This window comes from Gorillibacterium massiliense, from assembly GCF_000455485.1.
Classification (GTDB): Bacteria; Bacillota; Bacilli; order Paenibacillales; family NBRC-103111; genus Gorillibacterium; species Gorillibacterium massiliense.
In genome coordinates this window covers 1-57,671 of the sequence record NZ_CBQR020000031.1, presented here as the reverse complement: position 1 = coordinate 57,671, position 57,671 = coordinate 1, and the positions used below count along the sequence as shown (strand labels likewise).

The following is a 57,671-nucleotide window of genomic DNA, read 5'->3' as shown; positions in this document are numbered from 1 at the left end:
CTGCGCACGTAAACCGCAAGGCTGGCCGTGTTGGCGGTGAAGCCGCTGAGCGTGATCTCATAACGCGTCCAATCCTGCGAGCCGCCTGCGGAGATCAGCTTCTTGTCGCTTCCGGTCTTCGTGATCCAGTTGATCGCGGAATTGTTCGCATCGATCTGCAGCACGTTGACGGAGACGCCGTTCGAGGTCGTCACGTTCTGCGTCTTCAGCCAGATCGTCAGCCGGTATGTCTCCTTTGGACTCACCGCGAACACGTTGGAGGCGACGTAAGCTTCGCTGCTTCCTCCGGTGAGTGCCGTTGAATAAGAGCCGTTATGCTCGACATTCGACACCACGTCGGTTCCCGCCGTATGCAGACGCCAGGCGGAGCCGCTCTCGAAGCCGGGATTGCTAAGCAGGTTCGCCGAAACGAGGGAGACGTCGTCGAACCAGACGGTTCCGGATGCGCCCGCGCTGACGCGAAGATAAATTTTGACCTTTGCAGCCGAGGTATTCATATCTCCCTTCAACGTTACCGTATATCGCGTCCAGTTTTGCTTGCCGCCTGTCTGGATGATTTTCTTCGTCGCATCTCCGTTCGGATACCAAGGCAGCGCCGTATTGCTGCCATTGATCGGCAGCACGTTCACGCTGATGGACGGATCCGAAGAAGCGAGGTCCGACTTGATCCAGACGCTTAATCGGTACGTCTCGTTCGGATTGATGGCGAGTGGCGTCGAAGCGATGTATCCCTCCGTGGCCGCGCCTGTGATTTTGGCGGATTGCGTCCCGCCGTGGTGTTCGCTCCCATCGAGTACAATCGTACCGCTCTTCTCCGACCACAGCCCGCTTTCGAAGCCACCGTTCGCGATCAATTCGTCTGCCGCTTCGGCTCTCCCCGTGCCGAACCATGTGGAAGAGACCAGTATTCCGAGCACAGCGGCAATACAGATCCCGCAAAGCCATCGATGCTTCATTCGCCTCGTTCCTCCATTCATCTAGGAAATGATTGATGCACGAAGTTTTGCCTCCTTGTATGAAGCGAGCGCCTATCGATTATATAGGCGCTCGCTGGAATCTCGTTACTTGACGGTAACTTTAGACAGAACTTCCGTATCGAATTTATGGGCTGCGTCGTCCAGCAGCTTCTTCACGTCCGCGTTCTTGTTCGTGAACACTTCCTGAATGACGTTCGTCAGCGCCGCGTAGCTGTCCTGTCCGTTATACGCCGGCTCGGGAACGCCCTTCAGCATCGAGACGATCTTCGGATCCAGCTTGACGACCGTATCCGGATATTGGTTGACGAGATCGAGTAGCTTCTTGCCGTGCTCCGAATCGGACTTGTAGTAGGCCGGCTTGCCGAAGACGAGAATCTGCCCTTTCGCCTTCCTATCCTCGATCGTCTTCTTCAGCGCATCAACCTCGGTGTCCTTGAACAGGTCAAACGTGACATAGTTGAAAGCCGCTTGCTGCACGTCAGGCGATTCCTGCGGGTTGATGACGTCGAAGTTGCCACCGAGAACTCCGGTATGATCGCCCCCCTTCTCCATCGAAGGAACTGGCAAAATCATGACATCGTCCTTGCTCATCCCGCCATTGTTCACGGCGTCTTCGATTGCTTCGCCCAGCACCATAGCCACGCGGCCTTGCTTAAACAGATTGAATACGTCCCCGTAGTTCAGCGCCCAGTTCTGCGGCAGCGCGTTGCCATCCCAGCGGAGCTTTTTGTAGAACTCCATCGCCTTGACAGCGGCGTCGGAATTGAAGGCTGACGTCACTTTGCCGTCTGCTACATTCTCGACAGTGCCACCGGCAGCATACAAGAAGTTGGTGAAGTTCCAACCGCCTTCGTTGCCCTTGGCCATCGGCGCGAAGCCAGCGATGCCCTTAGCCGGATCGGCGATCGCTTTCGCCGCCGCATAGAAGTCGTCCCAGGTCCAGTCCGGGGACGGAACTGGCACATTCTTCTCTGCGAACAGCTTCTTGTTGATCATGACGGAGACGATGTAGCCGTTGGCTGGCACCGCATACAGCTTACCGTCCATCGTGAAGGGTCCGGTCAACTGTTCGTTGAAATCGCTTGCATGTTCGTAATGTGCGAAGAACGGTGACAAGTCCGCGAGCCATTGGTGCTGCAAAAGCGTCTTGCCTTCCGTCGCGAACGTCCGGTACCAGGATGGCGCTTGATGGGCGGCCATCTTGATGCCGATCTCATTCGGGTTGTACTGCCAGTCGTTCTTTTTCAGCGTGACGTTTGGATATTGCTGCCCAAACCGTTTCATTTTGTCTTCCGCTGCCGTAATCGCGTTCGCATTGTCCGATTTCGGATACTGCACGATCATCGTCACTTCTGGAGCAGCGGATGGAGAGGCCGTTGATGTCTCGCTTGGGCTCGCACTGTTCGCTGGCGAAGATTGCTTCGAACTGCTCGGGCTTTCACTGGCGTTATTGCCGCCGGAGGATCCGCACGCTGTCGTCAGAACCACCATTAAGAGGGCGGAAGTAAGTGCGCCTGCCATTCGTTTTTTCATCAAATGTTTACCCCTTTCGTTTATTTGGCTACTCATCTGAATTGCTACGACTATCGTAAGTCCGGTTAAGCCTAGATGCGATGACCGATGCTCCGATTATTGTGAGCGATCCATCGGTCTACCCTTTGACCCCCGACACGTTCAGCCCGTGCACGATATTTTTCTGAAATACCAGAAAGAAGACAAGCGGCGGGATCATGACCAGCGTCAGGATGCTGAATTTCACATTCCAAGGGATGTTAAGCGATTGGATGATGTTGTGATAGACCAGCGCCGCGATCGGATACTTATTAGGGGTCGCGAACACAAGGGAAGTCCAGAACCAATCGTTCCAAGTTGATGAAAACGACAAAATCAGCAAGGTAGACAGCACCGGAACCGACAGCGGCAGCGCGATGCGGAAAAAGCATCGCAGATCCGACGCCCCGTCGATACGGGCGGCCGCGAACAGCTCCTTATTGATCCCGTCCATAAAGCTGCGCAGCAGCAAAATGTAAAAGGCGTTGGCGCCTGCCGGCAGCCATAGTGCCCAGTCGGAATCAAGCAGTCCGAGACTCTGCAGATTCAGGAAGTTCGGAATCAAATACGTCGCGCTCGGGATCATCAAGGAACTCATGAAGTAGAAGGTAACCGACCTGCGGAAAGGTACCTTCAACTGCGATAATCCGAAGGACGCAAAACCGACGACGAACAGGGAAAAAAACGCATTCCCCGCGAAAATAAGTGCCGTATTCCAGAAAGCTCGCAGCAAATGGATATACTGCATGCCTTCCTTGTAGTTGCTCCAGACGAATGTTCGCGGCCAGAAAGTCGGCGGGAACACATAAATTTCCTGTTTTGACTTAAGCGACGAGAATACGGTTATTCCGAACGGATACAGCATCGACAGCGCGACGGCAATCAATGCGATCACCATCGCCGAATAGCCGAGACGAACCGCGCTTCGCTTGAAATCATAAGAGGATAGGATACTGCGATCTTGAGGGGTCATGTCTGGCTCCCCCTTCCTTGGAAAGCGTACACGCCGATCGACAGGACCGTGAGCACGGCGAACATGAGAACGCCCATTGCCGATGCCTTGCCGTAATTCAAGTTAGTGAACGCTTCGTTAATGATCTGGTACATGTAAGTCAGCGTCGCCTTGTTAGGCCCGCCGGCCGTCAAAGCGATATGGGTCTGATACCCTTGGCTGGTGCCGATCAACTGCAGCATGAACAAGAGCGCGTACACGTGACGAATGCCCGGTATCGTAATGTAGCGGATCCGCTGCCACACCCCGGCGCCGTCCATCTCCGCCGCCTCGTACAGATCCTTCGGGATGCCGACGATCGCGGCCAAATAGATCAGCGTCGCTTGTCCGAAGCCCTGCCACGTCTCCGCGATGACGATTGATACCATCGCTGCGTGTTTGTCGGTCAACCACATGACCGGATGCGCTCCGAACCAGGACAAAATCTGGTTGACCGGGCCGAGGGGATCGTACATCCACTGCCACATCCCGTACAGTACGACGGCGGGGACGATGTGCGGCAAATAGACGAACAACCGCATCATTCCCTGCATTCGTCTCAACTCAGAGAGGGCAATGGCGACAAGGCTGGGCACCCAGAATCCGATTAAAACGCCGAGGACCATGTAATACAAGGTGTTCCGCACGGCGATGCCCAGATCGCTGACAGCCAGCACCTCGCGATAATTGGTCCAGCCGATAAACCGATTGCCGTTCACAAAATCGATGCTCATGAAACTGTAGATAATGCCTTTGACGATCGGCGTCCATAAGAATAAGCCGAATACGACGATGGCCGGCAGCAAAAATAGCACGCCACCCATATACCCGCGCCCCAATCGCCGCCGCATCGGCCGGCTGGTAGGCGCTCTGACGACTTCCGACAACTCACTCACTTTCGTGCCCTCCCCTATACGAAGTACCCTCAGTATAGGTCCACTTAGACGGCGCATCGATGACGGGTTCTCCGATCATGATGATGGATACTACAGGGATAAACGACTGACGCGTCCTTGATGGACGGGCGGAGTTTACCCTAGCGGAATAAGGCTATTTATCGAGGCAAACTTATAAATTCTTATGTAGAGAAAAAACCGCCGATTTCGGCGGCTGGGTCGAAGGATCAGGCGGTGTAGGCGGCGAGCTGCTCCGCGGAACGGATGGCGGGCATCCGGATCGTCGCCCGAAGCCCTCCCTCCTCGCGCTCGGCATATGCAAGGCCATATTCCAATCCGAATCGCAGCTGGATGCGCTTGTGCACATTGCGGATTCCGAAGCCTTCGTCGGGCGCGGCCGTGCCGGCCAACAGGGCAAAGATTTTGGCCAGATTGGGTTGGCGATACCCGTTATCTTCGATGGTAATGACCAGCTCCCGTTCGTCAGCGCGGATGTCGATCCAGATCATGCCTTCACCGTCCATCTTGCCGACGCCGTGCAAAATGCTGTTCTCGACCAGTGGCTGGAGAATGACCTTCGGCAGCAGACACTCCCGCGCCCCCTCCTCCACGGCAATATGCGCTTGGAACGACTGTCGGTACCTTTTTTCCTGCAGATGGAGATAAGCCTCGACGTGACTCAGCTCTTCGCGTATCGTGATGATCTCTTTGCCCCGGCTCAAACCGATTCTAAGCAAGGTGGACAGGTCCCGAACCATCTCCGCCAATTCCGGAAAACCGCCCCGTATCGCTTGCCAGTAGATGGAATCGAGAGAATTGTACAGCAGGTGAGGGGTGATCTGCGAGTGCAGCATCATCAACTCGGATTCCTTCTGCTTCAACTCCAGCACGTATTTCTCCCAAATCATTTCATTGAGCCGGTCCGTCATCCTATAGAACGACCGATAGAGCAGCCCGATCTCGTCCTGCCGGTGGAACTCGCCGTTGTGAGCCATTTCCTTGCCGGGTTCGTAAGAGCGCGTCAAGCCCGTCAGCCGCAGCAGAGGCCGGAAGACGGAATTGACCAAATAGACGAGAAAGATCAGCACGGCGAGAAAATAACATGCGGCGACGACCTGAATAATGCGCTGCACCTCGTAATAAGCGCCGAGCAGCGAATGCAGCGGGATCTGGAAGATGAGTTTGCTCGAATAGTTCGGGCTAACATGGTAGACGAATAGGTCGCTACCGTACGCTTTCACGAGCGGCGTGTTGAGCGCCCTCTCGTTCGGCAGCGCGAACGAACTGCCAGGCTCGGCGGAGCCGGCCAGCGTCATTCCATCGGCATCCGTCAGGAAAATTCTTGAGCTATCCGGCAGGGAGAGAGCGTTTAGCTCCGCTTGAAAGGCGCTTTCGATTTCCGTCGCCACGACGATGCCGAACGTCTTGCTGCCATCGTCCAGGTGCACGATGCTGCGCATATAGGCAACGGTTCGCTGGGGCTTCGGGTTGAAGCCGAATTTTTCGATTACCGTTAGCAACCCTCCCCCATTCCTGCGCATGACCGTGTCAAGCCAAGGGATATCCTTCGGATCGCGAATAAAAAAAACGCCTGACGACGACAAGTCAGACGAAGGCGCAAAGTAATAAGCCTCCGGGTGATCCGTCAGCAGGAAGATCGAATATTTGACGGCACCGGAGTCGTTCTCGAGCATCCTTTCGAGATCCGTATACTGCTTCACGCGCTCGTGGTCGGTCACCTCCGCGGCGGGCGCATTCCACTGCTGCACCATCGCCGAGTTCATGATGTCCACCGTCTTCTGGTCGACGGCATCGAGAATCCGGTCAAGCGTCGCGTGGTTTTGCCGATTCAGCTCCAGGAACGCCTTACCCGCCTGCTCCTGAATCGATCGAGACGCTTGGTGCGAAGCGAACAAGAAGATCAACAGCATCGGAACGAGGAGTAAAAAGACGACGAAAAGGATGGCTTTGTTCGTTAAGCGATTCCACCGGATCCAACGGAACAACCGCTTCCCTCCTTCCTTCGAATGGGCTTGTCAGCTGCGCAGCATATTCGGGCTCTCCCCGAAAAACCGCTTGAACACGCGACTGAAATGCTCGGGTGATTCGTAGCCGACTTCTTCAGCGATCTCGTATCGTTTCTTGTTCGTATTCAACAGCAAATGACGAGCTTCCTCCATGCGAAGCTTGGTGACGAACTCCCAGATCGTCGCGCTCTTGTGCTGCTTGAACAAATAGCTCAAGTAGTTGGGGCTGATAAAGACGTGACTGGCGATATCCTGAATTTTCAAGCCTTTCTGCCTAAAGCTAGCGCGAATGTAGCCGATGGCTTGCTCCACCAGCGCTTCGTCCTGATCGGCGAGGGAAATCTGGAGCAGATCGGCGGCCAGCGACAAAAATTCGCTTAATCGCGTTTTCGACTCGCTGCCGGAAGGGCTTCCGCCGAAAAAAGCTAGCGGATCGAGGGCGGCGCAGCGGTCGCCGATGCGATCCATACGCGTGATGAGAGCCGCGTATACCCGATAGGCGATGCTGAACACCAGGACGGAAGAAGCCTCACTGCTGCCGAACAATGGCGCGAGGTCATCGTTTAGCAGACTCACGGCAGCCTGGCGGCTTTCCGAGTCGAGCTTTCGCGTCTGTATGATCTGCACGAAGCGGTCCGTCTTTTCCTGCCAGTTGATCAGGTCGCCGGAGCCGGGCTTCAGGAAGTCTTCAGAGTAAAACACATGATGGTGCGGATACAGTCCGGATCGCTTAACGGCTTCCGTAGCTCTGCGGTAGCCGTCTGTCAGCGATTCGGTACCCCGCTGCAGCGGGCTGATGCCTACGGCTGCGGGGATATGCAGGTACAGTCGGATGTTATCGGTTAACATTCTCCCTAGCATGTTCAGCTTGGCGGCACTGTCGGAGAACTGGTCCGAGTCGTCGGCTTCCGTCGCCTGTATGATCGCCACGATTCGGCTGCCGGCGCCGTAGAATGCCAGAGCACGCCACTTCGCCAACGTCTCTTCGATTATGTTGACTGCTGCGTACTTGAGCAAATTGCGGTCCCGCAGCGTGCGAACCTGTTCCGGCCGCGCCTCGGCATCTTCCCACTGCAGCTCCAGCGCGAATATTGAATAATACGGACCGGTCAAGGATAGCTCCAACTGCTCTAAGATCGTCCGATAATCGTCCGCGTGGGCGAGCGGCTCCGAGATGAGCTCGTTCAGAATGTAGGAACGCAAGCTCAGCATGGCGGTCATGGAAAACTTCAGCTTCAGCGACTCCTCGAGCACCAGTCTGTACTTCTCATGGCGCTGAGACAGCTCCCGGCTGACGACAGAAAGCAATTGTGAAAGCATGACTGGCTTGATCAGGAAGTCTCGCGCGCCGAGCCGAATGCATCGCTGCGCGTATTCGAACTCATCGTGGGCGGTTATGACGATGACGGGAATGTCCGGCTTCTCAGACATGATCGATTCCATCAGCTCGATCCCGTTCATGCCGTCCATCTGAATATCCGTTAGCACGAGATCGATATGTTCCATCCGGATGTAATCCAGCGCCTCGTAGCCGTTACAGGCTGTCAACACTTGCGAGATTCCCAGCTCCGACGCTTCCAGCAATTCCTTGATCCCCTGACAGACAATCGCTTCGTCATCTACGACCAGCACTTGAACCATTCCGCCTGCCCCCCCGAACGAGTCGTAATTGGAACCTATTCCCTAAAAATAAAACACTCCTCACTCGTTGTCTATGACGAATTCGGCCAGGATGACGCGGTCAAATCGTAGGATTCGTCATCACACTTAACGAAGGAGCATTCGTGACATAGGTGTGCGCCGAACTAATCACTCAGGATTTTCTCTGAGACGGATGAAACCAGATTTTGTCGAAGTCCAGCCAACCGAATTCATTGATGTTCACGCCGCGGACTGACTTATGGAAAGCGGTGCTGCTCTTTTTGTGGGCCAGAAACAAGACGCGGTTCTCGCGCCGGATTCGGCTTTCTAACCCTTTCAGATGGGCTTTGCGCTTTTTTTCGTCCGGTTCCCGGTATACTGCCTCGGCTGTTTCCCAAACCTTCTCCGCCATCTCTCCGTCATAAGCGGGAAAGAAATAATTGTTTTGCAAATACACTTCCAACTCACCGACCTCATCGGCTTGCAGCGAAACCCCGTATATGCGGCCATCATATTGGAATCCGCCCGGTTTCTCCTGATTCTCGTAATTCTCCAGTGTAATGCTCATGTTGATACCATATTCCTTCAGCTGTCGTTCAATCCAAAAGGCATCCCCCTTGTGGAAATCGTTAGCCGATAGATGGAACGGCTCGCCATCATTATGGCTAGCCGCCAGAAGATTGCGAATTTCATCCCGAGAAAGGTAGTTTTCCTCTTCCGCATCCTTTGGGAAGCCTTCCTCCGGATGGGAGCGAAAGCCGTATGCCGGATAAATCCGGTCCTCCCCCAGCTCTGCGATCAACCGCTTCCTGTCGATGATTTGGTGCAGCGCCTCCCGGAATAGCGGGTCGTTCTGCGGCCCTTTTTTCTGCTGATTGAAAACAAGCATGCTGCTGCAGGCAAAGTAAGTCTCCTCTTTGCACCATTCGCAGTCTTCGCCATCTTTTATGAGAAAGTCGGATCGCGCTACGCGGGCATCGCCTTGACAGGACATGACCGAGGTCCAGTCCGGCTCTTTCAAGGAACCTTCGTCTAGATCGGGAAACAGCAGGATTTCTACCCGGTCCAGCTGCGGTCTCCCTTGAAAATGATCGCGAAACGCCTCCATGACGCAAATTCCTTGGTTCAATCGTGACAACCGGAACGGACCGGTACCCGAGGGATTGTCCCAGAATGTCCTCTCATCTCCTTCCACCAGATCGGCAGGAAGAATGCCGGTTTGAACCGTGCTCAGAAAGCGCAAAAACAAGAAGTTCGGCTCTCGCAAAAATATCCGCAATGTCTTTTCATCGACGCCTTCCATCTTCACCACGTCCCGAAACATCCAGGACGATTCGAACCGATCTGCGCCTAGACGAATGCGTTCCAGGGAAAACACGGCATCCTCCGCAGTCAATTCGCGTCCGTGATGGAATGAGATGCCCTTTTTCAAATGAAAGGTCCAGACTTTACCGCTCGCGTCTTGCTCCCAAGAATGGGCGATGCAGGGCTGGATGAGCCGGCTGTCCCTGTCGTATTTGACGAGGGTATTGAATATTTGACTGGCTAAGTGAGAATCAAAGCCGTAATAGACCCGGGCGGGGTCTAAGGTTTGAATAGTCCGGTACACCGGCAGACGTAACGTATCCTGGAGCTTATCCGACACGGTTTTGTTGCTAAAACCCATACCTTCCGACAGCCAGCCCATGAACCGTTCCCTGACAAACCCTGTCCCGAATCGGTTCAAGAGTTCCATCGCCTCCTGCACCTGCCCTTGTTCAATCCGCTGTTTGGCCTCATCCAGAAGCAGATCATCCCGATCGGTCTTGAGCGTCAAAACCGAAGGATTTCCCCTCCCCTGCCCAGCCTCCCAATCGATCCACCCCATATCCCGAAGATGATGGATCACCTGCTTGACATAACGTGGCGTACAGTGCCAGACTTCTGCCAATTGGGATATCGTAACGGGGAAAGGCTTCCCCGTTTCCTTTTCCGCAAAATGAACATTCAGTTCCATAAACCGCAAAGTTGCAGCAAGCATGCCCTAAACCTCCCTAGCCTCGTTGCCCAATAAAAGGGGAACACCTTTAGGCGAATTGTACACTTTTCTTCCCCTTTCGAGAAGCTATAATCATATCCATGGCGGCGGATTGCCGCAACTACCATAGGGGAGGGCTGTTTCATGATAAGTTTAACCAAACGATCTCTTCGTACAGGAACCGGCTTTCATCCGGTAGCATGGATCGTGATTATCGGAACGTTTTTGGCTCGTACGGGGTTCTTCATGACGATTCCTTTTCTCGGCATCTATTTGGGAAAAGTAAAAGGCATCGATCCGGCTACCATCGGGGCCATCCTTGGCATCAGCCTGTTTGTCGGGACCCTCAGCAGTTTCGTCGGCGGCGCTTTGTCCGATCGACTTGGGCGTTTCCCGGTCATGATCTCTTCGATTATGCTTTGGGCCTTCGTCTTTGTCGGGTTCGCCTTTGCCGTTGATACGTGGCAATTTTTCCTGCTCAGCGCCATGAACGGGCTCTTCCGCAACATCTTCGAACCGGCGGCCCGGGCGCTTCTGGCTGACGTCACTCCCGAAGAAAAACGCAGCGACGCGTTTAACGCGCGGTATTTCGCCATTAATATCGGCGGTGCCATCGGACCTTTGATCGGACTTAAGCTAGGGGTCGGCGGGACGGATTCGATGCTGCCGTTTCTGCTCAGTGCGGCAATCTACGGCTTATTCGCTTTGCTGTTAATCTATTTCGGGGCAAGGTTCAAAGATCACCTCCACTCGGCTCAGCCAAAAGGGCAATCTGAAGCCGTTTCCTTCCGCAGCATGCTGAAAATCATTTTTGCCGACAAAGTGTTTCTGTACTTTCTTCTGGGCAATACATTTGTCGCTGGAGCCTACTCTCATCTCGACACCACCGTGTCCCAGTTTATCGGCCATGACCGGGTAAACGTATACTCCATCCTGTTCGTGGCGAATACCCTCTCCGTACTGGTGCTGCAATATCCTTTAAGCAGGTTGATGAAGCGGTATTCGTCCAGCACGGCGCTGAAGCTCGGATGCCTGTTATTTGGACTCGGCCTGTTCGGTTTAGGCGCCTTCCACTCGATCATCCTGCTGGTGCTGTCTATCGCGGTGTTTACCAGCGGCGAAATCCTTTGTTTCGTTATCGGCGACGTGCTGATCGGTGAGATCGCTCCGGATCACCTGCGAGGAGCCTATTTCGGAGCCGGCGGCTTCGCCTTCATCGGCCAAAGCCTTAGTGCCTGGTTGGGCGGTTATCTTTTGAAAACGCTGGGCTTCGATCAAGGCGCGTTGATCTTTGGGGTTCTGATGGTGCTTGCTTTTGCGGCGTTTCCCTTCTTCCACCGGGGACAGCAGCTGCGCGGCAGCAAGGCGGGGCATACAGCGGCTGACAAGATGTCCGCTTGAGGGGAACGATAAGGCATCTCACATGAATCAGTTGGAAAGTTTTAAGAAAAAGATAAGATTTCCCTCCGTTGATCTTCTTCAAAACCGCATGCTATAGTTGGCCTGATCCCCACTTTCTATCAAACGAGGCGTATAGTTATGATCCAGAAGATCAAGCGTTGGGCAGTGACGTCAACCGCCCGACTGGCCGCCTCCTTGTTCGCCTCCCTCTATAATCTACGAGGCGCCGCAGCAGGTTCCCTGGGCCTCTTCATCGGCATGCTGCCGTTAGGCAATTATCGGTTCGCGCTGCTTTTCCTTGTCTCCCTGTTTTTGCAGCTGAACCTGCTCGCTCTTCTGCTCGGCCTCTCCATAACCATGCTTGTGCCGTATTTTCATCTATTGTCCTACTCGTTTGGAGAGCGATTGTTCGGTCATGAGGCGCAGCTTGATTCATCCCTGATCCCCACCGTTCGCAGCCTGGAGAAATGGGCGCTCGGCGGGTCAACCTATTGGATCGGCAGTTTGGCTGTCGGCGCGCTTCTAGCGGTCGTAGCATTTCCGTTCTTCCTCATGCTGTTCAACCTGCCGCGCAAAGCCGCGCCTGTCGCAAAAGATTACGTCTTCCGTGATCCGGCCGGCCGACGCTGGCCGTTGCTCCGGCGGTTGGTGCTGCTCGGCATCAGCATCACGATCATCATCGTGCTCGTCTTTAGCGCCAGTATCAGTTCTACCGCGCTGCTGCCGAATTTGAGCCTCGGCAAAGGCCGCCTGGCATCCGGTTCCCGCACTATTGACGAGAAGCTTAGCGAAAAACAACTCATTCAACAACTGAAAGATGAGGACAGAAAGCATCCGACTTTCCAACTGGATTTTCGCAAGCATCGCAATACCAAGATCAAAACAACCCCCTCCGCACCGAGCAAGCAGGAAGTGTACGGCTTCTATGTCAACTGGGATGAGAGCAGCAAACAATCATTGCTCCAATATGGCAAGATGATCACGACGCTGCTCCCGGAATGGATGCATTTGAAATCTGATTTCTCCATCGACGACCAAACCGATCCGAACATCCTGCGCATTGCAAAAAGTCAACACCTGACAGTCGAACCACTATTAAATAATTTCTCAAACAACCGGTGGGACGGTGAGACGCTGCATGCGTTACTGCAATCACCCGACAAGCAAACTCGGCTTATTGAAACACTTCTTGCGAATATAAAAGCTGCGAATGAGAACGGCATCAACGTCGATTTCGAGGATATGGCCACCGACGATCAGGATTTGTTGACGGCGTTTATGGAAAAGTTGACGGAAGCTTTTCACGCATCCGGTTTGATCGTAACGGAAGACGTCCCCGCGGATGATCATGCATTCGATTACGGAGCCCTAGCCAAGATAGCCGATCGGCTCATCGTCATGATGTACGACGAGCATAGCGAGAGCGGCACGGCTGGCCCTATCGCCTCAAGCAACTGGTTTGAGCAATCGCTGAATCAACTAGATATCCCCCCGGATAAAATGGTGGTCAGCCTCGGCAGCTACGGCTATGACTGGACCGAAGGCTCCAGCGATCCCGCTGATAGCATGACCTTCGGAGATATTATCGAACTCGCGCAGCAATCCAAGTTATCCATTCATTGGGACGACGAGGGGGACAATCCCTACCTGCGATACAAAGAAAGCGGCGACACGCATATCATCTGGTTTCTGGATGCCGCTACCTTTTATAATCAACTGAAAACCGTGCAGGAAAACGGGTTCCGTGGCGTCGCTGTCTGGCGGCTGGGCTCGGAAGACCCTGGGATTTGGAAGCTGTTGGATTCGCCTTCGCCCGGAGCTGACGCGTTATCTACGGTCTATAATGCAAGCCCCGTACATTACAGCGGAGAAGGAGAAATCCTGCGCATTAACTCGTCATCCAGCGACGGTAAACGTCAGGTGGAGATGGACCAGGAAGGGTATGTAGCCGATGAAACCTATACCACCTACCCGATTCCTTACGAAATTCAACGCTTCGGCAAACCAAAAAATAAACAGGTCGTTCTTACGTTCGACGACGGACCGAACGACACATATACGCCGGAAATCCTCGACATATTGAAGCGATATGGCATTAAAGCCGCTTTCTTCGTTGTCGGCGAAAATGCAGAAATGCATCCCGACTTGATAACCCGCATCTATCGGGAAGGTCATGAGCTTGGCAATCATACATTCACCCATCCCAACGTCGCAACCATATCGGCTCTGCGCACGCGCATGGAGCTAAATGCGACCCAGCGGCTGATCGAAGAAATCACGGGTCATTCCATGACGTTTTTCCGGCCGCCTTATGTCGCGGATGCTGAGCCTTCGACGCCATCGGAGCTTCTGCCGATTATTCGAGCTCAGGATATCGGGTATACCATGGCGGGCGAGCTGATCGATCCCGAAGATTGGGCTCGGCCCTCCACAGGCGAAATCGTTCGACGTGTCCTTTCACAGCTGCATGAGGGGAATGTCATCCTACTGCATGACGCCGGCGGCAACCGTTCCGAGACGGTCGAGGCACTCCCGCAGATCATTGAAGCCATTCAGAAAATGGGATATACCTTTACAACTTTGAGCGCATTGATTGGCAAAACACGCACGGACACCATGCCGGCCGTTTCCATCCAGGATGTGGCCTTCATGAATTATGACCGAACAGTGTTCAACTGGCTGGAAAACTGGAATCTGATCTTGCAAGGGGTGTTCTACTGCGCTATCGGCATCGGTATCTTGCGAGTGCTCCTGTTAGGATGGCTGTCCTGGCGGCATAAGCGAGCAAGTCGACCATCGGAAATAGACAATGACTATAAGCCTGCTGTCAGCGTCGTCATCGCCGCCTATAATGAGGAAGCGGTCATTTGTAAAACGATCGGTTCCATCCTGGATAGCGATTATCCGCACCTTGAAATCATCGTCATAGATGACGGGTCCACTGACGAGACCTCCAAAGTGGTGGAAGAGCGGTTCAGCGAGAATGATCGCGTGCGCTTGATCCGCAAAGCCAACGGCGGCAAAGCGTCCGCCGTCAATGCGGGCTTCCGCGAGGCGAGCGGGACGATCATCGTCGCCTTCGACGCCGATACGCTCATCTCGTCGGACGCCATCTCGCTTCTCGTGAGCAGATTCCGCGACGAAAAGGTTGCCGCCGTCTCCGGCAACGTCAGGATCGGGAACACCGGCAACTTGCTTACGATTTGGCAGCATATTGAATACGTGACGGGCTTCAATTTGGAACGTCGGGCGTTTGACCGGCTCAACTGCATTTCTGTCGTGCCGGGTGCAATCGGTGCGTGGCGAAAGTCGGCGGTTATAGAGGCAGGATTGTACAGCGAGGATACGCTGGCAGAGGATGCGGATCTAACATTATCCCTGCTCACTGCGGGATACCGGGTTTATTATGAAGAACGGGCGCTGGCTTATACTGAAGCGCCGGAAGACGTGCGAAGTTTATCGAAGCAGCGTTTTCGTTGGACATACGGCACGCTGCAATGTCTATGGAAACATCGCAAATCATTGTTTAACAGGCGCCAGCCGGCGCTCGGTTTCATCGGCATGCCCAACATGTGGCTGTTTCAATATGTATATTCCGTGCTGTCTCCGGTCATTGATCTGCTGTTTATTTTCTCCCTATTCGGACGCAGTTCGGAGCCGGTAATCTTGTTCTACATCAGCTTCTTTTTGCTTGATCTGTCCGTTGCGTACTACGCGTTCCGTTTGGAACGGATCAACCCTCGCCCGCTCGTCTGGCTGTTTCTTCAACGGATCGTCTACCGTCAGCTCATGACGTATGTCATATTAAAATCAATCTTCGCAGCCATTCGCGGCTCATCTGTCGGTTGGAACAAAATAAAACGTAAAGGCAATGCGCGGATGCAAAAAAGCGAGCAGTAGAGAAAACGGGGATGGGATTCGGGTCGTTATCGCCCCTATCCCATCCCCATTTCGCAACAAAAGCGACTTCACTTCGCCTTAATCTTTCACGATCAATCCGAACAGATTGGCAAAAACATAAGCTTGCTCGCGTGAAATGATGCAGCCCTTCAGATCCTCCACAGCCACGGATATTCCGTTAAACTCGCACTCGCTCAAATCGATGCCTTCCAGCTTCGTATTGGAAAAATAGGCTTGGTCGATTTTGCAACGGCGCAATTCGGTTTTTTGCAGCTTGCATTCGATAATATCCGCTTTGTATAACGAACTGTCTTCGAGGATCACTTGTTTCATGTCGGCAAATCCGAATGATGCATAATCCGCCAAACAGCGGTCGAACCGTACGTTCCGCAGAGTCGCATCCGTGAACAGACTGCCCACCAATTTACACTCCGTGAACGTTGTCCGATGGATAATGGCATTGGAAAAATCCACGTTGGACAAGTCGCATTTTTCGAAAACAACATCGGTCAGTTCGATTCCGGGAAAAGCGGAACCAGTCAAGGTCGCATTTTTAAAGTGGAAGTGATCGAAGGAAACTTTTTCGGCCCGTTGCTGTTCGAGCACGACGTCTTGAAAGATTCCCCTGTCATAGGAATCGGATGTTTGAATATCCGGTTGGTCGAATATCGTTAATTCATTTGGCAGCAGCTTAGGCGCTTCGATTTTCAGGGTAGGTTGTTTCAAAGGCGCACTCCTTTCCATTTTGAAGAAAAAGAACGTTCGTTCCCATTATAGCGAAAAGAACGCGGCCTGAACATCCTGATCTCACTCGGAATCGGCCTCGACCGGAATGATCCGGAAGGAGTGAAAATCGAATAGTCCCTTGTCCGTCAGCTTGAGATGCGGTATAACCGGCAGCGTCAAAAAGCTCAAGGTCAAAAATGGATCGAAGGCTGCAGGAGCGCCAATCTCCTTCAACGACTCGTTCATTTTTTTCAGATTAGCATATACGTCTGTGTATTTCTGCTCCGTCATCAAACCGCCGATGGGTAACGGCAGGGACGCCAGAACTTCGCCGTCGGCGACGACCGCAAGGCCGCCGTTCATGCTTAAGACTTTCTGCAGTGCCGCGAACATGTCTTCATCCGTTGTCCCGACGATGACGATGTTGTGGGAGTCGTGGGCTACGGAGGTGGCGATGGCGCCTTTGTTCAGTTGAAAGCCCTTGACGATGCCTAATCCAATATTGCCCGTTGCCCGATGCCGCTCCACAACAGCCATCTTAAGTTGATCCTTTTTCAAGGAAGGTCGAAACAAGCCGTTATCATTGTCAACCTTCATCCGAAGGTGGTTCGTGACGATTTGATTGGGAATGATTTCAATGATATGGCACAGATCGGACGCAAGTGGAAGCTCGAAATCCTTGAGATGAACCTCTTTTACATGAAAAGTGGATATGGAGGGTTTAGGCAGAGCAGGTTCGGGAACGGGAAAAAGCTCCTCATGAACAGCTCCTTTTTCCGCAACGCATATCCCGCCTTTGTAAACGGAATGGATCGCAACCGACCGCAAATCGTCAAGGAGGACGAAATCCGCCGCAAATCCAGGCGCAATCGCACCACGATCTTGGAGACGAAATGCCTCAGCTGCATTGATCGTGGCCATTTGCACTGCCATGATCGGGTCAAGGCCTTTCGCAATGGCTAACCGTACAATATGATCGATGCTTCCTTCCTCCACCAAATCGTCCAGCAGTTTATCGTCGGTCACAAAGAGGCATCTTCTCGCATTGAGAGGCGTAACGGCGGGAAGCAAAGCTTCGAGATTTTTAGCAACGGTTCCTTCCCGGATCATCAGCCGCATCCCCAGAGAGAGGCGATCGACAGCATCCTGATAGCTGACGCCTTCGTGATCGTTGCGAATTCCAGCCGCCACATAGACATTCAGACCCTCCCGGCCAATGCCGGCGGCATGTCCGTCTATCGGATGCGACTGGAAAGCAGCCAGCTTCCGCAGCATCGTATCCTCTGCCCCCGCTACCGAAGGAAAGTCCATGACCTCGGCAAGTCCTAAAACCATCGGATGGTCCAGGTAAGGGCGTAGCTGCTCCGCATGCAGAACAGCGCCGTTGCTTTCAAATGGCGTAACGGGAACCGAGGATGGCAGCATGATAAAAATATCCATAGGAAGCCCTTGGGAGTTTTCCAATATATAATCGAGTCCATCCGTTCCCGCAACGTTGGCAATCTCGTGGGGGTCCGCCATGACCGTCGTTACGCCGTGCTGCAGCAAAATTTTAGAGAATTCCTGAGGCGCCAGCATCGTACTCTCGATGTGGAGATGCCCATCGATGAAACCCGGAACGATGATTTTCCCTTGGGCATCTACCATACTCTCTCCTGAATAATCGCCGATACCCGCAATAATCCCGTCAACGACGGCTATATCGCCCTCCATCACTTCGCCTGTAAATACATTCATTATTTTTCCGTTTTTGACAACCAGATCGGCGGGTTCTTTCTTTCCTGCGACTAAGATTCTTCTTTTGAGTTGTTCGGTGCAATCCGCCACTCCAATCCCCCCTCGAAAATATGACCCTTTCATATTTGGATATATATGTTAATCCTATCCCTAAATATATGCAAAAAATCCTGACTACAAAAAGCCGCATTCGTAAACGCAAGCTTTTCGTAATCAGGATTTTACGGTTCCTGGTAGAGACCCTCAAACCATATTTTTGAGGTTATACGGAGCATATATTCATAGTCAAACCGGAGTTCAACGCCGGATAATAAAAAACTATAGCATAAATCCGCCTCGTTTCAAACCTCTCTCCTCTCATATGAGGGATGAGTACGCCGTTTAAAATTACCCAAAGCGCAAATTTGCACAATGTGCAAGTTTTATCTATAATAGTAACCAGCAATATTATCCAAAAAGGAAGGTGTGCGTGAAAGGCGATTATGGTTATCAAACAATCTCTGCGAGATACGAAAAAGGAAGCGACTGCCCGAGCGATGGCGGAAGCGGCATTTGAGCTTGCAAGAGAACGCGGTTTAGACGGATTTGTCGTCGAGGATGTCGTTCAGCGGGCCGGTTACTCCAGAAGAACCTTTGCAAACTACTTTACCTGTAAAGAAGAAGCAGTTGCCATCGGCGCGACCACCTTTGAAAACACGCAAGAGTATGATCGTGTGCTAGCGGATTTTCCGGAAGACACTCCCTTGCTGGATGTTATTTATCAGATGGCAAAAGTGCAGCTTACAAACGAGCATATCCGAAAAATGCACGAATTGGTTTCCCTTTCTCGAAAATACCCGACCCTTGAGCCTTATTTTCTCAGCGTTCGCCACGGCTTGCAGACCGAAGCGCAGGAAAGTCTAGGCGAAATGTTCAGCGGACGGTATGAAGAAGTCTATCTCCATCTTCTTTTAGGTGCGGTGTATGGGGCGATTCTTCCCTTGGTCGAAGGACGGCTCAACGTGCTGCTCCCGGATCAAGCGCAATCTGAGAATCCAGGCGCAACTCCCTTCAATCAATATCTGGATACGGTCTTTACTTACTTGCGCAACGGATTTTACAAACAAGAGCACATATAAAACCATGTGGAGGAGAAACAGAAAAAGATGTCTACCTTATTGTACAGAGTGGGGAAAACCGCCTATCGCAAACCGTGGTACTTCATCGCAGGCTGGATCATCGTTCTTGCCGTGATCCTGAGCATTATCGGAATGAACGGTACGCATATCAGTTCCGAGATGAAAATCGAAGGTACCGAAGCTCAAAAAGTGCTGGATAAATTGGCGAAAGAAATGCCAGCAGCCGCCGGGGATCAAGGAAGCGTCGTATTCAAAGCTCCGGCAAATGAGCGTCTGGATACGCCTGAGCGACTCAACGGGATAGTTAATGCCGTTAATCAAGTGTACAAAAATGATTATGTCATCAATCCCGCAGATTATGCCGCACAAGCAAGCGCCTCTCTTGGGAAGGATCAAGCCTCATCTGCTGGCAAAACTGCTGCAGGCCAGACTGCTGCAGGCCAAACCGCTGACGGCCAAGCTGCTACAGGACAGTCTGCGGCGGGTCAGGGTACCGCAGGCGGCAAAACGCCTCCTTATGGTCCATTGATCATAAACGGCAATCAGGTACCCGGCGTATTGATCTCTTCCGATGGAAAAGTAGCGCTGTTCCAATTTCAGTTTACCGTCGAGAAGACATCCCTACCGAAAAACGTGACGGACTCCATTATCGCCACAGTCCAGGAAGCCGGAAAAAATACCGGCATTACCGTGTTGCCCAATGAAACCCTTTTGCCCCTTGAACTCTCCATCGGTTCGACGGAGGTTATCGGCCTCGTCATCGCCGCTGCTGTCCTGCTCATGACATTAGGCTCTGTAGTCGCGGCTGGCCTCCCCCTTCTTGTCGCCCTTCTCGGTGTCGGTCTGGGCGTAGGCGGCGCGTTCGCCATTTCAAGCCTCATCGACATGACGAATGTATCCGCCATTCTAGCGCTCATGATCGGGTTGGCGGTAGGAATCGACTACTCCTTATTCATCGTGAACCGTCAGCGCCGCATGATTTTCGATCAAAAATTGAACGCGGAGGAATCTGCCAGCAGAGCCGTCGGCACAGCCGGCAGTGCAGTATTTTTCGCGGGCTTGACAGTCATAATTGCCTTATGCGGTATGCTCGTTATCGGTATATCTTTTATCTCCACCATGGCGCTAGTCGCAGCCGCCACGGTCCTGATCAACGTATTCGTCGCCTTGACGCTGCTTCCAGCTTTGCTGGGACTGATTGGCGAACGGATCTGCTCAAAGAAAGCTCGGGAGAAAAACAAACTCCATGCGGCCGAAGCGCGCCGTGGAGTTGCCGACAGATGGATTAACGGCGTTATCAAGCTCCGCTGGCTCCTTATTGTCGTCATTGTCGCAGTATTGGGTACGGCAGCTCTTCCGATGGCCAAAATGGAGCTGGGGATTCCCGGCGCCGCCACGGCGAACTTGGATACACCGTCAAGGCAAAGTTATGATGCCATATCCGAAGGGTTCGGAAAAGGCTATAACGGGCCGCTTGTTCTCGTTGCAGAACCTAAGAGTGCCGGTGGAAAAATCACGCCCGAACTTTTGGGCAAGCTCACTCAAGAGCTTCAAACCCAGAATAATGTCTCTCTGGTATCGCCGCTTGGGATGAGTCAAACCGGAGACATGGCCATTTTCAGTCTCATTCCCGAGACAGGGCCAACCGATACGGCAACGCAGCAATTAGTAAAGGATTTGCGCAATCCTGAGTCAACATTCGCCAAAACCCTTGATCTGAACATTGGGGTAACGGGATTCACCGCTGTGCAAATTGATATGTCGGCAAAGCTGGCAGACGTGTTCCTCCTGTATATCGCCATCATCGTCATCCTCTCGTTAATCATTCTGTTGCTGGTTTTCCGGTCGATTATTGTCCCGATCAAAGCTACTGTCGGTTTCCTTCTAACGATACTTGCCACATTCGGTCTCGCTACGGGAGTATTCCAACATGGGTGGATTCATTCGATTATCGGCTTCGATACAGGCGGTCCGTTGTTAAGCTTTATGCCCATCATCATTACCGGTATCCTTTACGGCTTGGCTATGGACTACCAAGTGTTCCTGGTCAGCTCCATGCGCGAATCCCACGTTCACGGGCATCACGGAATCGAATCCGTCGCTCACGGGTATAAAATGGCTAGCCGCGTCGTCGTTGCTGCTGCCGTCATCATGGTTTCCGTATTTGCCGGATTTATCTTCACCGATGATATCATGATCAAACAGATTGGCTTCACCCTCACCATCGGGATCTTCATCGATGCATTCCTTATCCGGATGACACTAGTCCCCGCCGTTATGGCGATCTTCAAGGATAAAGCCTGGTGGCTGCCGAAGTGGGTGGATCGCATCCTTCCGAATCTTGACGTCGAAGGCGACAAGTTGATCGCGAGACTGAATGCTAAAGAGGACGGCAAATAGTCCCTGCCAAACGTAAAAAACCACATCATGCAACGGGAAGCGAATGAACCGCAACCGTTGCATCGATGTGGTTTTCTTTATTACTTTCCAATAAATATGCCGTTCATGTCCAAATTCGTGATTGTATTGCTGATGTTGGTTGATTGCGAGTACGTGCTCCCAGACCAAATAATCATCTTCCTGCACCGAATCTTGCTCCCCCATGTAAAAAGGACACCGCCCAGTCGGACGATGCCCTCATGTTATCTGAAATTCGTTACGGCGTCTGCGCCGAATGCATCAGCCCCTGCACCTCTTGATTACTCAGCGCCCGGTCGTAGACCCGCAGTTCATCGATGCGGCCGGTAAACGCAGGGTCCCAATAGTTGACGCCCAAGGCGAAGATCCCCTGGTCGTTCGTGAATACATTCGGGAAGGCTCCCGAATACTTCTGCACACCATTGATGTATACGGTCGCCGCTCCATTATCAACGACAAATGTTAGGTCGACCCATTGGTTCAGCGGAATCTGAACGCCGCTGTCGGCGAAGACCGTGTCACTGCCGCCATCCGACCAAAGCCCGGTATCCTCAGAAGCTCCTGGGCCTCTCGGCACCACGCTGATCCACTTACCGGACGAGAAACCGAAGAAAGCGGTGGTATATTGATTCTCGGCGGTCATGTAGACGGACATGGATACCGTATAACTGCTGCCCGAGATGAGGCCGTTCGGGAGCTGGATGCCCGTCTGCCCATCGAAGACAGCGGCTTGCCCGGATACCCCCGTATCATAGGTGATCGAACCACCGGCAGGGTTGTTAAGCCGATTTCCGATTACGGTCCCGGCCCCAACGCCAGTGCTGTCATTCAAATTACCATCAAAGGTGTAGTAGGCGATCGGACCATCTGCCACCATGACACTGTAGTTGCCCGTTACATTACTGCCGTCAACCGCTGTTGTGCTGATTGTAGTGGTGCCAGCTGCGACCCCGTGCACCTCGCCAGTAATCGTATCAACCGTAGCAACGGAAGGATCTGCAGAGCTCCAGGTCACGGATTGATTTCCAGCGTTCGACGGAGTCACGATTACGGAAGGAGCCGCGATCGTCTTGCCGACGGATAGTATTTTTGTCCCCGCATTCACTTGAATGCCGCTGACCTTCACGGACGAGTCCTTCGCCAACCCCTCAACTTCTTGGGTCGTCAAGACGCCATTGTAGATCCGCAGATCATCCATCATCCCCTTGAACGGAGTATCCCACCAGTTGACGCCCAATGCGAACGTTGTGCCGGTCGCCCCAGTGAAAATATCCGGGAAGCCTGTGCCCGTATACTTGAGCCCCCCGTTCACATACACCTTCAAGGTTCCGTCTTCTACGGTGAAGGCGAGATGTGCCCAAGCTCCGGGGCTCAAGGCAACGCCTGTCGTGCCGTCATACCAAGTGCCGCTGCCGGACCATAGCATCGCTTGATTGTTGCCCCAGCCGTTCTCCAGCAAGCTAATCCAGTTGGAGCCATCCTTCGCGCCGAAGAATGTGGTCGTGTAGTTCGTCAGTTGATCCGGCTTCACCCAGAGCGCTACGGAGTAGCGATTCGATGTAATCAGACCGGTCGGTAGCTGTACGCCGGACGAACCATCGAAGACGGCCGCCACGCCGTTTAAGCCTTGGGCATAGGTGATGGCGCCTCCGGTTTGCCCGATTTTGCCACCGGTAACAGAACCGTCGCTGAACTTGCCCGCAACATCCTGCAGGTTCCCGTCCAGTGTGTAATGGGCAGCTAGGCTGGCCGGCGTATACGGCAGGACAGTGACAGTGAATGTCTTCATCGCAGTAACGCCGCCATACGTAATCGTAGCGGTCAAGATTGTGGATACGGCATTTTCTCCGATCGCCGGACGGTGGATGACGCCTGCTGCCGATACGACAGACTCATCCGAGGATGTCCAGCTGATTACCGCATGGCGAGTCCCCCTTGTCGGTAGGCTCAGATTGTTCGTCACGCCGGAAGAATCGCCCAGCGTTAAGTCATTCTGAATGTCGCTGACGACCTGCGCTTCCGTCAAATCCGGCTGCTTGCTGCCCCAGACGGAGATGCCTTGATCGGACAAAGCGGTGAAGGTCATCTCCCACTGCTGCAGATTCGGATCCCAACCCTTCACGAAGACGCCTTCGTAAGTTGCTCCGTCTACGGCAATTTCGGCATAGTAGTCACCTGACTTCTGCCAAGTCCCCGTTACATCCCCGCTGATCGTATGATCCGCATTCAGATGGATGAAGACGGAATCCGTAATGGTTTTGGTGGTTGTTTTACCATGATTGATGTACTTATATTCGCCAATCAAGTCCTTTTCGCTGACCGAAGCCAACGATTCGCCGGAGTAACGATAAGGCGCCACCACCGGCCAGTTGTTCTTGTTCTGGAACATCTGGTGAACCCGAACCTCATGATATTCGCCCATGTTCGGGAAGCGGGAGTGGAACACTAGGAACTGCTGCCCGGTGGAATCGTTGATATACACCGAGTTGTGACCCGAGGAGACGTACCCGATACCGGCGCCTGTGCCAGGATCACCTAAATTGCGCTCAAACAGATAGTTACCGATCAGGCGGTTGCCGTACGGATCATTGCTCGTCGCCGAAGCCGAGAGCACAGCGTCTTGGCCTTGAGCATCCAGGTAAGGTCCTTCCGGTGAAGTCGCACGGAACTGCCTCATGTTGTAGCCCCCGTCAGCCCCCAACCAGCCGTAGGTCATGTACAGGTAGTAGTCACCGCTTGTTTTGTCGAATATGATGAATGGCCCTTCGCCCGACTTGCCATATCCGCCCGCAATCTTCGTTCCGAAGTAGCGGTCGATCATGCGCCCGTCAGTTGTCGTTCCGTCTTGGCTGGGATAGATCGGGCGGCCGGTCTTGTTGTCGATCTGCAGCAGAAAGATGCCGCCGGACCAGGAGCCGTAGGTCATCCAGAGCTTGCCGTCCTTATCTGGGAACACGGTCGGGTCGATAGCGTTCGGATATTGGCTGTTTTTAAACGTGCCGTCCGAATTGAACCAGTTACCGGCACCGGACAGCGTGCCGTTGTCGACAAGCGTCTTGATATTGGTGTTGCTCCAGTTTTTGTTCACCGTGCTGTCGGCATCATACGCATCATTCTGCGTGAAGCCGGAGTACACGATGGTATCCACGTACATGTATGGACCTTCGATGGTCTTAGATGCTGCAATACCGATGGCTGAACGGATATAGGTAGAGGATGTGCAGTAGTACATCAGGTAAGCACCCTTGCTACCGTCCGCATTCTCGAAGTCTGCGTTCCAGATCACATCCGGAGCCCAGACGGAGAAGCCGCCTTTGCTGTCGGTATCATTCTCACCTGCCCAAGCGAAGGAGCCGGCCAGGTTGGCCGTCAAGTTGCCGAAGATCACGTTGCCCGGGGTCGTGTAGCCGTTGGTGAAGCGGGTCCAGTTCATCAGGTCCGTGGACTTGGCCGCTTCAATATGAGAGCCAAATACGTAGTACATGCTGCCATCCTTAATGATGGACGGATCATGGACCGAGACGTTGGTATAGGTTGGATTAGGGACTGGCGTCGGCGTTGTCGGCGTCGGTGTCGGCGAAGTCGTGCCCGCACTGCTCGAAGGTGTCGGAGATGCACTATTGATTGCCGTTGAAGTCGGGTTTGTCGTTATAGTCTCCGGTGTTGACTGATCCGGTAACTCCGGCTTCGACTTCGAATGCTCATCTATCTTCACTTTGCCAGTGCCTGTCACAACGATCTTCTCGGATGTGTTAACCAGCAGGTCATGAACGGTGCTATCCTTCTCCACATGAACCTTTGCCGGTGCGTCCAGTTGCAGCTTCTGAATACTGCCCTTGAGCAGCTTCAGGACAGGCATGGTGGATGCACGCACGATGACCGTGCCAAATTGGCCGGACAACTCAACGATCCCGCTTGCCGGGAACGGATCATCGATGACAAGCTGATCGAAGGCTTCCTTCGATGATGAGCCTTCCGTTTCCAGCTTTACGCCGGAATGGGCCGTGGCTTGCTTCACGATAGTTTCCCCGCTGGAAACGATGCGCACAGCGTTGTTCTTCTTGTTCACGTCCAGTTGGGCAATAGACGAATCGTTCAGATGAATGCTATTGGCTCCGCCCCCAGCCACGTGAAGAGTACCATTCACCGTCACATGGTCGAGCGTCACATCCCCTTCGCCTACGCCTGGCGTGAGGAACAGATCGCCTTCAATCATGGAATCCTTCAAGACTATGCCGGGCTTGCTGACGACAGCATTCCTGGTCTGGAGCCCGCTGTAAGTTCCCACCTCGTTCACAATCTCGCCGGACAGCTTGCCGATCATCACGACAGCTTCAGCACGGGTGATGCGATTAATCGGCCGGAATGTATGATCTGGGTAACCGCTTATGAGACCGGATGCGACCAGTGCGCCGATAGCCTCCTTGCTCCACCCTGCGGCCTGATCCGCATCCTGAATCACGCCCGAGGCAAGCGGAGCTGCCTGTACCTGATACGCCTTGGCGAGAATGACCGCTGCTTCTTGACGAGAGATGGGACTATTCGGTCGGAACGTACCGTCCCCATCCCCATGTATGTACCCAGCTGCAACCGCTTTCTGAATCGCCGGCAGGAATACACTCGATTTGTCAACATCCGTGAATGGCACCGACGCCTTTTCCGTCCATTGGAACACACGATCCAACAGCGTTACGAATTCCGCCCGGGTGATGGATTGATCTGGTTTAAACGTCCCGTCCCCATATCCGGCAATCAGATGCTTGCTCTGCCACTTCCCAATCTCTTGGGCCGCCCAATGACCAGCAAGATCGGATAGCTGTTCATCAACTGGGGTGCCAGACCCTACGGAAGCAGCCGATGCAGCCGGTGCAGGAGCCGCCCATGCGGCCGACGGGAGCATCAAGGCTAACGCCAAGATCCCGCTGATCATTCTCCTCGAATTCTTCATTCCTCTTTAACGCCTCCTTCTTTCATAATCGCCAACTTTTCTTGGTCAAACCAACCTGTATTAGAAGGCAAACACCTCCTCCAAAAGGTAAGCGGTTACATTTTATTAATCAATATATTAATGAATTTACATAGTCATAAGTTTATTAACAAATACCCAATAATATCAAACAAATTGTATTGTTCATATATTTATTAATTTATTAAATGTTTTATTAATATATACTACCCTGATCCCTGACCCTCGTCAATCCCCGTCCATCTCTCATCAAAAATAAAAACCGTCCTCGCACACTTGCGAGAACGGCCCTCCATCAGCCTAGACGATAATATCCAGATTATTGCCCACCAACATACTATTCGAGCTGCCATTGGAGCTTGTGCTGGTGCACTACCAACCCTTGACTTGATGTTTTTGTTGACTACGATCACTATAATGCTGCAATAGATGCAAAAAATCCCGACTACAAAAAGCCGCCTTCGCAAACGCAAGCTTTTCGTAATCAGGATTTTACGGTTCCTGGTAGAGACCCTCAAACCATATTAGTGAAGTTATTTTGGCCTGCCTTTCGAGAAAGGCAACATCTTCTCCCTTTTACAGTAGACGTCCTCCGAAATATCCTCCAATAGCTCCAGCTTCAACGATTAAATAGCGCATGAACCGCACCCTCCTCATTTCTATCATGACAACGAAGAGTCTGCCAAAAAAGGAAGCACGTGCAATTCATTTTCTGCGGCTCAGCTTAATACGCCGTCCATCCGCCGTCGGCAGCAATTACAGTCCCGTTCACGAAATGGGAATCGTTCGATGCTAAAAACAGAGCGACAGTCGCGATCTCCATCGGATCGGCAGGTTCCCTCCGCTGCGTCCCAGCAGCTTCCTGAAACACCTGCATGCCATTCATGTCCAAATTCGTCATTGTATTGCTGATATTGGTCATGACGCCTCCTGGAGCGATGGCGTTGCAGCGAATACCTGATTTGGCATACATAAAGCCAACGTTTTTCGTCAATCCGACCAGTCCATGCTTGGATGAGGTGTAGGCAACGCCGCCTTTTCCGCCAGTAATGCCCGCAGCGGAGGCAATGTTGATGATGGCCCCTTCTCCCTTTGTCAGCATGAAAGGAAGCGATTTACGTATGGCGCGCATTGGCCCGGTCAAATTAATGGCGAGTACGCGCTCCCAGAGATCATCCTCGACCGTCTCGATCAGCCTGAAATTGTCCATAATGCCGGCATTATTAACCAGAATATCGACGCCTCCAAAAGCTTCCACGGCTTTGTCCACCATGGCCTGAACATCCTCTTCCTTCATGACATTGGCCACGACGCCGATGGCCGCACCGCCCGCGGCATTAATCCCATCGACAACCGCAGAGATTGCACCCTCGTTGATATCCGCAACGACAACCTTGGCACCTTCCTTCGCATACAATTCCGCAATCGCTTTCCCTACACCAGATGCGGCTCCCGTTACGATGGCCACTTTATTGTCCAGTTTCATTTTACATTCTCCTCCGATTCCCATTATTCGTTATATGTTAATGAAACGATGAATCATACTTGGGTTTGTTTCAGTTTGGCGAGCCGCCTCATACTTGAGGTTGTTCCGCCATCCACAAGCAAATCGGTCCCGGTGATATACGAGCTTTCCACACTGCAAAGGAATTGAACGGCAGATGCAATCTCGCTTGCATCCCCAACTCTCATCAGCGGCGTGTTATCCAACATGACCTTCATCATTTCTTGTTTACTGGCCTCTTGTCTTCCCATTGGCGTATTTATGGTACCGGGGGAGACCGAAACGATGCGCGCTCCTTTTTGCCCCCATGCCCATGCTTGATCTTCCACCATAAGCAGTACGCCCAGTTTGGATAAACCATATGCAGCTCCTGGATTGCCCTCAGTAAACGTTTCCATTTGATCCATAAAATGAGGAGCAAGGGGATCCGCCAATATGTTGGTATAGGCTTCATTTCGCGGAGTGGCATGGGCAGCCATTGAGGCAACACATACAGCCACGCTGCCTGGAACGGCCAAAGGCAAAAATGCTTTTAATATCAGCGCAGTCCCGATCGCGTTTACTTCCAAAATCTTGCGTGCATCCGCCATCGTCGGCGACAAACCCGCCGTGTGGATAATCGCGCCCAGTTCGCCCAACTCCTCTGCAAGCGCTGCCAATTCATTCACTTGCAGTTCGTTTGCGATATCCACCTTTTTCGTGCTCACAGCCGTTATCCCTTGGGCCGCCAGCTCATCTGCCGTTTGTTTCAGACGATCTTCATTCACGTCAGCCAAGAGCAGCTTGCCAAGCTTGCCCATACGGGCTGCAATGGCTTTTCCCATGCCACCGGTACCGCCGGTAATCACATAAACTTTATCCATTTTCTTTGCCTCCCTGTCAAATCTTCAGTACAATGAATAAAGAGTGTACGTTTATAATAATTCTATTTTTATATCGAATTCAAACTACATTCTTCATGAAAATGTCCGTTTTCAGAAGGAGATGATCTGGATTATGCTCGCAGCCGAAAGAAACGACCTTTCTGCCGAGTGGCTGATTACAGAAGCCTTTATGGTGCTGCTCAGTACTGTTCCCTTCGATAAAATAACCGTTCGTGCCATCGTAAAAAAAGCCGGCATCAGCCGGTCGACTTTTTACGTACATTATCAAGATAAATTCGATTTGCTCAGCAGAATGACAGATCAGATCACGAACGAGCTCCTTGACCTGTACGGGACGGAAACGAGCGAAGAGGCCATTTTCAATTCAAATAACATCTTCGACGAACAACGGGCGTTGTCCAATACGGTTGCCATCTTTGATCATTTACGAAAATACGAGCATTTTTACCGTGAACGTTATCTCCATCCGGAATTTGTATTCCAACTCTCCGAACGGCTCATCTCCAAACTGAAATGGGCTTATCTTGACGAGACCCATGCCTCTTTTGCCGCCTATGGAACGGTTGGATATATAGGGCGCTGGCTGACAAGCGGACTGAAAGAATCCTCATCCGAAATCGCCAAGAAGCTGACAAGCGTGGCCGAATTATCTTTGCCTCAAGTGCGGCTTAAAATGCAAAACGAGCTGAGTATAAGCGGATAAAGCAGCCGCTGCAGCAATATGAAAAGCCTAGGAAAACCGAGATTCGGCTCTCCTAGGCTTCTATCTTTTTAAACGTCTTCATTCAGCTTACCGAATTCCACATCGATTCGCCAAACTACTAATTGTGCGCTAAGACGAGGGGCAAGAAAATCACGTCTACGATCTCCGTGACCGTCTGTTCGGAAATCGGTTCAAAGGTGGCCAAGATTTCATGCATAATGAGTTCAACAGGAAGGGCGATGACCCGATCGGGGATAGATTTAAAGGAAATCTCTCCTCGTTTCTCCGCATTTTGCAAAATCCTCTTCATGCCCGACGTCAGGATGTTATCGTTTCGCAGACTCATAATTTTTGGCAAGGAGCTTAGCAGATCTTTGCCGAGATGATCCACCAAGAGACCATGAAACGTTTCCGCACCAATTAACTGCATCGGTGTTACGATTTTCTGCAACAAAGTCAGTAAGTCTTCCCGCAGATCGCCCGTATCCGGAGTTTCTAATGACGGCTTCGGCACATGCTTGCTGAGGGCGGCGATCACGAGCAGCGGTTTATTGGACCAACGGCGATAGATGGCGTTCTTGTTTGTCTTCGCACGGGCCGCTACCCTCTCCATGGTAAAATTGCTGTAGCCGGCTTCCCCCAGCTCGTCCCAGGCCGCTTGTAAAATGGCATTCTCCAGAATGTCACCGCGGCGGCGGGTACTGGATTTCTCTTCATCGGTACCAGCACTTTGTTCCCCGGTGGTTTTCCCCTGCTTTAAATCCTTCATCCTTCTTTTCCTTTCTTCAAAAAAGCATCGCATACCGTTTCATCTGTCCAATTGTATATTCTTATTTTAATCCACATCGCAAAAAAAAACGATTGCTTTTCCGGCAGCTCCGTATTATCCTATTTCCATAAGGTACGATACGTACCGTACCTTATTCGATATGGAGAGAGGAGACCTACTCTGTGAGTAAACAACAAACAAAAGAAAAACCGCAAAATGAAAAGCTCGACCCGAAGATTCTCAAGATCGCGCTGATCCTCGTTTTTGGCGCATTGGCGCCCCAGTTTGATTCAACGATGGTCAATGTCGCCATCGAAACGTTGACGAGAGAGCTGAATAGCACCGTTTCCGCGGTTCAGTGGGTGATTACGGGCTATGTGCTGACGATGGGACTGTCTGTACCGGTTTCCGGTTGGGCCGTAAACCGATTTGGCGGAAAACGGGTATATTTATTTGCCCTTACGGCATTCTTAGTAAGCTCGATCCTTTGCTCCCTGGCGTGGAATGTCGGAAGCTTGATTGGATTCCGCTTGTTGCAAGGCGTGGGTGCCGGTTTATTGATCCCTACGTTGCAGACCGTGCTTGTACAGATTACCGGCGGTCGCAATTTGGGGCGCCTCGTCTCGATCATCGGCATTCCCGTTTTGCTTGGCCCGATTCTTGGACCGGTACTTGGCGGCCTCATCATCGACGGCCTTAGCTGGCATTGGATTTTCTATGTGAATATTCCCATTACGGGAATTGCTCTGCTTCTAGCTTGGCGGGGAATCCCTACGGACACGCCGTCCAAAGACAAACGCCAACCTCTAGATCTACTCGGCCTGCTGATGCTCTCCCCCGCTTTCGCCCTGCTCATTTACGGAATATCTCGGATCAGCCGACATGGCGGAATGAACAGCAGCGATGTGCTGGTTCCGCTTACGATCAGTCTTTTGCTGCTGGCTGCTTTTATCGTATACGCCTTGCGCACGAAGCATGCGCCCGTGCTTGACTTGCGTCTGTTCAAATCCCGTAATTTCCTCGCCTCGAATATTACCGTATTCCTGTTGGGGATGGTGATGAATGGAGCGTTTCTCCTGCTCCCTCTCTTCTACCAGCAGGTTCGCGGTGAAACGATCATTCATACCGGATTGCTGCTCATTCCCCAAGGTATCGGTATGCTGCTGACCCGAGCCTCGGTTGGGAAACTCGCCGACCGTTTGGGAGCGCGCCCCATCGTTATGGCCAGCCTTGCCCTCGCCATGGTTGGGATGCTTCCTTTCACCTTCGCGGACCAGGATACCAACTGGCTGTTATTGGCGGGAGGGCAATTGATTTTCGGCGCCGCTTTAAATGGGATCCTCATTCCCATTATGGTCTCTGTGTATGACGGTCTGAAAAAAGAAATGATCCCCCATGCCAGCGTTTCGACCCGCATTTTCCAAACTATTGGAGGCGCATTCGGCTCTGCCGTTTTGGCTACCGTTATCGACCACCAATTGAACCGAAAAGCCGCTTCATCGGTAGCATCTCTAGCCCAAGCCTATAATGCGGCTTTTTGGTGGGCTATCGGCTTCGCCGTAATCGCCGGCATAGCTTCTCTATTTTTATCGAGCCGAAGAAAAGGAATCATTTAAAATTGTCCGACCGCTGGAGAAGATGCAAAAAAGAAGGAGCAAGCGAAAACAACCGCTTGACTCCTTCTTTTCTTTTGGCATAACCGTCTACTTTAAGCTTGCTGCGAGCTCCGTAAAAATGACGCCGAGAGCAAAAGCTCCCGCATCCGGATAACCAATACTGCGCTCACCGACAACACCCGCGCGGCCCATCCGCGCCACGATGGTTTCTGTCTGTTTGGCTCCCTGGACCGCCGCTTGAGCACCCTTTTGGAATGCAGCTTTCAAATCGACGCCAGTTTTCGCGTTCTCGTTCCAGGCATCGGCACAGGGTACGAGAGCGTCGATCAGCGTCTTGTCGCCGACAGCAGCTCCACGGCCGAATGAACGCTCTCCCGTGGATTGGATGCCTTGGACCGCCGCCTGCATCATGTCCGCGAATTCCGCCGGTGTAAGCTCCGAGCGGTCGCCCGCTGCGCGAGAGGCTGCACGGAACGCCGAGCCCCAGATCGGGCCGGATGCCCCACCGCAATGCTCCATGATGACCAGGGAACAAGCATCCAAAAACCGTCCTATGGTAAGAGGCTCCTGGGCTAAAATATCCCGCCATTCCCGTTTCAACTGACGAAAGCCCTTTGCCACGCTCATTCCAAAGTCCCCGTCCCCGGCATGAGCGTCAAGCTCGCAGAAAGGAACCTCATTCCGGATGATCACTTCACACATCTTGTCGAGCAGATAAACCAGATTGTCCGTCGTCACTTTGTTTCCATTAATAACCGCATACGAGCCATCTGTCTCCACTTCGTAAGAAACCGGTTGGTTTTCTCGCTCTTGATTGGAGGGTTCGGTGTGGATTTCGGTGAAAGAAACGCAATCGACCGGTCCGCTTACTTTAAAAGCCGGCGTATCGCTTGGGCGGGAGAGTAACGTTTTCAGTTCGTCGTCCAGTTTCATAATGGAAACCGAAAGGCCGGCCATGTCGATGCTCGTCATGTAGTTGCCCACGAAGGTCCGGTTAACCTTCACTTGATGGGCCGCCAGCTCCCGGTTCACTGCATGATTAAAGAGATAAAGCTCCTGTAGGGGAGTCGCGCCGAAGCCGTTGATCAACAGGGCGATTTCCGATTCGGAACCGTCGTTCAAGTTAAGGTCGCCGAGCAGGTCGGAGATCATGCGCTGGGCCAATGTGTCCGCATCCAGCAGCTTCTCGCGGCGCGATCCCGGTTCGCCGTGAATGCCGACGCCGTACTCCATCTCGTCGGGACCCAGTTCAAAGGTCGGCGTCCCTTTAGCCGGGACGGTGCATGAGGTGAGCGCTGCGCCGATGCTGCGGACACTTGCCGCAGCCTTCTCTGCAACGGCTTTCACCATCGCCAGACTGCGGCCTTCCTCGGCAGCGGCTCCGGCGATTTTATGCACCAGCACAGTTCCGGCTACTCCCCGCCGACCAACGGTGTACAGGCTGTCTTTTACGGCGATGTCGTCATCGACTTTGATGTAGTCGACTTCAAGACCGTCCTCCGTCGCCAAGTGGGCGGCATTTTTAAAATTCATCATGTCGCCGCTGTAATTTTTAATGATGAGGAGCGTTCCTTTGCTGCCTGCCGTTGCTTTAATCGCCTGGTACACCTGGATTTGCGAAGGGGAAGCGAATACGTCGCCGCAGACCGCGGCATCCAGCATGCCGAATCCGACAAACCCGGCATGGGCCGGTTCATGCCCGCTGCCTCCGCCGCTGATAAGCGTCACTTTCTCGGCGTTCAGGTCCCTCTTTTTTATGATTTTATATTTCGGAAGAAATTCCAGTTCGGGATGAGCCAGGGCAATGCCGCTGCCCATCTCCATAACCAGATGCTCCGGCCGGTTGATGATCTTTTTCATTTCGTTGCCTCCGCCTTATAGTGCGCACCCAAACGGTCCGCTGTCGCAATGGCGGCGGCAACTTGAGCCGCGGTAACAGGGAAAGGCATGGCATGGATCGACTCTTCGGCGATGCAGGCTTTGTTTGCCACTTCCATGAGCTCATCTGGGCTGATCTTCTCCACGCCGATATCCGCTAAGCAAACCGGCAAGCCGACGGAGAGGCAAAAATCCATCACTTCCTCCAGCTCTTCCGTAGGAGCGTTTTCCAAGACCAGTTGGGCGATGGTGCCAAACGCCACTTTTTCACCATGGAAATAGTGGTGCGTGCCTTCCAGAATCGTTAACCCGTCGTGAATGGCATGGGCTGCAGCCAGACCGCCGCTTTCGAATCCGAGACCGGATAGGAGGATGTTCGTTTCGACGATATTTTCCAGCGCCTGGGTCACCAGATTGTTATCGCATGCCGCTTTCGCCTTGACGCCGTCCGATAGCAGCATCTCATAGCAAAGCTTCGCAAGGGCGAGAGCTGCGTTGGTGCCGACGACTTGCCCAGTCACGCCTTCCCGGACTCCGCAGGGCAGACCGGCATTCACCTTCGAGTAGGAGCGGGAAGTGGCGCGGGCTTCAAAGTAAGTCGAAAGAGCATCTCCCATTCCCGACACCAAAAAGCGAGTCGGCGCCTTCGCGATGACCGTGGTATCGATCAGAACGAGGCTTGGGCTTTGCTTAAAGTAGGCATAATCATCGAATGCGCCTTCCGGCGTGTAAAGCACGGCCGAGTGACTGGTCGGCGCGTCCGTAGCGGCAATCGTCGGGCAAATGATCAGCGACTCACCCTGAGCAACGCATTTTGCCGCATCGATGGCTTTGCCTCCTCCGAGGCCAACAATACAATCACAGCCTTTGTCGGTTGCGATGGTTTGCAGTCTTGCCACCTCCGGCCGGGAGCACTCGCCAATAAAACCGCTTTCAACAAAGGTGATATTGAATTTTTTCGCTGTGGCGTCCAGCTTATCCTTCACCCGTGCAACGTCGTCAGGATGCGCAATTAGGAGCGCCGATTGGCCGAATGACTTCACAAAGTACCCCAAATTCAACAATTCGTCTTCGCCTTGCACATATTTCGTGGGACAAATAAACGCTTTTCTCATCGGAAAATCCTCCATTCATATTTTCGCCTATACGACTTCCCTTTCAAGTTTACCGGAGTGCAAGCAGCTTGACATTGGACGAAGCGAGCCATAAATTGTAGATATCCATCGTAATATTTTGCACTCCGTTCATCGAATAGAACATTTTAGACGGGTAGAATCTTACTATCCAGCTATCGGAGGAAAAGAATGTGATCCGTGAGCATCTCGGCCTACGCCATATTCTCGATTTGGAGAAATGGGAGCAGCTCCAAGATTCCTTGGCTGCCGTCACCAAATTGGCCATTCTCACCGTGGACTACAAAGGAAATCCCGTAACCGCGCATAGCGGATGCCAATCCTTCTGCCAAATGGTGCGGCAGGATGAACATCTGCTTCCTTACTGCAAAAAATGCGACTCCCGCGGAGGCATCGAGGCTGCGCGAACGAACGAGCCTTATATCTACCTTTGCCACTACAATATTATTGATATTGCCATACCTATCATTATTGACGATCAATATCTTGGCGCCGTCATGGCCGGACAAATTCGACTCTCCGATTCTACAAACGATGCCGAATTGGAGCAGATCAGCAGCACGAAAAACAAAAAGCTATACAGCGAAAAGTGGGACGACTTAAAAGATCATTATGCAAATTTGCCGACCATGTCCTATTCGGAAGTCCAAACCGTATCCAAGATGCTCTTTCAGCTGTGCAGCTATTTGGTCCAGGAAGCGTTGAATAAAAATCAATTGATTGAAGCGTTGAAAGAATCTACTGCCGTCGGCAGCGCGCTGTCTCTATCCGCAATATCCGATATTTTGTCCAGCGACTCTCTGCACCATGCGGAAGCATCCCATAAACAGAAGATTAACCCTTCGGCTCCAGATCCAGATAACCCAGGCTGCACCAGCCCTGTTCTCCAACCTGCCTTTGATTATGTTTATGCCCACAAGAGCGAAAATCTGTCCTTGAAAAAAGCGGCCGAGCTTTGCCATATCAGTCCCAGCTATTTCAGCCGCTTGTTTGTCAAAGAAACCGCCGAAAACTTCTCGACCTATCTTCCGCGCCTGAAAATGAAGTGGGCAATACAGCTGCTGGCAATATCGGACCTGCCCGTCTCGCAAATCAGCAACGAGCTAGGTTATAGCGAAACCGGCTACTTCATAAAGGTTTTCAAGAAATACGTCGGTTCAACGCCAGCGGTTTATCGAAGGAACAACAAAGGATAACGGCAAAAAACCACATGTTGCATGTGGATGCCATGTGGCTACTTTTGCAGCATGTGGTTTCTGTTTCGGTGGAGACAAGAATTTTTAGCCAATATCTATTCGAAAGTCTCTACAGCTCGACGGTCTTCGTGGCGATATGATCGCAGAACGTCCGGTCGTGCTCTACAAACAGAATCGTCGGTTCATACTCAAGAAGCAACTCTTCGATTTGCATACGGGAGATAACGTCAATGAAGTTCAGCGGTTCATCCCAAATGTGTAGATGCACGTTTTCACACAGGCTCTTGGCGATGAGTACCTTCTTCTTTTGGCCGCCGCTGAAGGCGGACATATCCTTCTCGAATTGAACCCGTGCGAAATCCAGTTTGCGCAAAATCGCCTTAAACAAGCTTTCGTCGATCCCGTTGTCTCTGGCGTAGTCTGTCAAGTTCCCCTGCAGATGGGACGTCTCTTGGGATACGTAGGATATTTTCAATTGACTCCCTCGTCGGAAAACGCCGGTGTGCTCGATGTCCTCCCCGCAGATCAGCTTGATTATACTGGACTTGCCGGACCCGTTCTTCCCGGAAAGCGCCACTCGGTCCCCTTTTTCAATAGTAAAGCTGACGTCCTCGCACACCCGGTTCTCCCCGTATAAGATCGATACATGCTCCAGCTCGGCAAGCTGGCTTTTATGGTACGCAAGCTGTGAAATCTTCAAGCTCTCGGAGCCTTCGATGTTTTTCAACAGCCTGGATTTCTCATCGATGGCCGATTCCTGCCGCTGCTCGATGGATTTGGAGCGCTTCATCATTTTGGCCGACTTATGGCCGATATAGCCCCGATCCACCTTGGAACCGGAATTGGTGCTGCCGAATTTCGTCTTCTCCACTTCGTCGGACCATCCCGACGTCCGCTTGGCAGCTTCCGATAAGCGCTTAATGTCCTTTTTCAGCTTCTCGTTCTCGGCCAGCTCGAAGTCATCCTGCCTTCTCTTGTTTTCCCACCAGTCGGAGAAGTTTCCTTTCTGAATATCGATGTTGGTTTTGTTGATAGAGAGAATGTGGTCGACACAGTTATCAAGAAAGGTCCGGTCATGGGATACCAAAATGAAGCCACTTTTCGTCTTGAGATAATCGCTGACGATTTGGCGCGCATGCATGTCCAGATGATTAGTCGGTTCATCGATTAGCAAAAAGCTGTTTTCCTTCAGAAACAATACGGCCAGCAGTACCTTCGTTTGCTCACCGCTGGAAAGCGATTCGAAAGGCCGGTACAGCACATCCTCGGACACTTTGAGCAGGGTAAGCTCGCGCATCAGTTCCCAATGCACATAGTCGGGATGGATTTCCTCGATGACGAACATAGTAAGGTTTTCCTTGTTTTCGACGGAGTAAGGAAAATATTCGAAGCTAACCTTAGCCGAGATCGTCCCGCTAAACTCGTACTTGCCCAGGAGCAAGTTGAGAAAAGTGGTCTTCCCGCGGCCGTTTCTCCCTGTGAATCCCAACTTCCAATCGGTGTCGATTTGGAAACTTACGTTTTCAAAAATATTATCGTAGCTGCCATCATAGGCAAACGTCAGATTCGATACGTTAATTAATGACATAAACAATATCCTCCTGTAATAGGGAGTGTCTGTAGGAAGTTATCCCGAAGCCATCTTCCGAAAAAAATAAGAGCTGCAAGAAAGTTACCTTCCCGCAGCTCAAATCTATACAGCAAATTCAACCTATTCCAGGTTAAATTCGGATATCGTTTGAGTGAAAAGTCAGGATAACTTTCTTGCCGTGAAAAATAAAACTTGCGATCGGGATCGCAAAAATCGTTTTATTATTTTTCATCATTAGCAAGAAAATTGATCCATTTCCCTTTTCAACTCCATTCATAAAGTAAAGGTATCGTACCATACCCTTATTTATTTTGCAATAAACGGAAAATTGGCTTCCTTGGCCTAGCGCCGTTTCCCGGTAGATTACGTCCGCGATGAACGGTCTGCGCTCATTTTAGCAGAATCCATATCATCCCAGTAACCAGCATCATATCGAAGCAAACGTTGAACAAAAACAGATGCTTGCCCATATCGGCTCGGCCGTCCCCCAAGACTGGTGTCACGAATGCGAACACGCCGATCACCCCCGGCAGCATGTACAGCTCGATCATAACTCGCTGCATTCCCCTTTTGCTGCGCAGCCATTGATAGGTAGCCGTTCCAAAGTAAGCAGCATATACAGCCAGGATGAATCCCACCTGATGGGGAAGCACCTTCCGTTTGAACTCGCTCCACCCACTGAAACGATACGACAGCGCCCCCGGCGGTTTGCCCTCCACTTTTTCGAAGTTGCCCAGGTAATAGGGACGGACAAAAAACGCATTTTCCGCAGAAAAACGCAAATTGCCCCATAAACGTTCCGGGTGCTTCCCGTAGAAGAGCGCGACATCGCCATGGGAAACGCGACCGTAGAAATCTCCGGCAAGGACCGCATCGGCTTCCTCTCGCGACTTGCCGATGTCCCTTTCAAAATAAGTTTTTTTAGCAAAAGACGCCAAACGTTCCGGCAGGCCGAGTTGGTCCAGATCAGCTTTCACATCAGGCGAATCATAGAGTGCGCCGTAGAAAACCGACTGGTACAAGTTGATCCGCTTCAAATCCGCCGGCGCCAGCCGGTAGAACAAGATGGAAACGGCTGCGAGGGTGAACGCCATGCCGACCGCAATGGCCCGCCAGCGTTGATCCTTGCGTAAAGCGGCGAGTCGCAAAAAGAAAGGGCAAGAAGCAAACCAACAGGGGCATTTTGCAGTTTAGCTGTAGTCAAAAACAACGCGGCAGCGAAGAACCCTGCGAGAGAACTGGCCCGCAGCGAATGTTCCCGGCTCAGCAGATTTAGTCCGGCGGCAAAAACAAGCAAACATCCCGTGAGCGTCGCTGCTTCTCCGTACAAACTGTTGAAATAGGCCGTATAACCAGCATCGAAGAAAACGAACAGGATGGCGCCGCCCAAAAGCAAGATGAAACCCCTTGAGCGATCATGCGTTTGTCGGAGAACAAGCCACAGAGCCATCAGATTAAGCAGCACGTAGCCAACCCCCAACCATCGGATATCGAAATAACCCGGGTTCACAGCTTCCGCCAACAGCCGGAGAGGCAAAAGTAAGACAAGCTGCGAGGAAATATAGTCCCCTTGGAAAGGGGCTGAATAGGAAAAGCTTGAATGGCTAAAATGGAAAAAATGCTCCGCTTTCCCTTCAACCTGATCATATGCCGTTAGTCCCGCCATGTTCATCACTCGCGAAAAATCCCCGTTATCGGCAACGCCTACGAAAGGCCGCGAAAAGAGCAAATACCCGGTTAGCAGCACTCCCATAAGCATGACGACATTCGCCGGAGTTATCCATCGTCGTTTTTCGTTCATCAGCTCTCCTCGTTTCCCGAGTCTTCTCCTTCATGTTTGCACACTAATGGGAATTTTAACCAGGATGACGCAAAAAAGCAAGAATCTATTCATGACGGAATGTGAGTCCGCTTGATGCACAACTGTGCTGACTTTTCTCGCCATTCCTCCCGACAAATCAAAATAGACGCTTCAAATGGAAGCGTCTTTGACCTTTTCTAGCATATTTTTAACGGCTCAGAATGATAAGTCTATATTTTGATTGGACTTTCGTTTATAGTTTGAATACCCGGCTGGTGGGAATATCGCACGAAGTCGCATGGAGGTCATTTGTGAAGATTCGCTCTTGGGATACTAATTTAAAGGTGCGCTTAATCGGTGAAGCGCTGTTTAACATGCTGTTTTGGATGTACTTTCCGTTTATCGCCGTCTATTTCGGCGAGGCGTTAGGCAACGACGTTGCGGGTCTGCTGATGACCGTTCCCCCGCTCTTCAGCCTAGCGGGAAGCTTGCTGGGCGGGGCGCTGACGGACCGAATAGGCCGACGTCCTGTCATGCTGCTAGGTGCGGCGATTCAAGCGGCGTCCTTTGCCCTGTTTGCCTTGTCAGGCTACCACTTGCTCGATTACATAGCGTTTATCGGCATTGGGCTGGGGGGTGCCGTCTATCGTCCGGCAAGCTCGGCCATGGTAGCCGACCTGGTCCCTCCGGAAGAACGGCGGGAAATCTTCGCCACCTTTGTGACGGCTAACAACATCGGAGCCGTACTTGGACCGGCTCTCGGGGCGATATTTTTCTTCCACTACCGGCACGAGCTGCTATGGAGCTGTACGTTGGTCACGCTGCTGTATTTTATCGCGATCTTTTTCATCGTTCATGAAACCATGCCCCGGACGGAGCGGAAAGAAAACAAAGCCAGCGGAGTGGCCCGCGTCTTCAAAGAGCAGCTGCAGGGCTACGCCGTCATTTTCCGCGACCGAGTATTTTTGGTCTACATATTAGCAGGCATTTTCGCCTTGGTGGCGATCATGCAGCTTGATCTCTATTTTCCCGTCTATGTCATAAACAAAGTACCTGCCCAAGCTTTGTTTACTTGGCATGGCGATTCCTTTTTCCATTTTTCGAGCAAAGGCATATTCGGCTGGTTGCTGGGCTATAACGGCCTGCTCTTTGTTCTGTTCATCCTTCCTGTTACGAAAATCTTCGGCAGTTGGAAGGACCGGAACGTCTTCGTTCTTTCTTCCCTTTTGTCCGGTATTGGCACCTTCGCCCTCGGCCTGCACACGAATGTTTGGTTCCTGTTTGCCGCTACCACGGTCTTCACCTTCGGCGAATTGATCCGCACTCCTGTTACCCAGAGCTTTATCGCCCACTATGCTCCCGAGCATGCCCGCGGCCAGTACATGGGCGCCGACAATCTGCAATACACCATCGGCAAATTCATCGCACCGGTAACGGTTTTCCTGTCTAGCTGGGTGCCGCCTATGGGAATCTTCACACTCATTCTCCTGTTTGCCTTGGTCAGCGCCTTTTTGTACGTGCTGTTGTTCCGCATCTATCGGGAGCCCCGGTAATCAGCCGAAATGCCGCCATTCCCAGCGATCGCCCAATGATTGCCCGCTCTAACGGATGTTAGAATAGCAGGTACGAGCTGTGAAAGGTTAGGTGGTATCGCATGATGCTGATCGGGTCCCATGTATCCATGGGCGGTAAAAAAATGCTGCTGCAAGCAAGCGAGGAAGCAGCTTCCTATAACGCCTCCACTTTTTTGATCTACACCGGCGCTCCCCAAAACTCCCGCCGTAAACCCATCGAAGCGTACAATATCGCAGCCGGTCATGACCATATGAAACGGCACGGTATCTCCAATATCGTCGTACACGCCCCTTTTCTCATCAATTTGGCCAACACTGTGAACCCGCAAGTTTTCGCCCACAGCGTCGATTTCCTTCGTGATGAAATCGAACGCACCGAGGCTCTCGGGTCCGGGCAGCTGGTGCTTCATCCTGGATCCCATATCGGAGCCGGGCCAAAAGCGGGAATCCATAAGATCATAGAAGGCTTAAACGAAGCGTTGTCGGAAAAACGTAACGTCCAAGTTTCGCTGGAGACGATGGCGGGCAAAGGATCGGAAATCGGCCGCCGCTTCGAAGAAATCGCCGCCATCATCGATGGCGTAAGCAACAACGACCGGTTATCCGTATGTTTGGATACATGCCATATTCACGACGCCGGTTATAACATTGTAGAAGATTTCGACGGCGTTTTGGCCGAATTTGACCGGATCATCGGTCTAGACAAGCTCAAGGTCGTTCACCTCAACGATTCGAAAAACGAACGGGGCTCGGGCAAGGACCGGCACGAAAACATCGGCCACGGCTTCATCGGACTCAAAGCGCTGGATTATATCGCCCATCATCCCCAGCTTGCCGCCTTGCCCAAGCTTCTGGAAACGCCTTCGATCGGGAAAATAAAATATAAAGATGCTCCTTACAAGCATGAAATCGCCCTTTTACGGCGGGAAATCTCCCAACCCGTTGTAAAAATAGGCCTCGTGCCTACCGCAACTGGGGAGGAAGGTAATAATTGATCTCTTCCTTCACCAAATCCGGCTTCACCGCCAGCGCGGCTTGGACCAAAGCGGCTTTGTTTTCGATGATTTGAGCGCGGCGGAGGGTTTTCCAGGCCGGGTCCGGAGAAGGCTTGAAGGATTCCGGCGTCAACTGCTCCATGGAAAACTTGTCGTTGATCCCTTTAACGGTCCGGATCATATGTTCAATCGCTTTTTGCCTATCGTTCATAAAGTCTTGGCCGACGATTAGATAGCTCGGCGTCATGTGAATCGTGATAGAATCAGCGGGAAACATGTCGGGCTGACCGTTCGAATCGACGATAGTCTCGAACACTACGGCTTCTATGATAAAGGAATCAGGAAATGCTTCCGGTTCAAGATTTCGGATTTTGACGATGGCTTCTCCGGCATGAGCTTCGCTTGCTCCCTGATAAAGCGGCTCAAATTGAACGGTTATTTGGATTTTGGCAGAACCTTTGCGCAGGTTGTGGAAGACCCGTTCGCCGTCCTCTCCCTCCCGTTCAAATCGGTCTTCGTCGCTGGCGCTGAACGGACGGGTTTGGCAGCAGTCGAAAACGTCCGTCGCAAATTGGTGAACGTTCTCTATTGGCCCCGTAGGAAAAGGCGTTGACGGGAATCCTTCCGCCGGCCGGGTAGAGAACGGACAAAGCTCGATATCCAAACCGGCGATGCGCAACCGATAGCCAAGCTGTACCCGGGACCATTCGGCTCTACGGGCCATGCGGAAGCGGAAGGTTTTCTCCATCAACCGGTGGTATCTGGTAGCGGGATAGGTTTTATTCGGGTTCCCGGAAAAGGTTTTAAGACTGCCGAGATCGATGGTCTCCTCGGTTCCACCCCCTCCTCTGACCATGTAAGGCAGAATCAGCGCGTATCTAAAACGGGCGTCCGGCAAATCGACGAATTGAGATTTGGAGGGAAGAGATGCGGCAGAGCGGAACTGCTTTTGGAGATCGGTCAATTGAGCGATGCCGCTTGCCCGGATGACGGAATCCACCAATGCTGTATGGGCGTCGGTCGCCGCCTTCAATGCTTTCTCTGGATCGACCGCTTTCGAAGTATCCCAAACGCCGCCCCAAGCGGACCAGGGCATGGATGTACGGGAATACTCGATTTGAAAGCCGCTGAAAATTTCCAAGGAAGAGATTCCCGTCACCGGATCGACGGCGCCGATGAGAATGCCGTTAGCCGCATAATCGGGGTCATCAAAAGGATTGTAAAGCTCGCCGCCTCCGGTTATTCCCGCCGACGGCACAGCTACGAGAATAGAGGAACGCCACTTGGCGATGAATAAGCGCAGCTTTTCCGCAATGTCCGCCAACACCGCACGGTCGTAACCGGTGGAACGGTAAGCAGGCTCCATGGCGGTGGCGATAATCAAACGTTCTTTCAAAGCGGATAACAGGACGTCATTATAGTGTCCCGCATCCCAAATGTCGGATGACAGCTCCTGGGATCCATAAGCCGGTAAAGGAGCGCCATCCGCTCGTACGAGACAGGACGTTCCCGCCGCATCGATCCAGTGCCGGGTGTTGGGAGCGTATCCATAGACGCTCTTCAAAAAGGCGATGTTCGCTTTTCCCGGGTCCAGCATCAGCAAGATGGAGCGGTCAAGCTCATTGGCCCGCTCGTTTAATTCCCGCAAATTTTCCGGTGAACGGGAAACCCGCACGTTCCACGCCTTGGCGTGGGCCATATCGGTGGCAACGCGCCACCCCAGAGCCTCGTTGTACAAGCCTCTCCTGTTCTCGTTGGAAAGATAGCCATAGATTTGCTCGATCCGCGCCCCGATCTCTTTCAACCGCTCGTCCGTCGATTTTTCCGCCGGTCCGAATAACCCCAGTTTCTGCGCCAGATCGGCCACGGTGCTAACCGCCCCAATGATGCTGACGATGCTGGATGCCAGTTTGATGGCTCCGCCGATGAGATTGTACATTTCTTCCGCTTCGGCTTCACTGTATTTGAGAAACTTCAAACCTTTGCTGAGCCATTTGAATTCGTCTTTGTCCGGCTTCAGGAAGCCGGAATCAAGGTCCTCGTTACCGCTGTTTGCACGGACGGGAAGGTAGCCGCCGGCGGGAGCAAGTCTTTCCGATTCGAAAATTGAGTCACCCAACTGAAAAGGCACGATGTCTAAACGACTTGTTTTGAAACCATTTTGCATTGGCCGTTCATCTCCTTATCTTCTTAGGTTCTGGAATGGGTTGATCAAATTGGTAACCGGCTCCATTGGCTCGGCACTCTTAACGTCACACCTTTCGTCGCCGCCGAACCGGCCGGGGCCAGCTCAAACCGTTGCCAGTCGGCACCTTCGTACCAGTAAGCATCCTGCACGGAGCCATTTGCCCCGATCCACCACACCTCCATGCTGCCGGGTATGCGGGATAGACCCGAAACTCCGCCGCTAGCGCTACTGGAATCCGCATAAGGCACGCCAACAGCAGCGGTCCATGCCAGGCCATGTGTTCATCCCGCCAATAAAGATCAAAGCCTTACTGATACCGCCTTCATGCCGCCAGCTCTAAATTGCCAAGAGACTTATCCCCATACGCGCGGTAATGTGATTCGATAACCGTTGCCCCCAAATAATCGACGCTGCCAAAAAGAGTTGGACCGTGCCACTCGAAAGCATCGTGATCGTTGTCACGCCAGAAATGAGCCAATCCGCCGGTAGGCCAGGCAATCACCACCTCAAAATTTCCCGGCTCCGACGTGGTTTGGATCAAAAAGCCTCCTAAAGGCGACATCATCGGCCATTTTCGCCAATCATTATCAGGCATTCGCTCATCTCCTTCTGCTTTCGGGTATGACGGCCAACTGCTCGCCCACCAAGATTTTACCAAATGTGGAATGTCAGTTTCCTGTGAAATTTGTCATAGTTCAAATAGGCTGGAGGAATGAAACTGCAGGTGGATTAAGCCGCACAAAAAAATACCCGGAAGCTGCCGATCGTCGGCATCCCGGGTATTTTTTCAACGATATGATCGGTAACCGTTCAAAGCGCGCCGAATTCTTGAGCGATTTCCATGGCACGGTCCCTGTTCTCTTCTTGAACGACGGCAACCAATAATGTATCCATCCCGGATACATAATTGCCTGCGGCACCGGAGGATAAGCCGCTGGCGCTTGTACTCGCAGCCGCAAGAATGCCGGAATCCCGCCCGAATGCTCCGTCCAGTGTTAACGCTCCGAGCCCTTGCATGTTTCCGGTAACCGGGTAAGCGGCGGTATAACCTTCACCGGGATATCCGTCGAAACGGTCAATCGAGGAATCGATCAGGGCAAACTCGCTATTCATTTTCTCCAACGCCTGTTGGGCTTGCTCCGGAGTGTTGAAATAAGCCAGAACCGATTTTTCCGCCATGATGATGCTCCTTTTCCTTTTTCCTATAGGCTCTCCTTGATTTCCGGAGCTATGCGTAATTGGACTACTCCATCATTTTCATCAAAAGCTCAGGAAGATGAACGGTCTGATTGTCGATGACAATGGTATTCAAATCATCGCCCCTGGCTTCTTTGATATCGCCGATTTCACGATGCAGATCCGCCATATGGATATCCAAGGCGCCCGCTGTATCCGCCGCTTTTTTCAATTCCAGAAGCAGCCGCTCCGGGACCTCCTGATTGTATTTGTAAAAGATCTTATGCTCCAAGCTCGCCCAAAAATCCATCGCGATCGTCCGAATCTGAACTTCGACGCATACGTTCTCCTGCCTGTCCGACATAAAAACGGGAACTTCCAAGATCAAGTGAAGGCTCTGGTAGCCGTTTGGCTTGGGATTCTTGATGTAATCCTTCTCTTGGATAAGTCGAATATCTTCCTGGTTGACCAGCATGTCCCTAAGCGGATAAATGTCTGATAAAAACGAACAGGTTATGCGTACTCCGGCTATATCCTGAATCGCCTTCTTGAGCGAAGGAATCGAAAGCTCCAGGTTTTTGCGGATTGCTTTCTTAATGATGCTATCCGGTGATTTCAACCGGGTTTTGATATGCTCGATGGGCATGTAGTCATGCAGAAATTGAAACTCCTGCTGTAAAATGTTGATCTTCGTCTCGATCTCATCGAGAGCGAATTTGTAGGTCATCATAAATCGGGCGAGCTCGCGCATGTGCTCGGTTTTGTATTCCTGGTTCATTGCTGTCTCTCCTCACCGGATTAGCGAAAATGATAACGACAAACGACAGTCTTATCGTTTTATCGTCCAAGTCATTTCATACGGAGCCAGTGAGATTTCGTTTCTTAACGCAAGCTTTTTTTGAGAAAATACTGGGTCGCGCCATCGTATGGAGAATCCTCCAAAACGCCGTATACGGTATAGCCCATCTTTTTGTAAAAACCAGGGGCTTGGAAGCTGAAGGTATCCAGCGTCACATAGCGACATTTATGTTCACGCGCCACTTCCTCCGCTTTGGCCAAAAGCTCGGAGCCTTTGTCTTGCCCGCGCAGCGATTCATGCACCCACAGAAAATTGACGTACATTTTCCGCCATGAAATGGTAGCGGTGACACCCCCCATCACTTCGTCCTCGTCGTTCAGCAGCGTAATTTCGATGGTGCCTACGCTATCCAAAAGAACATCCACTGCTTGAGCTTCCTCTGCCTTCGCAATATTATAAGGACGCAAATTTTTCCGTACCTCACTGTTTTCCAGATCGATCCATGCTTTTGTAAGCTTCATTTCCTCGCTCCCCCTTTTGATCGATTATACCCGTATAGCACCTGTTCCGCATCCAGTCAATAAAAAAGCAGATTGAGCTGTATAGCCCTATCTGCATATAATGCCTTACTTCAAAACGGCTCCCTCATAATATACGCGGTATCCATCGCCATAGGGAAAAATGTTCGTTCGGGTTAGAGATTCTTGGCCTCCCTTGGGATCGTTGTACGTGATCACCGTAGGTATCTCATCCTTCGAATTGTAGGTTTTCGGTAAAGTAAACCACTTTTGCTTAACCGCCCCTGCCGTACTGGTGGTGATCCCTTTGAAATACACCCGGGCGCCCCAGGAATAGTTGTCGATCTTCTTCCTTTGCAGTGTGCCATGCCTTCCCTTCTCTCCATGATAATCGAGAGCCGCAGGAATGTCTTCCTTCCCGGAAAAGTCGCGATACCCGGATGTAACCTCTTCGGCCGCGATTCGAGTCCCCACTGAGGAAATCACGACGAAGTCCGTTTCCCGTTGGTTTTCCTGGTTTGTTTCTCCTCCCGACGCAAAGGCCGCCGTTCCTTCTGCGGACAGAAACACGAGACTTGCCAAAGCGAGCGTTCCGGCTAACCGTTTCCCAGCCATATGGGTACGAATCATGCAACACACACTCCAAACGGATGATATGTATATTTATTCCATTATAAGGTTTGTCTCCGAAAGCCGTAAAGAAATAATTCCTTTTATGGAAAAGGCAGAGACCCCCGCCAATATTAAAATTCCATTAAATTTCATGCTTGCATCCCCCTTTACAAAGTCTTATTATGAATAGGTTGCGGGAAAACATTTTATCATGCATATCCGTTTTCTCGAGGGGGAAACAAAATCATGAAACGCTTTAAACGCTTTATGCCTTTACTTGGCATGTTGATCTTCCCGGTGCTGGGATGGATATATGCCTGGATCAATCACCGTGGCTATCAAAAGAGTTACAGCCTGATGACAGACCTGGATCGAGCGATTCCAGTAATAAAAGTGTTTGCGTTGCCATATTCGGTTTGGATTTTTTACATTTATGTTTGCTTGGTGTACTTCTTTTTTAAAGATCCCGCCGTCTACCGCAGGTCACTGATAACCTATACAATAAGCGCACTCATCTGCTACAGTGTTTACCTTGTTTTTCAAACGACCGTGCCGCGGCCGGAGATAACAGGCAACGATCCGATAACTTGGGTGCTGCAATTTATCTATAACCGCGACGAACCCTACAACTGCTTTCCCAGCATTCATGTCTTCTCCAGCTACATGGTGATGAAAGCCTTGTATAAGAGCAATTTCAAGAACCTGACCAACCAGATCCTGATCTACGGCATGTCTACCGCTATTATTCTTGCTACTTTATTCATCAAGCAGCATGCCATCTTAGACGTCGTCAGCGGCATCCTGCTGGCCGATTTCGTTTACCGCATCCTTCTTGCCATCGGCAAGAAGCGCAGATTGTCTCAAGTCGAAGCGGTATCATCGTGATTTCATATTAAAAAGTTCCGCTCTGCGTTTGCGAGCGGAACTTTTTTATTGCGGGTCGGGAAGATAAAAGCGATAACCGATGCCCGGCTCCGTCATGATGAACTGCGGTCTTGTCGGATCTTGCTCCAGCTTTTTCCGCAAATGTCCAATGTAAATGCGCAAATAATGGCTATCCGATTGATGAACCTGTCCGCCCCACACGGTTTGCAGCAGTTGCTTTTGGGTAACGACTTTGCCGGCGTTGACGGCGAGGGTCTTTAAAAGATCGTACTCCGTCGGGGTTAAGTGAATCCGGCTTCCGTCTATTTCCACGGCTCGCTGCGCCAAATCAAGAGTCAATTCACCGAAATGAAGGACCGGTTCCGTTGGGGTTTTGGCCACATGTCGCAAAGCGACGCGTATGCGGGCAAGCAGTTCCCCCATGCCAAAGGGCTTCGTCACGTAATCATCGGCCCCGCTGTCCAGCGCTGCGATTTTGTCCTCTTCGCGATCTTTTGCCGTGAGTACGATAACCGGAACCGGCGACCATTCCCGGATGCGCTCCAGCACGGTCATACCGGACATATCGGTCAAACCCAAATCCAGGACGATCAAATCCGGCTGAGTCACGGTGGCTTGATATATCCCCTCTTCGCCAGTAGACGCTTCGCTGATATCGAAATGATGAGCCTGTAGGGATACCTTAAGCAGTTTGCGAATTTGCGGCTCGTCATCCACGATGAGGATGCGGGCGCCTTTTGTTGTTGTCATGTCGATTGGAACCCTCCTGGGGATGAATGGATAAAGTCATCCGGCAATGTTTCTTCCTGCAGAAGAGTCAGCGTAAAGACAGACCCTTTCTCTCCATTAGGCTCTACCGAGATATCGCCGCCGTGCAGCTCCATAATTCCTTTGCCGATGGCTAAGCCGAGTCCCGTTCCGGTAATCGAACCCGCTGCGCCGGCGCGGTAAAATTTCTCGAATATGCGCTCGCGATCCTCCTCGGAAAGTCCAAAACCGGAGTCCGCCACCCGAATGGACAAATACGAGTCGGTTCGGAGCGCGGAGATCTCAATGACGCTATGGTCCGACGAATATTTGATTGCATTGCTGACAACATTCACCAAAGCTTGTTCCAACAAGACCTCGTCTCCATAAAGATAGGCGGCGTCTTCCGGAACATTCACCCGAATTGTACGGTGCTGCTGGAACTCTTTGACCTGGGCCAGAACGACGCCGATAATGTCCTCGGTATCGCACCAGCGCTTGTTCAGACGCAGCATTCCGCTTTCCAGTTTGGCCATCCCGAGAAGGTTATTGACCAACCGGTTCATGCGCATCGCCCCGTCCTGGATTGTGGCAAGAAGCTCCAGGCGGTCCTCTGAGCTGAAAATGCCTTCCCCTTCCGCGAGAGCGGTAACGGAACCGATGATCGTCGCAAGAGGCGTTCGCAGCTCGTGGGACACCGAATCTAGCAAAGAAGTTCTCAGCTTTTCGGAATCCGCAGGTAGTTGGGCAAGCTTCGCTTCCTCACTTAATTTGACCCGGGCGATGGCAACGGCGGCCAAACTGCCTAATGCATGCAGGAAGCGCAGGCTTTCCTGGGCAACCTCCTCATCCAGCTTTTCCAAGTGAACGGCCATGACACCGTATACGTTGTCTTCGGTGCGCAGTGGAACGAAGAGGCCGGATGAACTTCCCAAGGTATGGGTGCCTCTGCCTGCAGCTTCTCCCATCTGATAGACCCATCTGGCGATGGTCCGCTCCGAATCCCGCTCTCCCCAAGAAGAAGGAGCGGTCAATTCCAGTTCGTTTTTGTCATTGGGCAAGTAAAGAATCACTTGGGTATGAATGACATTGGCTACTTGCCTGGTGATGCTGTCGAAAAGAGTGCGCAGATCCGAAACGGCGGTCATCTGCCGGCTGATGGCGTACAGCATCGACGTGCTTGCTTCCCGCTGCTTGGTCAGATTCAGTTGTCGGCGCAGCCGGGATGCCAAGCTGGCCGTCAAATCGCCACAGCGAGATATACCGATAGAGAGATGAAATATTGCAGATCCGCTACCGAGATGCTCAAGATCGGCGGAATGAAGAAAAAATCAAAAATCAAGACCCCCATTCCCGCCGCATATATGGATGGGCCGATCCCCCAAAATACCGCGGCGATGAGCACGGGAAACAGATACATGAGGGCGACGTTCACCGATTCCGTCGTGAATCCCGCATAACGGAAAATCACGGTCAGCAGAAGGACGAACAGCGTCACCCACAAATAAGGCAACTTGGCCGTCCCCAGCCGGGGAGCAACCTTTTCTTTCGGCATTGGTGCGTCACTTTTTTCGGAGATGACGTGGACGCTGATCCCATCACTTTTGCGGATCACCTGTTCCACGACGGAAGGGTGAAGCCGGGCCATTAACCGGCTTCGGCGGCTTTTGCCCATCAAGATCGTCTTGATGTTGCGGCTCCTGGCCAAGTTCAGCAGTTCATCCGCTACCCGTTCCCCAGTGATGGACAGAACCTCTGCCCCCATCTCTTCGGCAAGGAGCAGATTCCGCGATAGTCCATTCATCTCTTCCTCACTTTTGGGAAGCCCGTCGGGATGGAGTACATGTACCGCGATCCACTCGGCCTTCATGCTAGCGGCCATTTGCCGGGCTTTGCGCAGCAGTTGGACGGAAAAAGGGCTTGCGCTGATACATACCATCACTTTTTCCGAAACGGGCCATGGGCCAGCGATAGCTTTGGCCTGCATGTAATGTTCCAGGTGGCTGTCCACCTGCCGTGCGGTAAACCGCAGCGCCATTTCCCGTAAAGCATTGAGATTTCCGATGCGGAAAAAGGAATCCAGTTTTCTTCCGGTTTCCCGGTCCGGCGCGGTTGCTCGATAACGCTCGATCAGCACTTCAGCGGGACAATCCACCAACTGAAACCGGTCGACCAGCTCCAGGAATCCATCCGGAACGGTGTCCCGGACTTTTTTCTCGAGAATCTGCTGTACCAAATCATTCAAGCCTTCGACGTGCTGAATGTTCAGGGTCGTGTACACATCGATTCCCGCAGCTAAAATGGCAGATACTTCGAGATACCTTTTTGCCCGCCACGAGCCCGGCGCATTGACATGCTCAAGACAGTCTACGAGAACTACATCGGGATGTCTCCGAATGATGGCGTCGGTATCCATTTCTCCGCCAGCTTGCCCCTTGTTCTTGGCGTTGACAGGCGGAATCCTTTCAAAATCGTAGAGTTCTGCTAGCTGCTCCGTCTCCGGATACCCCTCCGCTTCCAGCCAGCCGACGGCAACCTCTTTGCCCTCTTCACGCATATGCCTCGCCGCAGCCAACATCGCGAACGTCTTTCCCGCTCCCGGCGCCGCGCCGAGAAATACGGTGATCGAACCGCGTTGGCCCGCTTCTTTACTCATCTTGATTCACTTCCTGGCCATGATCTCTTATTAGTCTTCGTCATGCTTTCATTATACACGAATGAAGGAAAACTCAACGGATTAAGCCTGCGGATCGTAATCCGCTACGATCAGCACATCCATGGAGCGGGAAAGGCGGATCAGCTTGGTAACCACCGAGCCTTTCCATAGCTGAGTCCACAAGGAGAGCCGGGATTGGCCCAGCACCAGCTGCGTCGCTTCCCGCTCCTTTGCTTTTTCAGCGAGCAGAGCTGGAATGCGTTTCCGATCACCGCAATCATAGACATGAAAGGAGCCTCCCAATCGGGCAGTCAACCTTTCTAAAGCTTCAAGACGCGTTCTTTCTTCCGCGGACAGCGTGTTGCCGACACGAACATAGTTAACATACCAATCCGCTTTCAAGCGATAGGCCGTGCGGAAGCCGCGGCGGATAAGACGTTCGGCGTGGGGAGTGGCGTTTACGCAGATAAAAATCACTTCCTTGCGTCTCCAGGGACCGCGCAGAGAGTTGGTTCGTTCCAGCGACTCCAGCCTCTCGTCGACGTCATCGGCAAGCTCGCGCAGCGCCAGTTCACGCAAAGCAATGAGATTGCCCGTCTTGAAAAAGTTACCGAGCGCCTGCTCCACCTTGGCCTGGGCATAAATCTTCCCTTCCTGCATCCGATTGCGCAGCGCTTCGGGAGACACATCGATCAGCTGCACCTCATCCGCCATCCGGAGGATGCTGTCCGGCACCGTTTCCCGGACGCGGATGCCGGTAATCTGTTCCACGGCGTCGTTCAAGCTCTCCAAGTGTTGGACATTAACGGTGGTAATCACCGATATACCCGCGTCCAGAATGTCCAATACATCCTCGTACCGTTTTTTATGCGGGCTTCCAGGCACGTTGGTATGGGCAAGTTCATCCACCAACACAACCTCGGGACGGGTTTTCAAGATCGCCTCGGTGTCCAACTCCGTAAGCTCAGTGTTTTGGTATACAATCTTTCGCCGAGGGAGAATCTTCAGATCGCGGATTTGGGCGGCCGTTTCCTGCCGGCCGTGGGTTTCCAACAGCCCGACTGCCACATCGATTCCTTCTTTGTACAGATCGTTGCCCTCTCGCAGCATCGTAAACGTTTTGCCTACGCCGGGTGCCGCTCCGATGATCACCTTGAAGCGACCCCGTTTGATCTTATCCGCTTCTTCCGCAACCTCTTCCTCGCTCAGCCGGTGGTAAATAGGCTTTTCTGCGTTTTCCAACTGAGCGGGCAAGATTCGCTCTCCTTCCGATTCGGCCCTGTCGGCGATGAGAAACACATCCATGTTGCGGATTTCCTTCAACAGTTTATTGACGACCGATCCCTGCCAAAGCTCCTGCAGCCGGGTATGCCGAGAATGGCCCATAACCACCCTTGTCACGTTATGCTCAACTGCATAACGGATCAACGTAGAGGCGATAGCCCGCCGACTGAAAAAAGGAAGCTCTTCGAAGGTGCCTTGAACTTTATCCACCAGCTTCATCATACTCCGCCGGAAGGCGGCCGCTTCCTTGGAAAGTGCATTACGCTTGTTGCGAAAAGTGACGACCATAAGCTCCCCATTCAAGCGTTTGGCGATTTGCTGCCCCCGCCGCACGTAGATGGACCCGTTCCAGTTATACTGGGTGGATACAAGAATCCTTTCGGAGGCGCCGGAGGAACCTTTATACCCCATTTCCTCCCGGTGCTCCTCCAAAGAGTGGTTCACGTCCTCCGCCACCAGCCGCAGCGCCAGCTCCCGCAAAACCGCTATATTTCCCCGCCGGAACAAGGATGGGTCCTTAACCCGCTTGATATGCCCCTCTTCCAGCCGCTTCAAGATCATTTCCGGAGTGACATCCAAAAGAACAACTTCATCAGCCGACTCCAAGGCATCCACCGGCACCGTTTCCTCGGCTGCAATGCCCGTCAGCTTTTGGGCCATCTCCCGGTAGACTTCCAGCTCGTATACGTTGACCGATGTGATAACGCTGATGCCGCGGTTCAATAAATAGCGGATATCATCCAGCCTCGTGGCGAATTTGGCGCCTTTCCGGTTGCGGTGGGCCAGCCCGTCAACCAGGACCACTTCCGGGTTTCGTTCCACTAGCGCGTTCAAATTCAAATCTTTTTTCTCCTGCCCGTTTTTCCACCAATGGACACTGGGGATACGCTCCAAATCGCCAAGCTGGTCCACGGTCTCCGGCCGCTGGAGAGTGGAGACGGCACAGATGACCACGTCGATGCCTTGCTCCTTTAAAGACTGTCCCTCCCGCAACATATGATACGTTTTGCCAGAGCCGCTTATCGGCCCGATATACACTTTGAGCTTGCCCATCTGAAGCTTCGTGATCGAGGACAAAATTTCTTCCGGCGTCTTCCTCCTGAATTGATTCAAGACGATGCTCCCCTTCCCTTGCAAAAAACGGCAAAAGCCACCCCCATAACCTTGGGAGCGGCGCTGCCACCCTTATTTCAAAAGCTTCAGCAAATCCATGTTCAACTCCGTCACGTTGACATGCGGCTCGCCGAATATCCCTAATTGACGCTTTTTGGTATTGTTGTCAATCAACCGATCCAGCTCCTCCTCGCTGATTCCCGTTTCCCGGCTGATGCGAGGCGCCTGTGCCTTGGCTGCCGCGGGGGATAAGTCAGGGTCCAGACCCGATCCGGAGCCGGTGACAAGATCGGCGGGCACATCCGTCATTCCGGGATTGTCTTGCTTCACCGCCTCTACATTCTTCGCCAGGTTGGAGGCGTAATCCTCGGATGCAACCGCCTGATTGGAGCCGGCGGAAGCGGTCGGATCATACTTGGCTGCCGATGCCCGCGGGTGAAACAGCTTCGGAGATTCGACCTGCTGCGCGATGAGCGAAGAGCCGGCGATCCCGTTCTCTGTTTTGATCAAGCTGCCGTTTGCCTGCTTGTGCATAAGCACCTGGGCGAAACCGGTCGTCACCATGGGGTAGATAAATCCGCATATCAGCATCAACACAATGGACACTCGTATGGCATTCCCTAACATTTTCATCGATTTATCTCCATTCCTAGGATATCAAATGCAAACCCTGCAAGATCCAGTCAATGACCTTGATCCCGATGAACGGAACGATCACGCCGCCAAGCCCGTAAACCAGCACGTTGCGGGTCAACATTTTGTCCGCTGTCATCGTGCGATACTTCACGCCTTTCATGGCGATGGGGATCAGCAGCGGAATAATCACCGCATTGAAGATAAGCGCGGACAAAATTGCCGATTTCGGCGTTGCCAGGTGCATGATGTTCAAATCTTGCAGTTGCGGGTAAGCCGCGATAAACAGCGCCGGGATAATGGCAAAATATTTGGCGATGTCGTTGGCGATAGGAAAGGTCGTCAGCGCGCCGCGGGTAATGAGCAGCTGCTTGCCAATGGCGACGACGGAGAGCAGCTTGGTCGGGTCAGAGTCCAAATCGACCATATTGGCTGCTTCCTTGGCAGCCATGGTACCGGAGTTCATCGCCAACCCTACGTCCGCCTGGGCCAATGCGGGAACGTCGTTGGTACCGTCCCCGGTCATCGCCACCAGCTTGCCTTCCTGCTGCTCTTTTTTGATGGCGGAAATTTTATCTTCAGGCTTCGCTTCGGCTATGAAATCGTCCACCCCGGCTTCCAGGGCGATGGTCGCCGCCGTGAGCGGATTGTCGCCGGTACACATGATCGTTTTGATCCCCATCGACCGAAGCTCGGCAAAACGTTCCTTCAAGCCGGGCTTCACCGTATCCTTCAAATAGATAACGCCGATGATGCGCTCATCCACCGCTACCGCCAGAGGAGTGCCTCCCGCTTTGGCGATGCGGTTCGTCACCTCCGTAAGCTCTGCGGGGATGCTCGCCCCTTTAGCCGCCACATACTTCTTGATGGCGTCAACGGCGCCTTTGCGGATAGCCGATCCCCCGGCCAAATCCAGACCGGACATGCGGCTTTCCGCCGTAAACTCGACGGGTACCGCGTCCTTATATGCTTCCTCCTGCCATTTCGCGCCCAACTGGTTGGCCAGCTCGACGATGGAACGCCCTTCAGGCGTTTCGTCCATAACCGAAGCCTGCAACGATGCAAAGGCGATCTCTTGGGGAGCGGCTCCCGCTACAGGAATGAATTCCGCCGCCATCCGGTTGCCGTAGGTGATCGTACCGGTTTTATCCAGGATCAACGTATCGATGTCCCCGGCCGCCTCCACCGCTTTTCCAGACATGGCCAGCACGTTGAACTGGGTGACCCGGTCCATGCCCGCGATGCCGATGGCGGATAATAATCCGCCTATGGTAGTGGGAATGAGGCAGACCAGCAAGGCTATGAGCATTGTTACGTCGAGATTGATGCCTAAATAACTAGCTAATGGCACCATGGTTATAATTACAATGAGAAAAATAAGCGTCAATACGGCGAGCAACGTGGTCAAGGCAATTTCGTTGGGCGTTTTTTGCCGTTTTGCCCCTTCTACCAGGGCGATCATCCGATCCAGAAACGATTCTCCCGGATCGGTCATCACCTTCACGACAATGTAATCCGATGCCACCCTCGTGCCCCCGGTAACGGAGGAGAAATCGCCACCTGCCTCCTTGATCACCGGTGCCGATTCACCGGTAATCGCCGATTCGTCAATGGAAGCCAGCCCCTCGATGATCTCGCCGTCCGTCGGAATCACATCTCCGGCGTCTACGCGGACAATGTCACCCTTTCGGAGGGTCGTCGAGGACACGGTTTTCAGCGTCCCATCCTTTTGCACCAGCTTTGCCGGGGTATCGGACTTCGTCTTCCGCAGCGTATCGGCTTGGGCTTTCCCCCGGCCTTCAGCCAAGGCTTCCGCAAAATTGGCGAACAGCAGCGTGAAAAACAATATACCGAATATCGCGATGTTGTATCCCCGGCTAACTCCGCTCTTGGCAAACAGATCGGGGTATATGGCCAGCAGCAGCGTGATAACGGTGCCTGCTTCGACAACGAACATAACCGGATTTTTTATCATTAGCGCCGGGTTTAATTTTTTGAATGCGTCTGCCATCGCTTGGATGACGATCGCTTTCGTCAAAGTCTTTTTTCTAACGGTCGACATTCGTGTTTCCTCCTAACGCTCCATGCGCTCGTATTAATGCACCATACCCAAATGTTCTGCGATCGGCCCCAGCGACAAGGCTGGGAAAAAGGTCAGTGCGCCGATGACGAGAATAATCATCACCAGAATCCCTGTGAATAGCGGCGTGTTCGTCCGTAAGGTGCCCGTCGTAACGGGAACCGTCCGCTTCACCGCAAGAGAGCCTGCCACTGCCAGCATGGCAATGATCGAGAAATAGCGGCCGAAGAGCATGACCAGTCCGATGCTGATATTGTAAAAATCCGTGTTGGCATTAAGTCCGGCGAAGGCGGACCCATTATTTGCCGCTCCAGATGTGTAGGCATACAGAACCTCGGTAATTCCATGCAAGCCTCCGTTCGATATGGAGGACACAGCTGCGGGGTTGGCAAGGGCTAACGCCGTCCCGGCTAGGATGATAGTCGGATGGATCAATAGGGCAATGGAAGCCAGCTTGATTTCCTTACCTTCGATTTTCTTCCCAAGAAATTCCGGCGTCCGTCCCACCATAAGTCCGCAGATGAAGACGGAAAGGATCAAATACAAGATTCCGTTGAGAAGACCGACGCCTTTACCACCAAAGACGTTGTTGAGCATCATCTCGAAAAGGGGTACAAAACCTCCGAGAGGTGTCAGCGATTCGTGCATATTGTCAACGGAGCCGGTGGTCGCTGCGGTTGTTACGGTGGTGAACAAAGCGGACTGAGCGACGCCGAGACGTACCTCTTTGCCCTCCATGTTTCCGTGGATACCAAGCGCTTGGGCGGCGGGCACTCCTTTATATTCGGCCGCGAACACCGTAGCCAGCATCACTAGGAAGATGAAGCCCATGGCAGCGAACAGAGCCCAGCCTTGCTTCTTGTTTTTAATCATGAGGCCAAAGGCATACACGAGAGAAGTAGGCAGCAGCATCATGCAGACGATGTGCACCAGATTCGTGAGCGCCGTCGGATTTTCAAAGGGATGGGCT

39 protein-coding genes, 4 pseudogenes and 2 riboswitches (1 of these 45 running past the window's edge) are annotated in these 57,671 nt (G+C 52.4%); of the genes and pseudogenes, 10 read left to right on the top strand and 33 right to left on the bottom strand.

Features of this window, described 5'->3' with window-relative positions:
- The 7 genes from TJ79_RS03595 to TJ79_RS03560 all read right to left on the bottom strand — a co-directional run.
- Positions 1 to 956, bottom strand: the beginning of a protein-coding gene (locus tag TJ79_RS03595; RefSeq protein WP_052339221.1) for a carbohydrate binding domain-containing protein. The gene continues 976 nt to the left of window position 1, outside the view; only the first 956 of its 1,932 coding nucleotides appear in the window; the start codon lies at positions 954 to 956; its stop codon lies off the left edge, out of view.
- 105 nt (positions 957 to 1,061) lie between these two features.
- Positions 1,062 to 2,510, bottom strand: coding sequence for an ABC transporter substrate-binding protein (locus TJ79_RS03585; RefSeq protein ID WP_040948921.1), 1,449 nt, complete (start codon positions 2,508 to 2,510; stop codon positions 1,062 to 1,064).
- A 118-nt stretch (positions 2,511 to 2,628) separates the two neighbouring features.
- On the bottom strand, positions 2,629 to 3,501 hold the full coding sequence (locus TJ79_RS03580; RefSeq protein ID WP_040948920.1) for a carbohydrate ABC transporter permease: 873 nt from the start codon (positions 3,499 to 3,501) through the stop codon (positions 2,629 to 2,631).
- Entirely contained in the window at positions 3,498 to 4,415 is a 918-nt protein-coding gene (locus TJ79_RS03575) for a carbohydrate ABC transporter permease (protein WP_040948919.1), read from the bottom strand. Before TJ79_RS03575 ends, TJ79_RS03580 begins: the two co-directional genes overlap by 4 nt.
- A 227-nt stretch (positions 4,416 to 4,642) precedes the next feature.
- Positions 4,643 to 6,421: a cache domain-containing sensor histidine kinase gene (locus TJ79_RS03570; protein WP_040948918.1), complete on the bottom strand. Its 1,779-nt coding sequence runs from the start codon at positions 6,419 to 6,421 to the stop codon at positions 4,643 to 4,645.
- A 30-nt stretch (positions 6,422 to 6,451) separates the two neighbouring features.
- Positions 6,452 to 8,083 carry a response regulator transcription factor gene (locus TJ79_RS03565; RefSeq protein ID WP_040948917.1) on the bottom strand — a complete coding sequence of 544 codons (1,632 nt, stop codon included), beginning with the start codon at positions 8,081 to 8,083 and terminating at the stop codon, positions 6,452 to 6,454.
- Positions 8,084 to 8,255: 172 nt separating this feature from the next.
- Positions 8,256 to 10,103: an ABC transporter substrate-binding protein gene (locus TJ79_RS03560; protein WP_040948916.1), complete on the bottom strand. Its 1,848-nt coding sequence runs from the start codon at positions 10,101 to 10,103 to the stop codon at positions 8,256 to 8,258.
- A 141-nt stretch (positions 10,104 to 10,244) separates the two neighbouring features.
- On the opposite strand from TJ79_RS03560, the gene TJ79_RS03555 reads away from it, so the two are divergent.
- Together TJ79_RS03555 and TJ79_RS03550 are read left to right on the top strand one after the other, a co-directional pair.
- Entirely contained in the window at positions 10,245 to 11,501 is a 1,257-nt protein-coding gene (locus tag TJ79_RS03555; protein ID WP_040948915.1) for an MDR family MFS transporter, read from the top strand.
- Between the two features lie 138 nt (positions 11,502 to 11,639).
- Entirely contained in the window at positions 11,640 to 15,401 is a 3,762-nt protein-coding gene (locus tag TJ79_RS03550; protein ID WP_081756678.1) for a trifunctional glycoside hydrolase family 18/polysaccharide deacetylase/glycosyltransferase family 2 protein, read from the top strand.
- 78 nt (positions 15,402 to 15,479) lie between these two features.
- On the opposite strand, the gene TJ79_RS03545 is transcribed toward TJ79_RS03550, so the two are convergent.
- Together TJ79_RS03545 and ade are read right to left on the bottom strand one after the other, a co-directional pair.
- Positions 15,480 to 16,127, bottom strand: a complete 648-nt coding sequence (locus TJ79_RS03545; RefSeq protein WP_238322762.1) for a pentapeptide repeat-containing protein — start codon at positions 16,125 to 16,127, stop codon at positions 15,480 to 15,482.
- An 81-nt stretch (positions 16,128 to 16,208) separates the two neighbouring features.
- On the bottom strand, positions 16,209 to 17,954 hold the full coding sequence (gene ade / locus TJ79_RS03540) for an adenine deaminase (RefSeq protein ID WP_040948914.1): 1,746 nt from the start codon (positions 17,952 to 17,954) through the stop codon (positions 16,209 to 16,211).
- A gap of 100 nt (positions 17,955 to 18,054) precedes the next feature.
- Positions 18,055 to 18,154: riboswitch (purine riboswitch) on the bottom strand.
- A gap of 192 nt (positions 18,155 to 18,346) precedes the next feature.
- Between ade and TJ79_RS03535 the strand changes: the two genes are divergently transcribed.
- Positions 18,347 to 18,982: a TetR/AcrR family transcriptional regulator gene (locus tag TJ79_RS03535; protein WP_040948913.1), complete on the top strand. Its 636-nt coding sequence runs from the start codon at positions 18,347 to 18,349 to the stop codon at positions 18,980 to 18,982.
- A gap of 27 nt (positions 18,983 to 19,009) precedes the next feature.
- The gene (locus tag TJ79_RS03530) at positions 19,010 to 21,382 is read left to right on the top strand and encodes an MMPL family transporter (protein ID WP_040948912.1); all 2,373 of its coding nucleotides are present in this window, start codon (positions 19,010 to 19,012) and stop codon (positions 21,380 to 21,382) included.
- A 256-nt stretch (positions 21,383 to 21,638) separates the two neighbouring features.
- Here TJ79_RS03530 and TJ79_RS28620 read toward each other — a convergent pair.
- The 5 genes and pseudogenes from TJ79_RS28620 to TJ79_RS03510 all read right to left on the bottom strand — a co-directional run.
- Positions 21,639 to 22,508, bottom strand: a pseudogene (locus TJ79_RS28620) (LamG-like jellyroll fold domain-containing protein); the annotation flags it as partial.
- 27 nt (positions 22,509 to 22,535) lie between these two features.
- Positions 22,536 to 25,052 (bottom strand): annotated as a pseudogene (locus TJ79_RS28615) (LamG-like jellyroll fold domain-containing protein); the annotation flags it as partial.
- Between the two features lie 690 nt (positions 25,053 to 25,742).
- Positions 25,743 to 26,300: pseudogene (locus TJ79_RS28610) on the bottom strand (S-layer homology domain-containing protein); the annotation flags it as partial.
- A gap of 548 nt (positions 26,301 to 26,848) precedes the next feature.
- A riboswitch (purine riboswitch) is annotated at positions 26,849 to 26,903 on the bottom strand.
- Positions 26,904 to 27,090: 187 nt separating this feature from the next.
- Positions 27,091 to 27,852 carry an SDR family oxidoreductase gene (locus TJ79_RS03515; protein ID WP_040948911.1) on the bottom strand — a complete coding sequence of 254 codons (762 nt, stop codon included), beginning with the start codon at positions 27,850 to 27,852 and terminating at the stop codon, positions 27,091 to 27,093.
- A gap of 53 nt (positions 27,853 to 27,905) precedes the next feature.
- The gene (locus tag TJ79_RS03510) at positions 27,906 to 28,733 is read right to left on the bottom strand and encodes an SDR family oxidoreductase (RefSeq protein WP_040948910.1); all 828 of its coding nucleotides are present in this window, start codon (positions 28,731 to 28,733) and stop codon (positions 27,906 to 27,908) included.
- A 121-nt stretch (positions 28,734 to 28,854) separates the two neighbouring features.
- Between TJ79_RS03510 and TJ79_RS03505 the strand changes: the two genes are divergently transcribed.
- Complete coding sequence (locus tag TJ79_RS03505; RefSeq protein ID WP_081756676.1) at positions 28,855 to 29,457, top strand: TetR/AcrR family transcriptional regulator; 603 nt, start codon at positions 28,855 to 28,857, stop codon at positions 29,455 to 29,457.
- Between the two features lie 118 nt (positions 29,458 to 29,575).
- Here the strand turns inward: TJ79_RS03505 and TJ79_RS03500 are convergent, their stop codons facing one another.
- On the bottom strand, positions 29,576 to 30,226 hold the full coding sequence (locus tag TJ79_RS03500; protein WP_040948908.1) for a TetR/AcrR family transcriptional regulator: 651 nt from the start codon (positions 30,224 to 30,226) through the stop codon (positions 29,576 to 29,578).
- A gap of 182 nt (positions 30,227 to 30,408) precedes the next feature.
- Between TJ79_RS03500 and TJ79_RS03495 the strand changes: the two genes are divergently transcribed.
- Positions 30,409 to 31,842 (top strand): MDR family MFS transporter, encoded by a 1,434-nt coding sequence (locus TJ79_RS03495; protein WP_040948907.1) that lies wholly within the window; start codon positions 30,409 to 30,411, stop codon positions 31,840 to 31,842.
- An 87-nt stretch (positions 31,843 to 31,929) separates the two neighbouring features.
- Here TJ79_RS03495 and dhaK read toward each other — a convergent pair whose 3' ends face one another.
- Together dhaK and TJ79_RS03485 are read right to left on the bottom strand one after the other, a co-directional pair.
- Complete coding sequence (gene dhaK / locus TJ79_RS26495) at positions 31,930 to 33,702, bottom strand: dihydroxyacetone kinase subunit DhaK (RefSeq protein WP_040948906.1); 1,773 nt, start codon at positions 33,700 to 33,702, stop codon at positions 31,930 to 31,932.
- Positions 33,699 to 34,835: a glycerol dehydrogenase gene (locus tag TJ79_RS03485; protein ID WP_040948926.1), complete on the bottom strand. Its 1,137-nt coding sequence runs from the start codon at positions 34,833 to 34,835 to the stop codon at positions 33,699 to 33,701. The genes dhaK and TJ79_RS03485 overlap by 4 nt, the downstream gene beginning before the upstream one ends.
- A gap of 191 nt (positions 34,836 to 35,026) precedes the next feature.
- Between TJ79_RS03485 and TJ79_RS03480 the strand changes: the two genes are divergently transcribed.
- On the top strand, positions 35,027 to 36,049 hold the full coding sequence (locus tag TJ79_RS03480) for a PocR ligand-binding domain-containing protein (RefSeq protein WP_040948905.1): 1,023 nt from the start codon (positions 35,027 to 35,029) through the stop codon (positions 36,047 to 36,049).
- Between the two features lie 109 nt (positions 36,050 to 36,158).
- On the opposite strand, the gene TJ79_RS03475 is transcribed toward TJ79_RS03480, so the two are convergent.
- Together TJ79_RS03475 and wsfD are read right to left on the bottom strand one after the other, a co-directional pair.
- Positions 36,159 to 37,637 (bottom strand): Lsa family ABC-F type ribosomal protection protein, encoded by a 1,479-nt coding sequence (locus tag TJ79_RS03475; RefSeq protein ID WP_040948904.1) that lies wholly within the window; start codon positions 37,635 to 37,637, stop codon positions 36,159 to 36,161.
- Positions 37,638 to 38,029: 392 nt separating this feature from the next.
- Positions 38,030 to 39,393 (bottom strand): annotated as a pseudogene (gene wsfD / locus TJ79_RS28725) (glycan biosynthesis hexose transferase WsfD).
- Positions 39,394 to 39,752: 359 nt separating this feature from the next.
- Here wsfD and TJ79_RS03460 point away from each other — a divergent pair.
- Together TJ79_RS03460 and TJ79_RS03455 are read left to right on the top strand one after the other, a co-directional pair.
- Entirely contained in the window at positions 39,753 to 40,994 is a 1,242-nt protein-coding gene (locus TJ79_RS03460) for an MDR family MFS transporter (protein WP_040948901.1), read from the top strand.
- A 101-nt stretch (positions 40,995 to 41,095) separates the two neighbouring features.
- Positions 41,096 to 42,010, top strand: a complete 915-nt coding sequence (locus TJ79_RS03455) for a deoxyribonuclease IV (RefSeq protein WP_052339217.1) — start codon at positions 41,096 to 41,098, stop codon at positions 42,008 to 42,010.
- On the opposite strand, the gene TJ79_RS03450 is transcribed toward TJ79_RS03455, so the two are convergent.
- The 7 genes from TJ79_RS03450 to TJ79_RS03420 all read right to left on the bottom strand — a co-directional run bounded on the left by TJ79_RS03450 (position 41,979) and on the right by TJ79_RS03420 (position 47,321).
- Entirely contained in the window at positions 41,979 to 44,129 is a 2,151-nt protein-coding gene (locus TJ79_RS03450) for a hypothetical protein (protein ID WP_238322760.1), read from the bottom strand. The genes TJ79_RS03455 and TJ79_RS03450 overlap by 32 nt on opposite strands.
- A gap of 92 nt (positions 44,130 to 44,221) precedes the next feature.
- Positions 44,222 to 44,446, bottom strand: coding sequence for a hypothetical protein (locus TJ79_RS03445; RefSeq protein WP_040948899.1), 225 nt, complete (start codon positions 44,444 to 44,446; stop codon positions 44,222 to 44,224).
- A 74-nt stretch (positions 44,447 to 44,520) separates the two neighbouring features.
- Positions 44,521 to 44,793, bottom strand: a complete 273-nt coding sequence (locus TJ79_RS03440; RefSeq protein ID WP_040948898.1) for a hypothetical protein — start codon at positions 44,791 to 44,793, stop codon at positions 44,521 to 44,523.
- A 215-nt stretch (positions 44,794 to 45,008) separates the two neighbouring features.
- Positions 45,009 to 45,377 carry a hypothetical protein gene (locus tag TJ79_RS03435; RefSeq protein ID WP_040948897.1) on the bottom strand — a complete coding sequence of 123 codons (369 nt, stop codon included), beginning with the start codon at positions 45,375 to 45,377 and terminating at the stop codon, positions 45,009 to 45,011.
- 64 nt (positions 45,378 to 45,441) lie between these two features.
- Positions 45,442 to 46,152, bottom strand: coding sequence for a GTP pyrophosphokinase (locus tag TJ79_RS03430; protein WP_040948896.1), 711 nt, complete (start codon positions 46,150 to 46,152; stop codon positions 45,442 to 45,444).
- Positions 46,153 to 46,256: 104 nt separating this feature from the next.
- On the bottom strand, positions 46,257 to 46,694 hold the full coding sequence (locus TJ79_RS03425; protein WP_040948895.1) for a GNAT family N-acetyltransferase: 438 nt from the start codon (positions 46,692 to 46,694) through the stop codon (positions 46,257 to 46,259).
- A gap of 105 nt (positions 46,695 to 46,799) precedes the next feature.
- Positions 46,800 to 47,321, bottom strand: coding sequence for a hypothetical protein (locus TJ79_RS03420; protein ID WP_040948894.1), 522 nt, complete (start codon positions 47,319 to 47,321; stop codon positions 46,800 to 46,802).
- 228 nt (positions 47,322 to 47,549) lie between these two features.
- Here TJ79_RS03420 and TJ79_RS03415 point away from each other — a divergent pair, with 228 nt between their 5' ends.
- A complete protein-coding gene (locus TJ79_RS03415; RefSeq protein WP_040948893.1) occupies positions 47,550 to 48,188 on the top strand; it encodes a phosphatase PAP2 family protein in 639 nt (212 codons plus the stop codon).
- 45 nt (positions 48,189 to 48,233) lie between these two features.
- On the opposite strand, the gene TJ79_RS03410 is transcribed toward TJ79_RS03415, so the two are convergent.
- The 7 genes from TJ79_RS03410 to kdpA all read right to left on the bottom strand — a co-directional run.
- On the bottom strand, positions 48,234 to 48,938 hold the full coding sequence (locus tag TJ79_RS03410; RefSeq protein WP_040948892.1) for a response regulator: 705 nt from the start codon (positions 48,936 to 48,938) through the stop codon (positions 48,234 to 48,236).
- A complete protein-coding gene (locus TJ79_RS03405) occupies positions 48,935 to 50,179 on the bottom strand; it encodes a sensor histidine kinase (protein WP_155987756.1) in 1,245 nt (414 codons plus the stop codon). The genes TJ79_RS03410 and TJ79_RS03405 overlap by 4 nt, the downstream gene beginning before the upstream one ends.
- A complete protein-coding gene (locus TJ79_RS27030; RefSeq protein ID WP_155987755.1) occupies positions 50,176 to 51,591 on the bottom strand; it encodes a sensor histidine kinase in 1,416 nt (471 codons plus the stop codon). The genes TJ79_RS03405 and TJ79_RS27030 overlap by 4 nt, the downstream gene beginning before the upstream one ends.
- An 81-nt stretch (positions 51,592 to 51,672) precedes the next feature.
- Positions 51,673 to 53,988 carry a histidine kinase gene (locus tag TJ79_RS03400; protein ID WP_040948891.1) on the bottom strand — a complete coding sequence of 772 codons (2,316 nt, stop codon included), beginning with the start codon at positions 53,986 to 53,988 and terminating at the stop codon, positions 51,673 to 51,675.
- A gap of 72 nt (positions 53,989 to 54,060) precedes the next feature.
- Positions 54,061 to 54,621, bottom strand: a complete 561-nt coding sequence (kdpC, locus tag TJ79_RS03395; protein WP_040948890.1) for a potassium-transporting ATPase subunit KdpC — start codon at positions 54,619 to 54,621, stop codon at positions 54,061 to 54,063.
- A 16-nt stretch (positions 54,622 to 54,637) separates the two neighbouring features.
- Complete coding sequence (kdpB, locus tag TJ79_RS03390) at positions 54,638 to 56,683, bottom strand: potassium-transporting ATPase subunit KdpB (protein ID WP_040948889.1); 2,046 nt, start codon at positions 56,681 to 56,683, stop codon at positions 54,638 to 54,640.
- 33 nt (positions 56,684 to 56,716) lie between these two features.
- Positions 56,717 to 57,671: potassium-transporting ATPase subunit KdpA (gene kdpA / locus TJ79_RS03385; RefSeq protein WP_040948888.1), on the bottom strand; the 955-nt coding region annotated here is incomplete at its 5' end.

Bases quoted from the DNA above. Each gene is read 5' to 3' on its own strand.
- TJ79_RS03585 (WP_040948921.1), bottom strand. From the start codon at position 2,510: ATGAAAAAACGAATGGCAGGCGCACTTACTTCCGCCCTCTTAATGGTG.
- TJ79_RS03580 (WP_040948920.1), bottom strand. From the start codon at position 3,501: ATGACCCCTCAAGATCGCAGTATCCTATCCTCTTATGATTTCAAGCGA.
- TJ79_RS03565 (WP_040948917.1), bottom strand. From the start codon at position 8,083: ATGGTTCAAGTGCTGGTCGTAGATGACGAAGCGATTGTCTGTCAGGGG.
- TJ79_RS03560 (WP_040948916.1), bottom strand. From the start codon at position 10,103: ATGCTTGCTGCAACTTTGCGGTTTATGGAACTGAATGTTCATTTTGCG.
- TJ79_RS03555 (WP_040948915.1), top strand. From the start codon at position 10,245: ATGATAAGTTTAACCAAACGATCTCTTCGTACAGGAACCGGCTTTCAT.
- TJ79_RS03550 (WP_081756678.1), top strand. From the start codon at position 11,640: ATGATCCAGAAGATCAAGCGTTGGGCAGTGACGTCAACCGCCCGACTG.
- TJ79_RS03535 (WP_040948913.1), top strand. From the start codon at position 18,347: ATGGTTATCAAACAATCTCTGCGAGATACGAAAAAGGAAGCGACTGCC.
- TJ79_RS03530 (WP_040948912.1), top strand. From the start codon at position 19,010: ATGTCTACCTTATTGTACAGAGTGGGGAAAACCGCCTATCGCAAACCG.
- TJ79_RS03515 (WP_040948911.1), bottom strand. From the start codon at position 27,852: ATGAAACTGGACAATAAAGTGGCCATCGTAACGGGAGCCGCATCTGGT.
- TJ79_RS03510 (WP_040948910.1), bottom strand. From the start codon at position 28,733: ATGGATAAAGTTTATGTGATTACCGGCGGTACCGGTGGCATGGGAAAA.
- TJ79_RS03505 (WP_081756676.1), top strand. From the start codon at position 28,855: ATGATCTGGATTATGCTCGCAGCCGAAAGAAACGACCTTTCTGCCGAG.
- TJ79_RS03500 (WP_040948908.1), bottom strand. From the start codon at position 30,226: ATGAAGGATTTAAAGCAGGGGAAAACCACCGGGGAACAAAGTGCTGGT.
- dhaK (WP_040948906.1), bottom strand. From the start codon at position 33,702: ATGAAAAAGATCATCAACCGGCCGGAGCATCTGGTTATGGAGATGGGC.
- TJ79_RS03485 (WP_040948926.1), bottom strand. From the start codon at position 34,835: ATGAGAAAAGCGTTTATTTGTCCCACGAAATATGTGCAAGGCGAAGAC.
- TJ79_RS03475 (WP_040948904.1), bottom strand. From the start codon at position 37,637: ATGTCATTAATTAACGTATCGAATCTGACGTTTGCCTATGATGGCAGC.
- TJ79_RS03455 (WP_052339217.1), top strand. From the start codon at position 41,096: ATGATGCTGATCGGGTCCCATGTATCCATGGGCGGTAAAAAAATGCTG.
- TJ79_RS03440 (WP_040948898.1), bottom strand. From the start codon at position 44,793: ATGCCTGATAATGATTGGCGAAAATGGCCGATGATGTCGCCTTTAGGA.
- TJ79_RS03435 (WP_040948897.1), bottom strand. From the start codon at position 45,377: ATGGCGGAAAAATCGGTTCTGGCTTATTTCAACACTCCGGAGCAAGCC.
- TJ79_RS03430 (WP_040948896.1), bottom strand. From the start codon at position 46,152: ATGAACCAGGAATACAAAACCGAGCACATGCGCGAGCTCGCCCGATTT.
- TJ79_RS03425 (WP_040948895.1), bottom strand. From the start codon at position 46,694: ATGAAGCTTACAAAAGCATGGATCGATCTGGAAAACAGTGAGGTACGG.
- TJ79_RS03420 (WP_040948894.1), bottom strand. From the start codon at position 47,321: ATGATTCGTACCCATATGGCTGGGAAACGGTTAGCCGGAACGCTCGCT.
- TJ79_RS03415 (WP_040948893.1), top strand. From the start codon at position 47,550: ATGAAACGCTTTAAACGCTTTATGCCTTTACTTGGCATGTTGATCTTC.
- TJ79_RS03410 (WP_040948892.1), bottom strand. From the start codon at position 48,938: ATGACAACAACAAAAGGCGCCCGCATCCTCATCGTGGATGACGAGCCG.
- TJ79_RS27030 (WP_155987755.1), bottom strand. From the start codon at position 51,591: ATGAGTAAAGAAGCGGGCCAACGCGGTTCGATCACCGTATTTCTCGGC.
- kdpC (WP_040948890.1), bottom strand. From the start codon at position 54,621: ATGAAAATGTTAGGGAATGCCATACGAGTGTCCATTGTGTTGATGCTG.
- kdpB (WP_040948889.1), bottom strand. From the start codon at position 56,683: ATGTCGACCGTTAGAAAAAAGACTTTGACGAAAGCGATCGTCATCCAA.